We start from the raw sequence: 57,671 nt of genomic DNA, 5'->3' as shown, positions 1-57,671 counted from the left end.
GCACCAGCTCCAGCCGCGCCTACCGAGGCTGACCCATTTGGTGCTCCCGCCGCCCCTGCTCCTGCGGATGGAGGCATGCAGCCTGCACCGGCACCAGCACCGGCTGATGCCGATCCATTTGGTGCTCCTGCAACACCAGCCCCGGCCCCTGCAACTCCACCAGCGGCGGCCGATCCGTTTGCAGCGCCGACTGCTCCTGCAGCTCCAGCCGAAGGCGGCAACATGATGATGGGGCAGTAATCAGCTTCGATTGGTTTAATTTTTCTCCAGTTTCCTACTTCAAGTTTTCCTCACTGTTTTATGACCAAAGTTCTTTTTCTTCTCAGCGCCGTCGTGATGGTGGTTGCCGGTTTTTTCATTTTTCAAAACCGGGAAGCTTTTGTGGCTGCGCGCGTGGATCGTCAAAAAAATGACGGCGTCATTGCCGCTGAAATGACCAAGCTGTCCAACCTGGGCGATGAGGTGGTGCAAGCCAAGTCTCAAGTGGCGACGATGACAGCGGAGTTGAATACGGAGCAATCGCGGCTTGAGCAGATCAACATCAAACTTCGCAATGCCGAGACCCAGGCAGCCAACGCAGCGAAAGAACTCGAAGTGGAACAGGCAAAAATTGCCAAATACAAGAAGGAAATGGACGGCCTTCCACAGGGTGTCACCATCGAAACCATCAACGAGGACATCAACCAGCGGAAAGCGACAATTGCCGAGAACGAGACCAAGATGGCCGAGGTTCAGAAGGTCGCCGACCAGAAGGAAGCTGAAGTGAAGCGTGTGCAAAACGACTTGAACAGCCTGGTCAGCCGGATCGAAGAACGTCGCAAATCGTTTGACCGTAATTCCATGATGGCCACCATCGTGGCGGTGAATAACGACTGGGGTTTTGTGGTGATTTCCAGCGGCGAAGATCAAGGCATCACGGAAGACACCAAGCTGATCGTGACACGTGGCACCCAAAGCCTCGGCAAGTTGAACATTGTGTCGGTGGACGGCAATCGCACCATCGCCAACATCATTCCTGAATCCCTTCAGGCTGGCTTGTCCATTGCCCCAGGAGACAAGGTAATTCTGGAAACGCTGGCCCAATAGAACTTGCAATTTCCTGCAAGTCTCCATCTTGGTAGTTGCCCATGAAATTTTTGATCCGTCCGCTGCAAGTCGTCATTCTCTGCGTGCTTAGTCTCTCTGTGGTCAGCTGTGAGAGCAGCAAGCCAAAAAAGCGCAAGCCGGTGTCGGTGAGTGAGTTTGATCAGTCGAGCAGCCTTCCTTGGAATCGTCCACGTTCTTTCGAGAGCGGCGGTGGTTTGGGGCGGATGATGCCGCAGAGCCGATAGTTGCGAAGTCTCCAGCTGGGATTAGCTGAATTGCGCGGTCCTCTATGGAACCCGGCCCGCAAATTTTTTTGGATTTTGTCGGATCTCGATTAAGCCGCAATAGGCGGTGCTCGCCCAACTAATGGGAGATGATTCTTTGCCGACGACACGTCGCAGCGCCATGGAAGGCCGACGTGCCGTCGGCAGAGAGTTGAGATGGTAAGGGTTAAGGGCGATGCGGGGGCAGAACGGTATCCCCTTAAAAGATCCATCGACTCTGGTTATGGCACCGTGACGGTTGCGCTTGAACCTGTGGATTCAGGCTGACGCTTCGGTTCAGTCTCCTCAAGATCTTCCAAAGCATCTTCTGCGTCGAGGTCGGTGGATTCTGCATCAAGCAGCAGACCTTTCGGCTGGCGACCAGCACGGCGGCACCATTCCTCATAGTTAATGACTTCGAAGCTACGATCAAGGTGCTCCACCACGGCGGTCATGGACTCCACCCAGTCCCCCGAGTTGAGATAGTGGACGTCGCCCACTTGTTTGTCTGCGGGGGTGTGGATGTGGCCACAGATGATGCCATCGCATTTTTTGGAGTGCGCGAGATTTTGCAACTGTTCCTCGTATTTGCCGACGAAGCTGACCGCGCCTTTGACTTTGGCCTTCACCCATTTGGCAAATGAGAAGGGGGCCTTGCCGCGCCAGGAACGGTAGGCGTTGTAAATGCGGTTGAGCTTGAGAAGCGAGTTGTAGCCGATGGCCCCAAGTTCAGCCATCCATTTGTGGTTGGTGGTGACGTGGTCGAATCCATCGCCGTGAACCACGAGGTAGTTGCCGTGTGGAGATTGGTGAATGTGTTCGTCGGTGATTTTGAGATTGTCGAGGCTGAGGGGGAGGAAGCGTTCGAGCACATCGTCGTGGTTGCCGCGTAGATAAATGACTTCGGTGCCTTCTTTTTCCATTTTGCGCAGCACGGTGCGGACGAAATGGGTGTGATCTTTGGTCCATTTGCCATCTCGTTTCAGCGCCCATGCGTCAATGATGTCGCCGTTGAGAACGAGTTTTTCGCAACTGGAATTGCGGATGAAGTGGCTGGCCTGGGAGGCTTTGCATTCAGGCACGCCGAGGTGGACGTCAGAAATGAAAATGGTTTTGAATCGGAGTTTGCGTTTCATGACGTGGTGGGGCGGGTGTGGTTGTCGGACGTGGTTGAGTCGGAAGGGCGGGCGTTGGAAAGTTCTTGCTCAAATTGCGCAATGATGGCGTCCCAAGAGAGACGTTTGCTGGTGTCGGCAGCCGCAATCCGCACGGCGGAATCGTTCCAGTGCGTCAGGGCGGTGGTGACACGCTCAAGGTAGACAGTTTCGTCTTCGTAGGGGGCGGTGAAGCCGTTTTCACCGTTGCGGATGAACTGCCGTGCAGCGGCGTAGTCGTAGGTGACGGTGACGAGGCCGCTGGTGAGCGCTTCGGTGATGACATTTCCAAAGGTTTCGGTGATGCTGGGGAAGATGAAGAGATCCGCGCTGGCGTAGTGCCTGGCGAGGTCTTCACCCGTGCGGGCTCCGGCGTGGATGAAGTCCGGATGCTCTTCCTGAAGGGCGGCTGAGAGAGGACCATCACCGACAAAAACGCAGCGAGCGCCAGGTTGTTGGGAGACAATCTGACGAAAGGCTTTCACAACGAGGGGGAGGTTTTTCTCGGCCGCGATTCGACCGACGAACAGCGCCACAGGGGTGGAGTCATCGGCACCCCAGGACTGACGCAGAGTCGTGTCGCGACGCTGGGGATTGAAGAGCAGGGTGTCCACGCCGCGACCGAGCACACCGACGTTTTCGATGCCCAAGGCACGCAATTGTTCGGCGGTGCTTTCGGAGGGTGTCAGCGTCCGGGCGGTGCGATTGTGCAGGTAACGCAAATACCATTCGGCTCCGTTTTTCAACACAGGCAGCCGGTAATCCTGGGAGTAGGTGTGGAAATTGGTGTGGAATCCAGAGACGACGGGAACACCCGCTCGACCGGCAGCGCGAACAGCGTTGAGTCCCATGAGGCTTTCAACGGCGACATACATCGCATCGGGCCTTTTGATCTCGATGAGCTCTTCGAACTGGCGGCGGGACGCCACGCCCATGCGAATTCCCTGGTAACCGGGGATGGGCAGGGCCGGCATGGCGAGCACTTCGACTCCTTTGCGGGAATTCGCCTCGCGTGCCTCCTCCGTCGTCGTGACGACCGTGACGCGATGGCCCCGGGCGGAAAGGCCGTGCGCCCACATTTGCAGGGTTCTTGCCACGCCGTTGATATCCGGCGGGAAGGTGTCTGTTACGATCATGACGTTCATCAAACGTGGGGCGAAACTATAGAACGGTTAAGTATGGCTAAACGAAAGCGCTCAGCCGTGACAATCTCGTCACAGGGTAACATAATTTGAACGCGAAGGAAGACTATCTCTCCACGCGGGTTTCTGTTGCTGGGAATGGGGAGTGTTTCGCTCAGGAAGCGAAGGTCGCTGCAGCTGCCGGAAGCTGGCGCTGGATGTCTTCGATGCGGTAGCCGAATCCGTTGCCTCCCAGAGTGGAGATGTCGACCATCCCGTGGCGACGTTGGTAGATGTGTGGATGCACGGCTTGCTCGGGAAGGGAGGCATCCGGGTAGAATTGCATGGCGTTGCACTCGACCCCCTGGATGGTGCCTGCGTGCGAGGCCAAGCGCACATGGGGGAGCATGGCGAGCATCGGATTGGTGAGGTCTTGCACCATGAGAGGCATGCCGTGCGCTTTCGCCCAGCAGAGGCTGAGGAGCGCACCGGTTTGCGTTTTGCAGGTCTTCAGGGCAACGCCCGACCAGCCGAGACTGCGACCGAGTTTGACGAACTCCCAATCGTGCGCGCTTTCGTCGAGGAATAACGGCTTGCGGGCGGAGACGCTGCGCACATCCAGCATGTCGTGCTCAAGTTCGTAGGCGAAGGGCTGCTCGACGTAGAGGGTGCGGGCGTAAATCTCGGGCTCGTCGCGCAGCAGTTTGTCGAGGATGTCATTCACATAAGCGGGATCGCGCACGGTGCAGTTGAAATCGGCGCTCAACCATCGCACTCCCATTGGGAAACCGAGTGCGGCGATGCGGCGCATTCTTTCGTAGTCCCATTGCGCATCCGTGCCGCGCAATTTGACCTTGAGACAGCGCAATCCGTCCTTTTGGATCCAGTCTCCGAGGAGCACGGGATGGCCGTCGTTGGGTTCGGTCCCGTTGAGGTCTTCAGCCGTTAAGGCGTCGAGTCCGCCGACGAGATGCCACACGGGCATGGATCTTACCCCGGGCCGGATGAGGAAATCGGCAACGTGTCGATCCTTGAAACTGATGGAAGAACCGCTCTCTGGTTCGAGAAAATGGGATAGGTCGCGTGAAAAAAATTCTTTGTCGTAAAGATCGTAAATGTCGCGTTGGTGAAGCTGCCCGTAGGCATCATGCAAAGCGATATCAAAGGCGCTTAAGCAAACGAGCGCGGCGAGGTAAGGCATTGGTTCGCTGTCTTCGAGTTGATTCGCAATGGCGACCTCGTTCATTAGCACGTGTTTTTGAAAATCGTGACTGATCTCCAGCGGGTGACCACTTGCTCCAAAAGCCACCAACTTTTCTGCCAGTTGCACCGCGAACGCCTCCATGCGGCGGGCGCGATCGGCCACCGAGAGGGATGCAGGCCAGACCCATGAAACACTCAGGGGTGTTTCGCCCCATCCGATGGCGCGTCGACCGGCCTTGTCAGCGACCTCAACCGAAGTGCGCAGGCAGACCACCCGGGTGGTGGTTTCGGGCCCGAATTTCAGCGGCACTCGTAACTCGACAGGTAAAAGAAAAACTTGCGAAGAAACTATCTGGACATCGGTGGAAAGTGAGCCGGGCATACGGAAGAGGTTGGGGTAAAACGGTTTGGCACTACTCAAGCGCAGCCCAGCACATGCACCAGTAAAAAAATCTACGACCAGTTTTATGCAGCAATTCGTAAACTCATCAGAGAGAGGGTTTTGCCAAATCATTATTTTGGTAATGCAAACCCCTATTTCTGATCGGGGGACGCAATGTGAACATCGGAATTTACAATTGTTCGAACCCTTTGTTATCTGAATTCATCATGTTATCGAACGGAAATCATTTTTGGCTCAACGGGCGGCTCAGACGCTCGGGTGAGGCCGTGATTTCACCGTATGATCGAGGATTGCAAGTGGGGCATGGGGCCTTCGAAACCATGCATGTCCATGAGGGAAAAGTATTTGCCGTCACGCGGCACTGGCAGCGACTTTGTCAGTCCTGCAAGGTGCTTGGCATCAAGGCTCCGGAATTGACGGTTTTTTCAGATGCGGTGGAGGAAACGGTGGCCGCAAACGGAATTGATCCCGCACGGGTGCGGTTCACGATTACTCGTGACAATGGTGAGGGCGAGGGTTCGCCAACCATGGTGGTCACCGTTTCCCAATCACTAACTCATCGTCCGGCGGCGCGGGTTGCCACCGTGCCCTGGCCCCGCAACGAACAAAGCCCGCTTTGCGGCGTGAAGTGCCTTTCATATGCGGACAATGTGCTGGCCTCTGAGCACGCTTCCAAGTTAGACGCAGATGAGGCGGTGTTTGGGAATACTCGTGGAGAATTGTGTGAAGGAGCCACGTCCAATATTTTTCTCGTGCAGCCAGATGTGGATGGAATTGCCACGCCACCGCTGAATGCAGGATGTCTTCCCGGTGTGATCCGGGGGTTGGTGATCGAGCTTGCCGAAGCGGATGGCATTCAAGTCGCCCAACGCGCCTTGGCGCTGTCAACATTGTCTCAGGCTAGGGAGGCGTTCCTTACTTCTTCCACCCGATATGTCCAGGCCGTCTCGCATGTGGATGGCCAAGCTCTTTTCCAATCGCCCGGTGGTTATACCCGCCGGCTGGCCGAACTGCTCAAAAGTCTGATGGCAGAAAATCCCGACCCCTGAAGGATCCCCATTAGCGCAGTGCCATCCCTAGAGTGATTGGCCCATCCCCACGCCGTTAGAAATCCCCAATTTCCAAACAACCAAAAACAAACCAAATAAACAACCTAACAGAAAATACCCATATGGCTAAAGACCCACAAAATCGCAACATCACCCGCATCGACAATGCTGGCGGTCCGGACAAGCGCCCGGTGAAAGGTTTTGAAGTGCGCATTTATCGTCGTGGACAGCGTTTCAACCAATTTTTCTCAGACAATGCCCATGGCGGAAAGAAAAGCGCCCTTGAACAGGCGCGTGCCGTGCGTGACAAGATGGAAAAAAAACTCAAGCCCTACACCCGCCGTGAGTTGGCAGAAAAAATTTCCGCCCGAAACACGTCCGGCCAGCGCGGCGTTCGTTTGCGCAAAACCATTGTCAGCAAGGCCGACAAAAAATATGTCTATGAACACGTTGAAGCTTCCTGGAGCCCTGAGCCCGGTAGAGTGGTGAAAAAATCCTTTTCGGTCGAGAAACTCGGCTTGGACAAAGCCTGGGAGATGGCCATCGACTGCCGCAGAAAGGCAGTGACCAAGATCAAAGGTTGATCCGTTGCTGGACTGGACGGCTGAGTAAAGGAAGCGCACTACAGAATCTGAAATGGGCCGGCAATGTTGGACCATTTCAGTATTCTCAGCCCATTTGGGTGGCCGAGAAAACCTCCGTCGGACCCCTGGTTGAGTAGCGCACTGCAGAAGACTTGTTGCCGCAGAATTTCCCACTCGACAAGCGGCGGGCTGACATTCACAATTCCCGTCCATGAAAATCGCATTTGTCACCCTCATTTCCCTGTTCGCAGCGGCTTCGGTATCGGCCGAGGACGGCTGGATTCCCCTCTTCAATGGCAAAGACCTCAGCGGTTGGAAAGACAACATCGCGACCGAGGAAAAGCCTGAGGAAAAAGCCAATTCCTTCGTTGTGGAAGATGGCGCGATCAAGGTTCAGGGCGGACGTGCGCATTTGTTTTATGTCGGTGAAGACGGCAAGGCCAGCTTCAAGAATTTTGAGTTCAAGGCCAAGGTGAAATTGGGGTCGACAGAAGCGGGTTCCAACTCCGGGATCTACATCCACACGCAGATGGAAGACAAGGGCTGGCCGAGCAAAGGTTATGAATGCCAGGTTAACTCCACTAAACACAAGGACGTGAAAAAAACGGGCGGTCTTTATGGAGTCAAAGATGTGCTCAACACCTCTCCTGCAGCTGACGATGAGTGGTTCGACTATGAAATCAAAGTCGAAGGCAAACGCATCGTCATCAAGATCAATGGCGAAGTGACCACCGATTTCACCGAGCCTGATGACTGGGATCCCAGCAAAGCTTTGAAGAACATGGACGGTCGCAAACTGACCGCCGGGACCATTGCACTTCAGGGGCATGATCCGATCAGCCGTGTCTATTACAAGGACCTGTATCTCAAACCACTTCCATAATCCGTCGATCACACGTATCGATTTGAAGGGCAGGCATTGAATGGCCTGCCCTTCTTTTTTCAATTCCTTGTGGCTCGTTCGCTGCAAACAACTTTTCCCATCATGGCCGACGCTGAACCTGAATCTGAACCTGAACCGGGCATCCTGGATGTGCGCACTTATTTTGTGCGTGGTCGCAACGCCCTGCTGGCCCGTGCGGATTTCGAGCCGTTGTATATCGACTATTACCTGCATCTGGCTGATCACGGACTGCGCTACGCTCCACAAGCGGATCTGATGCTGAAGGAGGCGCTGGCTGCCCTTACCTTGCATCTGGCATCGCGACCCCAGGATGAAGGGGCAGGCTGGACGATGAATTTTAATGAACCGCACATGAACTTGTTCGTCACCGGGTGCACGCGTCCGCCGCATGTGACGGGAAGGGTTTTTACGGAAGATGTGCGGGCGTTTGAAAAGAGCCTGATCATCGCGCAGAGGATTCGCAACGGGCAGAACACCGGGCAAAGCATGGTGGAGTTCACCGGATCGGACATTTTCGCGGCCGTGGAGCAGTTTTATGAACAGAGCGAACAGCGGCTGGCCCGGTTGTTCCGATATGATCATGAGGACTTGGTAATGGTCACCGCGCAGCCGGATTGTGATGAAGACTGGCTGCGGTCATTGACCGAGGAGGACATCCGCACGATTGATCAGAAGGAGACGCTCAGCTTGTTGGAGGAGCGTCAGTATGTGTGGAAATGTGGGTGTTCGATCGAGCGGCTGTATCCCTTGCTGGCACGGCTGGGTGACAACGATTTGAATGATGCTTTTGGAGGGGATGAGATCATCACGCTGACCTGCCCACGATGCGGGGCCAGGTATCGGGCCTCCAAGGAACAATTTGAAGCGTGGCAGGCGACGCATTGAACTGATCGCCATCCAACGTGGTCGAATGTCGCTCAGCAAGAACCTGCTGTGCACGCATGGAACACACGTTGGAAACCAATTTTGAACTGTCTTTGCCGCCCGAAGCGGTCTTTGATTTCTTCTCTGATGCATCCAATCTCCAGCGCATCACGCCGCCGGAACTGGAGATCAAGATTTTGACTCCCGAGCCCATCCTGATGCAGCGGGACACAGTGATTGAATATCGGCTAAAGCTGCTGGGGGTGCCATACGGCTGGACTACGCATATTTCGGGATGGCAGCCGCCAATTTGTTTTGTGGACGAGCAGACACGGGGACCATTCAAAAAATGGGTGCATCTTCATGCGTTTGAACCTACGGAAAAAGGAACCCGGGTGCGTGATGTGGTGACGTATCGGCTGCGCTTTCCGCCATTTGGCCAAATGGTGCAGCCGCTGGTGCACGCTCATTTGAAGCGGATCTTCGCCTATCGGCAAAAGGCGATAGTGGCGGAGCTGGCGAAGGCGGACTAATTTTTTTGGCGATCCGTCGGGGCAGGAAGTTTACGGGCTTACCGTTCGGACCTGGCCATCTCGCAGCAGCAAGGAATCGCCGTAGTCCATCGCACGAACCACCGGTCCGTCATCACCCGCCTTGTCCTTCAGCACGTCGGCGGCCGCCCGCGTGCTGAACGCCACGCGCGGTGCGGGCTGCAATCCTTTCGAGAGTTTGATGCTAAAATTGTCCCAGTGAACCGGAACGACCATCTCGGGCTTCGTTACGCCAACCGTTTCATGCCAGTATCGATTCTGCCTGAGGGGGGATTCTTTATCGAGAAAACCCACCCCAAGAAAAACCACGTCCGCACTGAATCCCTTCAGCTGTCCTTCCTTTGCTCCAGCCGTGGTGGTGACCACCAAATTGCCGTGTGGATGGGCAATGTGAATCACGTAGACTTTGCCGCATTTGAATCGCCAAAAGCGTGCGGGTGTCTTGAACGGCTTCTTGATGTGACCCTCGATCAAATGCTGCACCAGACCGTGCGCACCCACATGGTCAGACGGTCGGAACGTCACCACAAACTTGCCAAAACTCTTTTGCTCCCCGTCGGTCGGAACGGTGAAGAGATGTTCACCGTCCGTCTTGGACCCGGCACCAAGATGGATCTGCCGGTAAGACTCGGTCCCCATCACCAGCGCATTTGTCATTTCCGCAACCACTGGGGCATCCAAGGCGTGATCATGATGCGCATGACCTACAAGCACCGCATCGATATTCGAGATCCCCGCACGCTTCAACTCACGCGCCAGCTCCACCCTGTCTGGAGCAATCTTCCCCAACAACGTTCGCACCGGCCCGGGCCGCGAGAAAAACCCATCGACCAATAAATGGGTATCTCCATCTGAAATGAGAATCGTGGTGTTGCCAAAGAAGCTAACCTTTACTCCTTCACCCGGACTTGCCGTGAGCGGTCGCGGATAAATCTCCTTGTCCGCCAACGGATGATAAGAACTGCACGCTGACAAACCCAGCGACATCGTTACGCAGAAGAGACGGGAGAATCGTGATTTGATATGCCTCATTTCATGAATGCATAGCGCAAACACAAATTTATGACAATGCAAAAGCATGAAGCAAACCCGTCCTTTCGAACACGATCGGAGGAATTAACCCAGATATTTTCCGCCATTCAATCCCGTGATAAACAAGGATATCATGCCGAGATCGGATTCCACACTCTTTCAAACCCAAAGCCCTCAAAATCCTTCACATTCGCAGTCGCAAAGTGAGTAACGCCGTGGTGGCGAAGGGTGAGGGCTAGGCGGGCGTCGATGATGTGGCGGAATCCGGTGTTTGTCTCGGAAGTCCATTTCCAGAGCGGTTTGGCGACTTCCGATTCGTAATCGCCGAACTCCCAAATCGGATTGGCGCGTAGGGCATCACAAAAAGCTGTGGCTTCCCTGGCCGTCTTGGGCTGTTTGAAAACGGCAGGATTGCGGAGTTGCATGTAAATTTCCACTAATACGAGACCGCAGAGCAGAAATCGCTGTTTGCCCGAAGCCTCCTCCTCAAAAAACCGCAGGGCAGCTTTGTGATGCCTCGAATCGGGATTCGCCGCGTAAAGGAAGACGTTCGTGTCGGCGGAAAGAATCATGAACCAGAGCGCTGGAAGATGGCTTCGGCCTCCGATCGCAGGCTGGCGGGATCTGTCACAAAGTCACCCCCACAATCAAGAGTGGGAAAGCGCCATACGGCCTTGGGCTGCGGGTCTTCGGGGAAGCGAGTAACAAAATGCTCAGCCGCCTTGCGCATCACCTCCGAGAGCGACCAATCCTGTTGCTCAGCGATTTCTTTGAGCCGCTGGTAGAGCGGATCCGGAAACTGTATTTGAGTCCGAGTCATGATGACTTTTATACATCATGCGTCAAATGATGTCAATTCGACGCCGAATGATTGGGCCGCAGGAAGAAGCCTTCGACCGCGCTCTAAAACAACTCCGCCCTCACCCGTCCTCGCTCGCGATCAATCTGTTCGTCCGTTGCCCCGAGCTCATGCATCAAATGCGCGGTCATCGACAGCGCAATCTCGCCTTCCCCGGAGAACACGCGGATGCCCTCGTCATCTAAGGCCTTCGCTTCCTTGAGATACGTCGTGCGCAGCAAGATGCGGATGTCCGGCTTCATCTCCCGCGCCACCTGCACCACCTCATGCACCGGCAGGTTCGACGCCGCAATGATCAACCCCTGGGCGGTCTCAATCCCGGCATGATGCAAAATCTCGCGACTCGTCGCATCCCCATACACCGCATGCAACCCTTCGGCACGCAGCTTGCGCACCGTTTCGATGTTCATCTCAAGAATCACCGGCTGAATGTTGTTGTCATCAAGAATCCGGCACAGCGTCTGCCCCACCGGACCATAACCCACCACAATGGCGTGATGCTTTTCCTCATCCAACACCGGCCCACCCTCCACATCGGCCGGTGTCGCCACTTTCGCATAACCCTTCGACTGCAACCAGCGCGTCAATGGCGCGATCCCCTTGTAAAGGAGGGGATTGAGCGTGATCGAAACCACCGCAGCAAACACCATCGCGTGGATCGCTTCAGGCGGCATGATCTTCAAGGTATTCACCGCCAATGCGCCAAGGATAAATGAGAACTCACCAATCTGCGCCAAGGCCACCGAAATCGCCAATGCCGACGCGATCGGCTTCTTAAACGCCAGCACGACCAACAGGGCCGCAAGGGGCTTGCCAATGATCACAATGCCTGTCGTTGCCAGCATCAACGGCCATCCCTCCCGCAGCGCACCGGGGTCAAACTGCATGCCCACCGATACAAAAAACAGCACCGCAAACGCGTCACGCATCGGCAACGCGTCCGACGCCGCACGTGCACTGAACTCCGACTGCCCCACCACCATCCCCGCCAGGAATGCTCCCAAAGGCATCGAAGCCCCAAAAAACTTTACCGACCCCACCGCAATGCCCAGTGCCAGCGACAGCACCGCCAGCGTGAACAAATCCCGCGATCCGGTCCTCGCCACATACCCCAAAAACCACGGAATGATTTTTTGCCCGGCGACCAGGGTAAACACCACCAGCAACGTCAGCTTGATCAACGAAATCCCCAAGGTCATCCACACTCCCGCCCCGCCACCGCTCGCATTAGCCCCGGTCACAAAAATCGCAGGCAGCAACACCAGCGCCAAAATCGTAAATAGATCCTCCACGATCAACCACCCGATCGCAATGTGTCCCGTTGGCGTGTGCAACGCCCGATTGTCCGACAGCACCCGCGTCAGCACCACCGTGCTTGCCACCGAGATCGCCATTCCAAACACCATCCCTGCCGTCCACGACCATCCAAAAAAATGAGTTACTCCCGCTCCCAGCGCGGTCGCCACAGCAATCTGCACCACCGCTCCCGGGACCGCCACCCTGCGCACCGCCATCAGATCCTTCAGGTGGAAATGCAACCCCACCCCAAACATCAACAAAATCACCCCGATCTCCGCGAACTGCTCCGACAACCCCTTGTCACCCACAAACCCAGGCGTATAGGGCCCGACCACCACCCCCGCCAGCAGATAACCCACAATCGGCGAAAGCTTCAATTTCTGTGTGATGAATCCCAGAACCAACGCAGCCGTCAGCCCTCCCGTTAGTGTCAAAATCAGGTCAATGTTATGCGGCATAGGCGTGTTGATACGACGTTCGGCAAAAAGCCAGTTAACGGACACGGGCCACCAATCAACACCGACCGGTCATCCCCGCTGAACCGCACCACATGGTGCGAATAGCAATGTCCACCTCCCTACTCCCCCATCCCCCACTCAAACGCAAACAAAAATGCCTGACGCATTCGTTCATCCGTGTCACGCTAACGCAAACCATGCTTCTTCGTTTCCTGCTGTTCTCCGCCTTTACGACTTCGCTGATCGCGCAAGACCCCACGCCGTTCCCCACCACCGACAGCATCAAAGGCCTCCAGGTTCAGATGGTCGACGACGCCCTCAGCCTCGGCATCCGCCACGCTGCTCTCAACGTCAGCCTGGGCCAGATGATGGCCACTGCCGCCGATCCAAATCCGACGATCTTTCTTCACCACGGTCAGCAACACCGCATCAATACCGCCTACCTCCAGCAGCTCGACGCCCAAATTAAACCGCTCTCTGATCACCACGTCCTCGTCTACCTCATCCTCCTTGCCTACCCCACCAAGGACCCCGTTCGAGATCAACTCCTCCTTCATCCCAACGCCCGTCCCGACGGCAAATACACCATTGCCGCCTTCAACACCGTTACTCCCGAAGGTCGGGACAACTACAGCGCCCTCGCCGCCTTCCTCGCTTCCCGTTACAGTGGAGCCAATCCAACCTCCGGCCGCGTCTGGGGCTACATCATCGGCAACGAAGTCAATTCTCAGTGGATCTGGTATAACCTCGGCAAAATGCCGGTCGACCAGGCCGCCGGAAACTATCACGAAGCTGTCCGCCTCGCCCACGACGCCATCCGACCCCACTCCGCCCACGCCCGCGTCTACCTCTCCTTTGATCACCACTGGAACGCCTCCATGCCTAACATCAGCGATCAAGAATCCTACCCCGCCAAAACCTTCATCGACCATTTCGCCCGCATCGCCCGTGAATCCCCATCCGGCGACTTCGAATGGCACATCGCCCACCACCCCTATCCCGACGACCTCGGCAATCCGCGAACCTGGCTCGACAAAAATGCCTGGCCCACTGACAACTCGCCCCACATCACCTTCAAAAACCTCGGCGTCGCCACCCAATACATGACCCGCCCCGAACTGCTCTGGAACGGCAAACCCCGCCGCATCATCCTCAGCGAACAAGGCATCCACTGCCTCGCCACCCCCGATGGCGAAGACCTGCAGGCCGCCGGTTTCGCCTACGCCTGGGAACAAACCACCCGCCAGCCCGGCATCGACGCCATGATCTGGCACCGCCATGTCGACCATGCCCACGAAGGCGGCCTGCGCCTCGGCCTCTGGGAAAACAAGCCCAACTCCATCGCCGATCCCCACCGACCCCGCCGCATCCACGACCTCTTCAAAAAAGCCGGCACCGATCAATGGCCCGCCACCACCCAATTTGCCCTTCCCCTCATCGGCATCCCAGGTTGGCAAGACCTCCAATAACCCACCATTTCTTCATTTCCAAAGTGGACATCCCTGCTCAATTCCGCTAGCCGTTTAGGCCTACCGTTTCCAAACTCAATTCCACCAAACCACACCACCAACATGGCAAACATTCAATTCGGATCACAAGTCTACACCTGGTTCATGCAGGGCACCGGCAAAGGCTACGACAACAAGCTCGATCACATGATCAAAATCGCCGCCCAGGCAGGTTTCACCGGCATCGAACCGATGGTGCTCGAGATTTCCGAAAGCGCCCTCGGCTGCGGCAAATACTGGCTCGGCGATTTCTGCGACCCCAAACGCCTCAAAGACGCGCTCGACGAACACAACATCAAACTCGCCGGACTTGCCCTCGTCTGCGCGTTTGACGACGATCAGCTCCGCCCCGGCGAAATCGAAGCGCTCGACTTCACCATCGACCTCCTCAAACATTTCCCTGGCTCCATGCTCGGCACCGTCACCCTCCCCAGCGGTCGCACCAATGACCTGCAACGCCGTCGCCTCAACGTCGCCAAAAACATCAACGAAGTCTCCAAACGCGGCACCGATGCCGGCCTCAAGTGTTCCTACCACCCCAACAGCCCTCCGGCCTCCATCGTTCGCACCCAGGAAGACTACGACGTCGTCCTCAGCAGTCTTGATCCCAAAGTCACCGGCTGGACCCCTGACGTCGGCCACATCATTCGCGGCGGCATGGACGTCATCGCCACCCTCAACAAATGGTCGCACCTGGTGAACCACATTCACTACAAAGACTACTCCGGCAACGGTCCTGAGCCCTGGTCACAAATGGGCACCGGCAAGCTCGACTTCCACAAGATCACCGAATGGCTCGTCCAGCACAAATACGAAGGCTGGATCATCTGTGAAGACGAAGCCCACATCGCCGTCGAAGACCCCGATGGTGTCACCATCCAGAACGGTCAGTGGTGCAAGGAAAACTTGGTGCCTCTGGTCGGCTAAACTGATTTGATCACTCCATAAAAAAACGCGGCAGGGATTTACCTTGCCGCGTTTTTCTGTTTTTGGAATTCAATCAACCCACCGGAATCGCCTCGGCTTTGATGTTCTTGTGGAAATCGTTGCCTTGGACGGTCGCCGTCACATAACCCGCACGGATCACGAAATCGCCAAAATGCTCACCCTCTTCCCGTTCCTTTGCGTAACGTTGAAGAATCGGTGCCAGCAAAGCCTGGACATCATCCGCCTCCACATCCTGACGATACAGCTTGCTGAGCCTCTGCCCCGCATGACCACCGCCAAGATAGACGTTATACCGATCCGGACCGCGACCCACAAAACCAATCTCCGAGATGAACGGCCTGCCGCAACCATTTGGGCAGCCTGTCATCCGCACGGTGATCGCATCGTGACGCAATCCCACATCTTCCAGCGTCTCTTCCAATCGCGTCACTACCTCAGGCAAATACCGCTCCGCTTCAGCCAAAGCCAAAGCACAAGTTGGCAGCGCCACACAGGCAATCGATGACAAACGCAACGCACTGCGCTCATGACTGCGGTGCATCCCATACTTCTCCAAAAGTGCCTCCACTTCCGCGCGTTTCTTCGCCGAAACGTTCGCGATCACGACATTCTGGTTCGCCGTCAGACGGAAATCCCCATCATGCATCTTCGCGATCTCCCGCAATCCCGTGCGCATCGGATAACCCGGCACATCAAGCACCCGGCCGCCTTCAACAAACAGCGTGTAATGGAAATTGCCGACTTCATCCTCGACCCATCCAAACCGGTCGCCATTGTCCTTAAATTCATAAGGCCGCACCGGCTCCAGGTCATAACCCAGATACTCGTTCAACTTCGCAAGGATCCACTCCTCCCCGCGATCATTCACCGTGTATTTAAACCGCGAATGTTTACGATCCGTGCGATCCCCAAAGTCACGCTGCACCAGCACCACTTTCTCCGCGACATCGACCGCTTGTTCCACGGTGCAAAACCCAATCACATCCGCCAATCTTGGGAACGTGTCTTCGTTGCCATGCGTCGAGCCCATGCCGCCACCCACCGCCACGTTGTAACCCACCAGCTTGCCGTTTTCGACAATCGCGATGAACGACAAGCAGTTCGCAAAGATATCCACATCATTGCTCGGCGGCACTGCGATGGTGATCTTGAACTTACGAGGAAGATAAGTCTTCCCATAAATCGGCTCCTGTTCCTCTTCGCTGCTCTGGATTTTCTCCCCGTCGAGCCAGATCTCATGATAAGCCCGCGTGGCCGGAGTAAGGTGCGCTGAAATATCCTGCGCGGTCTTCAACACGTCCGCATGAACGCTAGATAGAAACGGATTCGGGTTGCACATCACGTTGCGGTTCACATCGCCGCAAGCCGCGATCGTATCCATCGCCGTATCATTGATCTCCTTGATCGTGCGCTTCAAATTGGTCTTGATGATACCGTGCAATTGAAACGCCTGACGCGTAGTCAGTTTGATCGTTCCATTCGCATACTGCTCCGCCATGCGATCCGTCTCCAGCCACTGATGAGACGTCGCCACTCCACCCGGCACCCGAATGCGCAGCATGAACGAATACGCCTTGTCCAGACGATGTTTGCGACGGTCCGCACGCAGATCGCGGTCATCTTGTTGATAACTCCCATGAAACTTGATCAACTGCTGATCATCTTCACTCAATGCACCCGTCGACAGGTCCGCCAAACCTTCTTCGATGGTTCCACGCAGATAATTCGACCGGGTTTTGATCCCTTCATTGGCCGACAATTTTTTTTCAGTCTCAGACATAACAAACAAAAAGTTGCGAGGCCACCGCCTCAGTTAAAACTCAATCACTTTTCTCTCTCCCCAAATTCAATACACATCGCGCTGATAACGCTTTGTCTTCTTCAATTCCTCAAGATACGCCTCAGCCGCTTCACGGGACTTGCCGCCTTGTTTTTCGACAACCGTCAACAGAGCCTCGTTCACATCATGAGCCATGCGCGAGGCGTCACCACAAACATAAAAATGCGCCCCTTCCTGAAGCCACGCCCAAAGATCTTTGGACCGCTCCAACATGCGATGCTGCACATACACCTTCTCAGGTTGATCCCGTGAAAATGCCACATCCAGCTTGTTGAGCGCGCCACTCTTCAAATGGTCCTGCCACTCCATCTGGTAAAGGAAATCATACGTGTAACGCTGATCCCCAAAAAACAGCCAGGACTTGCCTTGGTGACCCAGTTCCCCGCGATGTTCTGTAAACGCCCTGAACGGTGCCACGCCGGTCCCGGGTCCAACCATGATGATCGGGGTATCTCCCGAAGCGGGCAGCCTGAAGTTCTTGTTTTCGTGCGTGTAAACGCCCACCCGATCTCCCTGTTTCACCAAGTCGGCCAGATAAGTCGAAGCCACCCCTTTGCGCGGCAACCCGTGAGCCTGATAGCGCACCGACGCCACCGTCAGATGCACTTCATCCGGATGAGCCAGCAAGCTTGAAGCAATCGAATACAAACGTGGCGGCAGCTTGCGCAACAACGTCACCAAGTCTTGTGCAGTGATGCCTTTCTTGGGAGCAAAATCAATCAGCGCATCGACAATCCAGCGACCCCACAAATAATCTCGCAGCTTGTCCTTCGCGTCATCCGCCAACAGCGCCGCCAGCTTTTTCGACTTGGTCAACTCCTGCAACTTCGTCAGCACCGGACGCGACAACGCCGTCACATCCAGATCTTCGCGAAGGGCATCCGTCAGCGTCTTGCTGCCGACGTCCTTGATCTCCACCGTCTCAGCCCCATTCAGCTTCGCCGCTTTCAACAAGGCTTCCACCACATCAGGCGCGTTCTGCGGAACTACTCCCAGCGCATCTCCGGGCTCATAACTCAAGCCCGAACCTTGCAAAGACAACTCATAATGCCAGGTTTCCTTTGTCGTGCCCGTGCCGTTCAACAAGACCCGCTCCGTCAGTTCGGCATTAAAAGGATTCTTTTTGCCATATGCCGCCGCCGATGCCAGCGGTGCAAATCCAAAGACACCCGAACCCTCAGACGCTGGCACAGCCGACTTCGCAGGTCCAAATGCCGACAACGCGCCATCCAACCAGGTGCGATGCGCTTCTTCGTAATCCACGTCGCAATCCTGACGCGCAAAAACCCGTTCCGCGCCCAGCGCCTCAAGCCGCAAATCAAAATCCTTGCCCGTCTGGCAAAATTTCTCATACGAAGTGTCGCCCAACGCGCACACCGAATATTTTACCTTCGACAAGTCTTGCGACGCGTTCAAAAACTCCTTGTGAAACGATGTCGCACTCTCCGGTGGATCGCCATCACCCCACGTGCTCACAATCACCAACAGATGATCAAATTTCGCCAAATCCGTTGGCGTCAGATCCGACACGTTTTTCACCGCCGCCTGAAACCCACGCTTTTTTGCCTCTTTGGCCGAAAGATCCGCGAGCTTTTCTGAATTGCCCGACTCCGTCCCATAAATGATGGTCAGCTTGGTCGCCGCACCTGCCGCAGCGGGAGTTGCCACCTGCATTCCCGAAGCTTCACCTGCCGACAAATAACCCGCCAGCCAAAACCGCTGAGCCGGTGAAAAACTGGCCAACAGTTGTTCCAGCGTGAGACGCTGTTCCGGTGAGAAAGGGGAGTGATCGGGAAGCATTGAAAAGAAAAAACAGGTGAGCCCAGTAAATCCCCCAATCCGCGAGCAGGCACAAACAGGGGAGTGTCAGCATAACCGCAAAATCGAAGGGCGCAAGAAAATACTGATAATTCCCGATAGGAAAAGTAGACTTTAATTTTGTGAGTGTTATCGGAGCTACCGAAAGATTGTTTCACCGCCTCAACGTTCCTCTCCCATGCTCAATTCATCGCTGCGTCTCCTCCTGCTTTTTTCTGCCTTGACCATCACTGTCACCGCTCAGGAAAATCAGAATCCATCTCCCGTTCTCAGCCTGCCCGAGATGCCGGAACCCGTGCTCGGACCCGACTCCATGGTGAAGCCCGACGTGCCCAAAGGCGTTCTCACCACGTTCACCTGGGACCAATCCAAAATCTTTCCTGACACCAAACGTCAGGTCAGCGTCTACACACCCGCCAACCACGATCCCAAAAAGGAAACTGCCGTCATGGTCTTTCAAGACGGCCACAGCTACCTCAACCTCACCGGCGAATTCCGCGTCACCACGGTTCTCGACAACCTCATCCACGCCAAGGAGATCCCGCCGCTCATCGCCATCTTCATTGATCCCGGACACAAAGGCGACACCAAACCCGAATCCCCTTGGCGCAACAACAACCGCAGTTTTGAATACGACACCCTCTCCCCCGACTACGCCCAATTCCTTCTTGAAGAAATTCTCCCCGAAGTCAGCAAAACCCTCCGCCTCAAACTCACCACCGACCCTGAACAACGCGCCATCTGCGGTGCCAGTTCCGGCGGCATCTGCGCATGGACCGTCGCCTGGCAACGACCCGATGCCTTCCGCAAAGTGGTCAGCTCCATCGGTTCCTTCACCAACATTCGCGGTGGCGACGCCTACCCCGGCATGATCCGCAAAACCGAAAACAAACCCATCCGCGCCTTCTTCCAAGAAGGCATCAACGACCTCGACAACCAACACGGCTCCTGGCCGCTCGGCAACATGCAGATGCAGGCCGCCCTTAAATTCAAAAACTACGACCACCAATTTGTCTGGGGTCACGGCACCCACAACGGCAAACACGCCGGTGCCATCTTCCCCGACGCCCTCCGCTGGCTCTGGCGCGAATAAAAAAAGGGACCGCGAAGTTTCACTTCGCATCAGGATCATTTTCGTCCCACACTGCACGCATGCGGAAAAACTCCCTCCTCGCCCTCGTTCTCACTCTCCCCCTTTTCCTGCTCGCCAGCTGCGCCACGGCACCGCGCGACACGGCTTATCAAACCTCCACCATCGACGCCCTTCTCGCCGGGGTCTACGAAGGCGACCTCACCTGTCGCTCGCTGATGAAACACGGCGATCTCGGCATCGGCACCTTCGATTCCCTCGACGGCGAAATGCTCATCGTGGATGGCCGTCTTTATCAAGTCAAAGCGAATGGCAAAGTCTACACCCCATCTCCTTCATCCCTCAAAACCCCCTTTGCCACGGTCTGTCGCTTCACCCCCGAAGACCGCTTCATCATCCCCGCCGGAGCCACCTTCACCGACATCGAAAAACTCATCAACACCAAAGCCCCCAACCAAAATCTTTTCCAGGCCATCAAAATTACCGGCACCTTCAAGACCATGCACACCCGCAGCGTCCCCCGCCAAACCAAACCTTATCCTCCCCTCAATCAAGTCACCGCCAACCAGCCCGAATTCCACCTCAGCAACATCACCGGCACCATCGTCGGTTTCCGCTGCCCCGCCTTCGTCAAAGGCGTCAACGTCCCCGGCTATCACCTCCACTTCATCGACGACGCCCAAACCACCGGCGGCCACATCCTCGGTTTCGAAATGCTCGAAGGCCAAGCCCAAATCGACACCCTCCATCAGTTCACCATGCGCCTCCCCAAAAACACCAGCGCTTTCGCCAACACCGACCTTTCCAAAGATCGCAGCACCGAACTCCGCGCCGTCGAAAAAGGCACCAACTAATCCCAATTGACCCATCCCCGCCTCCGATTGACGAAATGCCACGTTCATGCTACAACAGGGTCATGAGGCAGGTGATCGCGGCACTCCTACTCCTATTTTTTGCTGTCTCCCATTCGTGCGGGGCGGGGTCCGTGAGACTGTGTTTGCTCGAAAACAGGATTCTCTTCAGCTTCGCCAGTGAGTGTGTTGCCGCAGAGAATTGCTGCGATGATTGTGATGCCGATGACCAACAGCACCCAACCACTCCATGCTGTCTGGAAGTCAAGAAACTGCCTGGCTCGAACGTCCCTGCCAGTTCTGACCGCGTTCCTGCCTTTCTTGCGGTAGAACTTGCTTGGCAAGATGTCTTGCCGCTGGTTCCCGACATTAAAAATCCTTCTGTCAGTTTGGAAATTCCAACTGAGCAACTCGCTCTGCCGCCGCCGTCTACCCGACGGGCGATTCTAGGCATTTGGACGATTTGAGCACCGGGAAGCTTACCGCTCCGGTGTGCATGGTTTTGTGACCCTGCGCACGCAATCACGCGCTTTCGACAGCGCGGTTGTTTTCAAATTTTGTCCGTCATTCATGTCATCCTCCATCGCTTTTTTGTCGCGCAATAACGCGCCTGACAAGCCTGCCCGCCGCCTGCCCGCATGGCTTCTACCCATGGCCATTCTTCTTGGTTTCGCGGTGATTTTTCTCACCTTGTTCCGAGATCGACTTCTGCCTGCTGTGGAAGCCAAAGTGGCAACCGTGCTGGCAACGTCAGATGTCGCAACCTCCGACCTTGCATCCACGCCATCCCCCCGTGAGCAGACAACGCTCCTGTTTCAGGCGAGTGGTTGGATCGAGCCTGACCCCTATGCGGTCAAGGCCTCCGCATTGATTGATGGTGTGGTCGCGACCATTCATGTTCTTGAAGGGCAATTGGTGCAGAAAGGAGATCCGATTGCCAATCTGATCGATGACGACGCGAAGCTCAAACTGGCGGCAGCAGAAGCGAAGCTTCGCATGCTAACCGCAGAAAGAACCTCCACGGTCTCTGCCGTCACGGCAGCGATCAGCAAACGGGATTCCATCAAGGCTGAAATTCTCGCCGCAGAGACGCTTGAATCTGAAGCCAAAGATCAACTCAAAAGGTTCGAGGAGCTCAAAGGAGGGGCCATCTCGGATTCGGATGTCATCACCGCCCGACTAAGGCTGCAACGAGAGCAGGCAAACCTCGCAGCCGCCAGGGCTAAACTCGAAGAGCAGCTTGCTGAAATTGCGCGGTCAGAGGCTGCCGTTGTCACCAAGGACGAGGAAATCAACTTGTCCCGTGTGTTGCTGGCTCAGGAAATATTGGCGCTGGATCGGACCCAAATTCTTGCCCCCATCACCGGCCGCATTCTTCGTCTGATGGCCGCACCTGGAGAAAAGAAAATGCTGGCCATGGATCACCCCGACAGCTCGACGCTTGCGGTGCTTTATGATCCAGCCAAGCTGCAGGTTCGGGTGGATGTTCCCCTCGCTGATGCTGCCCAACTCCAAGTCGGTCAAAGAACCAAGGTGCATTGCAGTGTGCTGCCAGATCAAGTTTTTGAAGGGGAAGTCACCCGCATCACCGGCGAAGCTGACCTGCAACGCAATACCCTGCAGGCAAAGGTGAGCATCCTGACTCCATCCGATGTGCTCCGCCCGGAGATGCTCTGCCGCGTTGAGTTTCTGGGGTCTGTGACCGATTCAACCGAGTCTCCCTCCAGCGAATCTGATTACTTGGCCCTGTGGATTCCCATCGACGCATTGAGCGACAACTCCGTTTGGATCTTCGATGCTGACAACAATCGCATCAGCAAACGAATGGTAAAACCTTCCGCCGATAAACGCGACCAATACATTCGCATTCAAGAGGGCTTGCGCCTAGGCGAACAAGTCATTCTTTCTCCTGCCAATCTTCGCGAAGGTCAGCGCATCAAACCCCAATTTATTCAGCCATGAACGATCTCATGATTTACTGCCAAGGCGTTTCCAAAAATTACCGCAAAGGCAAAACCGTCATCACCCCATTGGAAAAGCTCGATCTTGAAGTGCCGCGCGGTGAGTTTCTCGCGCTCATGGGACCCTCCGGTTCCGGGAAAACGACCCTCCTCAATCTTCTCTCGGGCATCGACTCGCCAAGTGAGGGTTCTCTTGTCATTGCAGGCGTGGAACTTGCCGGTCTCGCCCGTCGCGATCTAACCAAATGGCGGGCCAAGCATGTTGGCTACATTTTTCAGCTCTATCATCTCGTCCCGGTGCTGAGCGCTTTCGAAAACGTTGAACTGCCCCTGCTGCTTTCACCCATGTCGCGATCCGAACGACGCGAACGAGTCACCTCGGTGCTTGACTTGGTTGGCCTTGGAGACCGCATGCATCACACGCCTTCGGAGTTGTCAGGTGGACAGGAACAACGGGTTGCCATCGCCCGCGCTTTGGTGGCTGATCCTCCTCTTCTGGTCGCCGATGAACCGACGGGCGATCTTGATCGCGAATCGGCCAGCCACATCCTCAACCTGCTGCAACAGCTCTCCAAAGAGCACGGAAAAACCATCGTCATGGTCACCCATGATCCTCGCGCGGCGGAGTCGGCGTCGCGCACCTTGCACTTGGAAAAAGGGAGGCTGTTGGAAACCGTATGAATGCTTTACTCAATCTTCTCCACCTTGCCTGGAAACAGCTGACGCGGCATCGCGTCCGTTCTTTGCTCACGGTGATCGGCGTTGCTTCCGGGATGTTCTTGTTCACTGCGGTTGAAACCATGCAACGCTCGCTGTCAGTCGCCACCGAGGCCACCGCAGCCGACACCACCCTTGTTGTCTATCGTCAAAACCGCTTTTGTCCCTCCACCAGCCGTTTGCCTGAGCATTATGCCGAAGAAATCCGCCGCATTGAAGGCGTGAGAGAAGTCATCCCTGTGCAGATTGTGGTCAACAATTGCGGAGCGTCTCTCGATGTCATCACCTTTCGAGGCGTCCCGGAAGGTCTGCTCACCAAGTTTGCACCAGAAATCTCGGTCATCTCTGGAGGCTTCGACGATTGGGCCAAACGCGACGATGGCGCTTTGCTGGGCGAAGTTTTTGCCATGCGACGCGGCCTAAAACCCGGAGACCGATTCGACGCAGCAGGCGTCAAAGTTCAGGTGTCAGGAGTCATTCGATCTCCCTTCGCGCAAGACAACAATGTCGGTTACGTGAAGCTGCCATTCCTGCAACAAGCCTCCCGCGCCGGGCTGGGAATCGTCACCCAATTTAACGTTCGCGTTCACAACGCCGCCGACCTCGACCGGGTGGCCAGAGCCATTGACGAGCGCTTTCGGACGGATCAACAGCCCACCGACACCAAGCCAGAAAAAGCCTTCTTTGCCGAAACCGCGTCTGAGTTGATTGAGCTGATCGAATTCACCCGCTGGCTCGGCGTCGGTGCCGTGCTTGCCGTGGCCGCACTGGTGGCCAATGCCCTGCTCCTCATTGTTCGCGGCAGAGTCAAGGAGAACGCGGTGTTGCGCACGCTCGGCTATCCCGGAAGAGCCATTGCGGCTCTCGTCATTGGCGAAGGCGGATTCCTCGGCTTGATGGGTGGTCTTGCAGGAGTCGGATTGTCCGCTGCCTTCCTGCGCTGGCAGAGCTTTACCTTTGGCAATGAAGGCCAAACCCTGGCCATTCAACCCGATGCCACGGTCATCGCCACCGGCATCACTTTCGCCCTCATGCTTGGCATCGCGGCTTCACTTTGGCCCGCATGGCAGGCGATGTCTCAATCCATTGTCAAAAACCTCCGCAGTTAGCCATGCTTCCGTTTACCTATGCCGTGCGGAATCTGTTCCGCTCACCAAGCCGGCTCGCTCAAACCGTGGGTGGCAGTGCCCTTGTGGTTTTGCTCGTCATGGCCGCCGTCGCCATCAACGACGGCATGAAGCGCGTGCTCGCCGCCTCCGGTTCCGACAATAATGTCATTTTGGTGGGTGCTGGATCCGAGGAAAGCATTCAACGCAGTGAGGTGCCGGAAAGCAGCGCTGGCATCGCAGAAGCCGCCGTTTACGGCATTGTCGAGAAGCTTGGTGTTCGCGCCGTCTCCAGTGAGATCCACTACATGAACTATCTCGTTTTCGAAGACGGCCACAAAGCACAGGCATTGCTGAGAGGCGTTACTCCCCAGGCACTTCGAGTTCATCCCGAAGTGAGACTGGTGTCAGGTCGATTTCCTAGTCCTGGAGAGGTCATGGTGGGACGACTCGCATGGAGAAAACTGGGTGTCGCGGAGGCATCGCTCGTCCCAGGCACCAGCGTTACGCTTGATGGAGTGAAGCTGCGTGTGTCTGGTGTCTTTGCGGCTCCCGGAACCGTTTTGGAATCGGAAGTGTGGACCACTCTCGGTGATCTTCGGGTGCTCGCCAAGCGGGAGACCCTTTCTTGCGTCGCTTTGAAACTGGAGAGTGCCGAAGACTTTCCCGATGTGGAAATCTTCACCAAACAACGTCTCGATCTGGAGCTCAGCGCCCTGCGTGAAAGCGACTACTACGCCCAGTTGAACGCCTTCTTCCGGCCACTCCGGGCGATGACATGGATTACCGCAGGCTTGATTGTCATCGGCGCGATCTTCGGCGGCATCAACACCTTGTATGCGGCCTTTGCCTCGCGGGTCCGCGAACTGGCCACATTGCAATGCATTGGTTATGGTCGATTCGCGTTGCTGGTGAGTCTGATTCAAGAAAGCACCCTGGCCTGTCTGACCGGCACACTGGTGGCCTCGCTTGTGGCAATGTTCATTTTGGACGGCCAAACCATCCCATTCTCCATCGGAGCATTTACTTTGGAAATCAGTCCAAAAGTCGCCACCACCGGAATTGTCACTGGATTGCTGCTCGGAATCCTCGGCACCCTGCCGCCAGCCATTCGCTGCCTGAAACCCGCTCTTCCAGTCGCCTTGCGCGCTTCATCCATCTAGCCCTAACCCAACCAATACCAACCATGAAACCAACCCAGCTCATTACCTGCTGCCTCGTCCTCGCCACCTCTGTGCTCAGCGCCGAAGAACCCAAAAGCGAAGTCCTCAAAAAAGTGTTCGCCACCGCCCCATCAGGCAAACCCGCAGCCATTCACAAAGCCCGCACCACAGCCAAACCTGGCGAAACCATCACCCTCAAAGGCCGGGTGATGGGCAACCTCAAACCGTTCGTCGACGGTCGCAGCATTTTCATTCTCGGCGACCCCGAAACTCTCAAAGCATGCAGCGACATTCCCGGCGACGCCTGCGAAACCCCCTGGGACAATTGCTGCGACGACCCTGAAGCACTCAAACAAGGAACCGCGACAATTCAAGTGATCGACGCCAAAGGCAGAGTGCTGAAAGAAGGCATCGAGAACGTCAATGGACTGCAAAAACTGAGTTATGTCACCGTCTCTGGCACCGTGGCCCCTGGCAGTTCAGACAAACTCCTATTGCTCAATGCCGATGCCATCCAAGTGGAAGAACCGAAAAAGAAATAGGCCATTCCATCACCCCTCCAACCCCCGCTCATACACCTCATTCACCAGGTAATCCCCTCCCAGCACCTCCGCCAGCGGATCGATTTCCTTGCCGCTGAATCCGAGATGCAAATGCCTCCGCCAGCCTTCTGCATGCTCAAACTTCCCTGATCTTCTGCCAAGCTCCAGCGACGTTTCATCCATCGACAACAAATACGAATCCATCCCCTGGCTCACATCCAGCCAGTGCTTCTGACTTTCATGCGCCGCCAGCGCCTGCCGCTTCACCGCATGCACTGTTGTCGTATTCACATAAGCGCCCGCCTCCACCCGGCGACGCAATCCATCACGAAGTCCATGCGGCATCGCATGATACAAAGTCACGTCTTCAAAAAATGCTTCTCGTGGTGGATCGGTTTGAATGTTCGGACCGCCATGACCAAATGCCGCCGTCACCGCGAGCCGGCACGCCGCCATGTGGTCTTCCATGTAATCCGCAGGCGCATGCGTCAACACCACCGTCGGCTTCGCTTCGCGCACGACTGCCGCAACCTTGCGCAAAAACGGGACTGAATAAGTTAGCTCCAGATCATCACAGATCGGCGGATAAAAGGCCGCCCCCAATATCGACGCCGCCTCCATCGCCTCCGCCAGACGTTTCTTTGCCGTCGTCGGACCATCCATCTGCACCGAACCTCCATGCCCGCTGCAAAGGTTCATGTAATGCAGATCCCATCCCAGTTCTCGCAACTTCAGCATGGTGCCCGCCGCACAAAACTCAATGTCATCAGGATGGGCAAAAATGGCAAGAACAGAAGGCATAAGCGTCGATGGAGAAAGGTTGCAGAACGTCTCTATTAAACACTTCGAAGCCCTGCAATCGCCACCGCAATTCCACCGTAATAAAACGCTTTCCCGTTTCCGCGTGATTCACTCCACACTGGAAAAGCATCCGGCATTGCTGTAAAAACAGGGGCATCACCAATGTGCATCGCGTAAGCTTACTGCTCTCCAGCCTGTCCACCCAACATGAAACCCGTCTACGAACAACTCGTCCCGAAAATGGTCGCCTGTCAGCGGGTGAAAGGCAAAAATTTCGGCTGCCAGTGGCACTTCCATCCTGAGATGGAACTGACCCTCGTCCTCTCCGGCGGCACCCAACGCTGGATCGGCGACAACATGTCCCCGTTGCGCGAAGGCGACCTCACCTTTCTCGGTTCCAACCTTCCGCACGATTTTCGTAACGACCCCGCACCCGGCGCTCCCTTTCACGAAGTCAACGCCGTCAATGTTCACTTTCATCCTGAATTTCTCGGCACCAACTGGCTGCAATGGGCCGAGATGAACAACATCCAGCGCCTCTTCCAACAAGCCGCCCACGGTTTGCATATCACGGGTCGATCCCGCGAGTTGGTCTCTCAAATCATGATCAAGATGCTGCGCACCCAAGGCATCAAACGCCTCATCCTGCTGCTCGAAATTCTCCAGGAACTCAGCACCTCACGCAGCCTCGTGCGCATCGCCTCACCCGGCTTCTTCCCCGAGCTGCAAGTGTCCGACCAGGAACGCATGGGCTTGATCACTTCCTACATTCACGAGCACATCGAAGACCCCCTCTATCTTACGGATGTCGCCCGTCACGCTGGCATGAGCGAAGGCACCTTCAGCCGCTTTTTTCGCTCCCTCACTCGCAAGACTTTCCCTGCCTATCTCAACGAACTGCGCGTTGCCCGCGTATGCCGACTGCTCACCGAAACCGACGCCACCGTGACTGAAATCGCCATGAACTGCGGTTTTGATTCCATGGCCAACTTCCAATCCCAATTCCGCCGCCTGCACGGCTGCTCCCCCAAAATTTACCGTCAACGCGCCATGAGCATCACCCCCATGGCACCAGGAACTACCTGATTCCTCACCACCAATAAACACAAATCCTCACGAATCAGTCAGCTCAGATTCCTGGAACTGTTTTTAGAAAATATTCGTGTGAATTCGTGTCCATTTGTGGTTCAAAAAATCTCAAATCCTAAGAAGCAATCACCTTCGCGACCTGTGAGTGGATCTGCTTCAAGCGTTCCAATCCACCACCACCCACCTCAGCGGAAATCCAGCCTCCTTCATAGCCAACTTCATCCAGCGCTTTCATCGTCGCCGCCCAATCGATCTCATCACCGTCCTCGCCGATCTGAACCTTAAATCCGGCCCATGGACCTTCCTTCATGTGTTTGGTCGTTGAATAACCTTTGATGTCCAGTTTGAAAGTGCGCTTGCCCAGCGCCTTCACCCAATGGTCCGGCCATCCGTATCGGGCCAGATTGCCGAGATCGAGAAACCATCCCACATGCGGATCGCCAATCTCATCCACAAACCTCACCGCATCCAGCGGACTGATAAAGATGTTATTCCACACGTTCTCCAACGCGATCTTGATGCCCGTCTCCTTCGCCACCGGCAACACCTCACGCGTCGACTTGATCAACGCATCATAAACCGCTTGATAGGGCAGATCCTTGTTCACCACCCCTGGATACATCAACACCGTCGTGCCGCCCAGTTCCTTGCACTGACGCAAAGCTTTCGCCATCGTTTCGACCCCTTCTACACGCGCTGCCTCATCCAATGCGCCCATGGCTCGACCACCCTTGGCACACACGATCCCCGGCACCACCAGTCCCGTTTCCTTGGTTGCGGCGATCATTTCCTGAACCATGGATTCTTCGAATGGCCCATCAGGCTCAATGCCATCAAAGCCCGCCTCCTTGGCCAGCTTGAATTTCTCCAACACCGTTTTGCCTTCGCTCACCATGCCGTATTTCACCGCGATTTTGATGGAGCGTTTTGAAGCCGGCGCTTGGGCGATCAAGGATGGCAAAGGCAACGAAGCCGCTGCCAAAGCAGAACTTCCGGATACGATAAAAGAACGACGATTCATAATGTGCGATTCGATGACTAACTATTTCTCCCTATCTGAGTTCATCTGAAGAAATCGGTGTCCATCGGTGTTTAAATCCGCAGTTTCTGACTCGGATTATCTCAGATGACCACCGATTGACTCAGATCCAATCAACCAAAAATCAAGCTTTCTTGCCGGGCATCGGCATCGGGGTTGGGGTAAAAGAATCGCCCCAGCCCAATGAGTCGGGCGCAAGATCTTCCTCGCTGGCCACCGCCTCATCCCAGGTAATCCGCTTGCCAGAATAAGCCGCCATCCGCCCCATGATCCCAAGCATCGTGGACTGCATCATCCATTCGCCATCATTGACCGTTTTGCCTTGGCGAATCGCGGCAAAAAGCTCGTCGTGCTCCACCTGATACATGTTCTTGTCCTCGCCACGAAAACGCCAGCGGTCCGCGCCTTCTATCACCGGTGACGATCCACGACCAATCACCAGACTGCCTTTCGAACCACGAATCACATCCATGTTTTCATTCTGACACCCCGCCATCTGACGCGAGCCCAAATGCGCCATCACCTGATTCGGATATTCATAAGCCACATGAAAATGATCAAAGATGTTGCCGCCCTCGGCCGGAATCTGACGTCCGCCCGTGGCCATGCAGGACAGTGGCTTGATGTCCTTCATCGCCCACGCGATTTTGTCCACGCTGTGGATGGCCTGCTCCACCAGACTGTCTCCTGACAACCACGAAAAGTTATACCAGTTGCGCACCTGCCACTCCACATCCGACCACTCCGGCTTGCGTTGCGCCGCAGGTGGCATGGGTTTCACCGGACCCGTGTAGTAAGTCGCAAAGTGACTGGTCACCTCACCAATCTGCCCATCATGCAAGCGTTTGAAAGCCTCGCGACGCGATGGACTGTATCTCCAGCAATAACCGGCCACCACATTCAAATTCTTCTCCTTCGCTTTGCGCACCGCTTCAAGCGCCATGCGACAGCCTGCCGCATCCACCGCCATCGGTTTTTCAGAGAAAATGTGTTTCCCCGCCTCCACCGCCTGCTTCAAATGCAGCGGTCGAAACCCCGGAGGACTCGCCAGCAACACCACATCGCAAAGGTCGATCACTTTTTGGTAAGCATCCAATCCAATGAACTGTCGATCCTTCGGCACATCCACACGCCTGGCAAATTCATCACCCAGCATTTTGATCGTGTTCTCTGCCATGTTCGGCATCACACCCGCCACGGCGTAGAGCGTGGTGTTATAGTCCGCCGTCAATGCCTGCTTCGCAGCACCACTGCCCCGACCGCCACATCCCACCAAACCGATTTTCAAGGTCTCGGAATTGCTGGCATCCGTCGCCGTAGCGCGACTGGAAACAAAAGGAAAAGCCATGGCAGAAAAGGCTGCGCTGCTCGTGCCGAGAAATTGCCGACGGGTTGAATGAGAAGGCATAGAGAAAGGATTCGAGGTTGAATGAGTGGCAAACGGTGAGTCCATCATTCCGAAATAACCGGTTGGTGGCCCCCATCACGTAGAGAGGTTACCATTCAGGTCGCGAAAGTTGCTTCCGTTTTTCTGGCGAAACAATTCGTTAATCCGCAGGCATGGGCAACCCGCCAAAAATGGAAAATTCTCGCACGCATTTATCGAAAGGAGTGGGGACATTCCTGTCCGCTGCGGTGTCCGTCAGGCGTTCGCCGCAAAAAATAAAGGACAGGAATGTCCTTGCTCCAACAAAAAGACCCCGTGGATTGCTCCACGGGGTCTGATTCGATCAATTAATCAATGAATGAAGTGATTACTTCTTCTTGGCAGCTTTCTTGGCTGGAGCCTTCTTGGCGGACTTCTTCGCAGGAGCAGCAGCGGCGTTGGCGCGCTTCTCTTCGATCGCAGCCTGGGCGGCGGCAAGGCGGGCGACAGGCACGCGGTAAGGCGAGCAGCTGACGTAGGCCAGGCCGACGTTGTGGAAGAATTTCACGGAGTCAGGATCACCACCATGCTCACCGCAGATGCCGAGTTTGATGTCGGGACGGGTGGCGCGGCCTTTTTCGATCGCGATCTTCACCAACTGACCAACGCCGGTCGCGTCAAGCGTGGCGAAGGGGTTCTTCTTGAAGATTTCGTTCTCGGTGTAAGGCATGAGGAAGTTGCCCATGTCGTCGCGGCTGATGCCGAGAGCGGTCTGGGTAAGGTCGTTGGTGCCGAAGCTGAAGAACTCAGCGGTCTCAGCGATCTCATCAGCGGTCAAAGCGCCGCGAGGCACTTCGATCATGGTGCCGACTTGATAGCTCAGCTTGATTTTCTTCTCCTTCTGCACTTCAGCGGCAACGCGATGGACAACAGCGACCTGGAGGTCGAGTTCCTTCTTGAAGCCAACGAGCGGGATCATCACTTCAGGCTTCACTTTGATGCCTTTTTTCTGCACTTCAGCAGCGGCTTCAAAGATGGCGCGAGCCTGGGTCTCGGTGATCTCAGGATAAGCAATCCCAAGACGGCAACCGCGGTGGCCGAGCATTGGGTTGAACTCATGAAGAGCGTTCACGCGTGAGGCAACCTTCTCCTTGGTCAAACCAAGCTTGGTGGCAAGCTCGGCCTGTGCCTTGTCGTCATGAGGAACGAACTCGTGCAACGGAGGATCGAGCAAGCGGATGGTGGCTGGAAGGCCTTTGAGGGCCTTGAAGATACCGATGAAATCTTCACGTTGATACGGAAGAATTTTGGCAAGCGCGGCGCGGCGGCCCTGCTCGTCTTCAGCGAGAATCATCTCACGGACGGCGTCAATACGATCACCTTCAAAGAACATGTGTTCCGTGCGGGTAAGACCGATCCCTTGAGCACCGAAAGCAATCGCTTGCTCGGTTTGCTCGGGGTTGTCAGCGTTGGTGCGGACGGCAAGACGGGTGGCTTTCGAGCACCAATCCATCAAGGTTTTGAACTGCTGAACTTTTTCGGTTTTGGCAGCCACTTTGTCGCCTTTAAGCATGCCAAGGACGATCTGCGAAGGACCGGTTTTGACCTGACCACCATAGATCGTGCCGGCGGTGCCGTCGATGCTGAGGTAGTCTTTGCCTTCCTTGAAGACCTGACCGGAGATGGTCACGGTTTTCTTGTCATAGTCGATCAACACGGCGCTGGCACCGCAGATACAAACTTTGCCCATCTGACGTGCGACAAGCGCGGCGTGGGAGGAAACACCACCCTTGGCGGTAAGAATACCGGCGGCGGCGATCATGCCACGCAAGTCTTCTGGCGAAGTTTCGTTGCGAACCAGGAGAACGGTTTCCCCTTTTTCAGCAGCGGCGGCGGCGCGGTCGGCGTTGAGGTAGATGATGCCGGAAGCAGCACCAGGACCTGCAGGCAGACCAACGGCAAGCGCCTTGGCTTTTTTGATTTCAGCAAGGTCGAAGTCAGGAGCAAGAAGCTGCTCAAGCTGATCAGCCGGGTTGCGCAAGATGGCGGTTTCCTGGTCGATGAGTTTTTCTTTGACCATGTCCATCGAGAACTTCAACGCAGCGGCAGCGGTGCGCTTGCCGTTACGGGTCTGAAGCATGAACAACTGACCTTTCTGGATGGTGAACTCGACGTCCTGCACATCTTTGAAGTGTTTCTCAAGGGTCGAACGAACTTTGAGGAGTTCCTTGTAAGCCTTGGGCATCACGTTGTTCAATTTGACCACTGGATCAGGCGTGCGAACGCCGGCAACCACGTCTTCGCCCTGGGCGTTGATGAGGAATTCACCATAGAATTCGTTGACGCCGTTGGCAGGGTTACGGGTGAATGCCACGCCGGAACCGGAGTCGTCGCCGGTGTTGCCATAAACCATGGCCTGCACGTTGACGGCGGTGCCCCACTCGGAAGGAATGTTGTATTTACGGCGGTAAACGATCGCGCGATCGTTCATCCAGGAACCGAACACCGCACCTGCTGCGCCGCGAAGCTGATCCCAAACGTCGTTCGGGAAACCTTTGCCGGTGCGCTCTTTGACAAGGGCCTTGAAGCGCTTGACGAGTTCTTTCTGGTCGTCGGCGGTCAGGTCGGAATCGACGATGTCCTTGTGATAGACTTCGTGTTTGAAGGTTTCGATCACCACTTCAAACGGCTCGTGGTCTTCGCCTTCGCGCTTCTGCACGCCGAGGACGACGTCGCCATACATCTGGATGAAACGGCGGTAGCAGTCCCAAGCAAAACGTTCGTTGTTGGTGGCTTTGGTGAGGGCTTCAACGGTCTGGTCATTGAGACCAAGGTTGAGAACCGTGTCCATCATGCCGGGCATGGAATCACGCGCGCCGGAGCGAACGGCGACGAGCAAAGGCATGCCGGTGGTGCCGCCAAATTTGGCGCCCATGATTTTTTCCATGTTTTTGACGCCCGCGTCCATCTGGGCCTGAAGGCACTCCGGATAGGTGCGCTTGTTGGCGTAAAAATAAGTGCAGACTTCGGTGCTGATGGTGAATCCAGGAGGCACTGGCAGCTGGATAAGAGTCATTTCGGCAAGGTTTGCGCCTTTGCCGCCTAGAAGTGCTTTTTGCGATCCGTTCCCGTCAGCCTTGCCGGCTCCCCAGGTGTAAACATATTTGATCGACTTGCCGGCGGCCTTGGTTGCTTTTTTAGCCATATCTGAGTGGGCCACGCAGGGTGGCCGAGTGTGTGTGTTGTTGTTGGTTGGGTGGTTCAGCCCACAGAGCAGGCTGGAATTTGAACCGCCAAGAGTATGGGGCTGCGTGAAACTGTCAAACACCTTTGCTCGATAGTTGCAGTTCAGCACTTGACAGATTGAAAGTTCTTTGCGTTTCCCCACGCGGCGATGGCAGGCCTATTCTTCGCTATTGACGCCGCCGCCCGTTTTCCATTATTCTATCAATATTCGAGTTATCGATACAGCATACATAGTATTCCATCATACCCAGCCAGGCTCTGCAATTTCCATCCCATGAACATTATGAAACTCGCCTCCCTCAGTCGTCGGCAATCGTCCGCATTCACGCTGATCGAACTGCTGGTGGTCATCACCATCATTGCCATTCTCGCCAGCATTTCCGTTCCTGTGGGCGGCAAGATCATGGAACGCGCCAAAATTCTCCAGGCGAAAACTGCCATGAAGGGCATTGAAATCGCCATCAACGGTTACCGCACCGAATACAACCGTATGCCACTGGCATCAACGGCTGGTGAAAGTGATACCGCAGAATACCTCACCGACTCAACCGGGATGCCGCTTTTGGCCGCTTTGATGGCCCAGGACCCCACCAACAACCCCCGCCAGATCAAATTTTACGAACCCCCTTCTGCCAAAGGTGGAGCCAATGGTTATGTGCAGGATGGTGAAGGCGGCGGCGGCGGGCTCTTTGATCCGTGGTCCAGACCCTACACCATCGAAATTGATTACAGCGGTAATGGCCAGATCCCCAACCCTTTCGCGGGAACCGAGGGCCACACCGGCGAGCCGGAAAATGTCAGCGCAAGCGTCATCATCTATTCTGACGGTCCCGATGAGACCCCACAGACCAAAGATGACGTCAAGTCTTGGAACTAAGCTCCAAGCCCTCGCAATCAGTTAATTTTTGAAGAAAACCGCAGGGCAGTCCTGCGGTTTTTATGTGCCCGGCCTTCACGATCGCTTTTCCCTTCAAATGCAATCCAAATCACGCAACAATGTGTTTACTTTGCAAACTGGCCCTTTTCCTGCAAACATCTGCTCATACAAACACCTTCCCCCGAAGTTTCGCCCTCAACCAGAAGTCAGGCTACTGAACGTTCAATACCATTTTGCCGACGGTGCGTTCCCTTATCCCAGCATTTCGCTCCTGCCGAACCCTGCCTAAGCCGAGGGGATACACCCTTGTCGAGATATTGGTCGTCATCGGCATCATCAGCGTTTTGATGGGAACCGTAGTCAACATTCCCGGAATATTGACCACCAATCGACGCGTCTCCGCACTTCAAGAAATTGCCGCCGTGCTTGAGCAGGCGCGATCCCAGGCCCTGCGCGGAAATGGCACCATCTACGTCGCCTTCAGCCCGCTCACCAGCAGCGGCACCCTCGAACCCTGCCGTCAATATGCCATGTTTGAAGAACCCGAAACCCCGGGCAGCGACATCCGCCAGATCGGTGAATGGCGCAGCCTCCCCGATGGTTTGATTTTTCACCCCGACGCCACCGCTGCGGGCACGCCGGGAACATGGAGCAATCTTTACAAGGCCGGAACCGAAGCCGAAAAAGCCTTCAAACTTTTCAACCAAGAAGAGATCACCATGCCCACCCTCGGCTTTGGTTCCCTGGGTGAGGTCGTCTTTCCCGGAGAGGGTGTTCCCGGTCCCTTTGCCATTGTGCTGGCCGAGGGGGCCATCGACGGCACCCGCGCCTCCGTTCCCAACGCCCATTCCAATCTTTCCCTCGAGGTGCGACGCAGCAGCGGCAAAACCCTCCTCAATCCCGGGGCCGTTCCAGCCCCCTGATTCCCCTCACTTCATTCCATCATGAAACCTCACCATCATCAACCGGGCAGCCACCGCGCAAGACGATCAGGTTTCACCCTCACCGAAACGCTCATCACCGCGACCATCGTCTCCAGCGCGTTGCTCACGGTCATCGGACTTTTCTCGACTGGACTCAACATTGGTCGCGACAGCACCCAAACCACCGCCGCCTCGCTCCTTGCCCGCCGCATCGCCGAAGAAGCCGCGCTCGCCATCACCACCGCCCCCATTGACGTCCCCTTAACCGGCACCGGCACCTACACCAGCTCCCTTACCCCCATCGAGTCTGACCCAGGGGCAACTTCAAACCCGACACAGGCCGCCTACATTGCCAACTGGCAGACCAACGACGACAGCGGCAATCCTGACAGCCCTCTCGCCCCGGGCGTTCAGTTGCTCGTCGTCACCGTCGAATCCCCCGCCTCCGTCCCCGCCGCGAACCGCAAAATCTACCGCTACGCCACATTGGTTCAAAAATCCCAGGCACCGCCACCGCCATGAGCCTCCATCGTCCAGCGTCCAAGCATCGACCCTGTCACGCGCCCGCGTTCACGCTGGTCGAGTTGCTCATCGCCATGGGCGTCACCTCCATCATCCTCGTCACCCTCCTGCAACTTTTCAGTCAGGCGATGACCGCCTGGACCAGCGAATCCAAACGCGAATCCAGCCTCCGCGAAGCCCGTAGCGGCCTGCGAATCCTCGCCGACGACCTCGCCCACCTGCACCCCCTCCCGCCCGGCCCCACCACCCCCGACAACCGCCAACGCTTCATCCTCATCCCGCCAAAAGGCGACAACGTCGATTACAAATCCACCTCCTTCGCCTTCCTCCGCACTTTCCGATCCCATCGCCGCTCCTCCACCCAGCCCGAAGGCGGCGACCTCAAACTCGTTCTTTATACCGTTGCCCTCAGCACCGACAGCAACGGAGCCACCAGTCAGAAACTCTGGCGCCTGGAATACAATCCTGAAGAAACCTTAAAGCGCATCGAAGCCCATCTCACCGACCCGGCCATCCCGCTCGTTGATGATGCCGACTGGGAAAATTTTGTCAGCCCCGACGGCATCATTCAACCCGGATCCGACGCCCTCGGCCATCCCGAACCCATCATCTACGATCTCATCCGCTGCGCCATCACCCCCCTTGAAATTGACGGCACCACCGGCACACCCACCCTCAAGCCTGCCGACCTCCCATGGGACGAAACCATCGTCCCCAGCCACCTCGAACTCACCCTGCGTGTCACCAACCGCGCCACCGCCTCCCTGCTTTCCACTGTGGATGACTGGAGCGGCCAAGGCAAACACGCCCATCTCCTCATCGGCTCCGGCGACACACCCCTTGATCCCGAAGACGATCCCGAGGTGCGCACCCACACCCTGAGATTGCGCCTGCCGCAAAGCAACTTCCTCCTGCCATGAACGTCGACCTCACGCGCCAATCCCGGTCCAGGCGGGCAAAAGCACCCGGCGGCTTCAGCCTCGTGCTCACCCTGATGATCCTTGCCGCCGTCACCATCGTCGTCGTCAGCCTCTTCACCACCACCGTCAGCGAACGTGCCAGTGCCACCAGTCACGAAGCCGTCGAACGCGCCGAACTCGCCTTGCAGGCCGGACTTACCCAAATCAGCGGACTCCTCACCGACATCACCAGAGACGACCAGTTCCTCATCCTTCAAAAAGACACCGGCACCGATGCCAACGGCCGCACCAAGACCCTCCTCATGGGTGCAAGACCGAATGCCGACTACAGCGCGTGGACCTACACCCCGCTCAGCAGCGGCTATCGCCATCTTGAAGTCTTGGGCACACCTGTGGTGAAAACACTCGATTTCTCCCCCAAATCCAACGCCACTTCAGCCAGCGACACGCTTCGCGTGCTCCCCTGGCAGGCCCAGCCCGATGTCTATTGGGAAACCTACGACGACTCCGCCACCAACGCTCTTGGTGAAACCCGTTCTGCCCCCCACACCAGCTCCCGTTTCGCCTTCTGGATCGAAGATCTCCAGGGTCTCCTCAATCTCGAAGCCGCCGGCAACAACAACGACATCACCAGCGGCGCCGAACCTCGCCACCAGCGCACCCCCATCTCCGCCGCCACTGACAACCTACCCGTCGTCCCCGGCCTCAATCTCACCAACCTCAACCAACCCCTCCTCAATCAGTCCGCTCTTTACACGCTCATCGATCCCGCCGCCTCGGAAGACAGTGGCGGCATCGACTTCGACAACTGGCTCATCTCCCGTCGCAACGCCCTCATCAGCCCCGGCATGTGGAAACAAATCGTCCTCGACGAAGGATTCAACAGCGACTCCCTCAAGCGGCTCCCCACTGGCCTGTTTCCGGAAGATGAAACCTACAAAAACGCCGCCAACCTCATCGAAGCCAACACCATCACCGGCGTGCGTCCCTACGAAGAGCAACCCCTCATCCCCGGCTATCCCGTCGACCATGGTTTCGCCGGCCAGGGCAGCCTCAAACTCAACCTCAACCAAGTGCTTGCCGACCTCAAATCCGGCACCCTCACGTCTGAAGTCGCGGTCATCACGATTGCCCAGCACATCCGCACCCATCTTCCCAAATTCGAAGAACGAGCCGGAGGTTTCCCCTTTCCCGAAGGTGGCAACACCGAAGAAAAACGCTTCGGTTACCTCAAGGCCCTCGCCGCCAGCATTATTGACTACGCCGACGAAGACAGCCAGTCCACCATCAAAGAAGGCGAATATCGCGGGGTTGATTCATTTCCCTTGGTCAATGAACAATGGCAACAATTTCGAGTCGAGCGCGACGAAATGTTTGAAGGCAACTTGATCATCTATTTTACCTATTACACTCACCTCGAACTTTGGAATCAAACCAATAAAACCGTGAGAGGAAAAGTTAAGGCCGCACTCAAAGCAGGTATCGTAGTAGGTGGCCGCGGTTCGATTGATCTGCACGACAGCCTGGACGAGGTTACAGATATTGAAAAACCAGAACGCGACCCCGATGACAACCTTGTCTGGCTGCCCGAAACTGATATTGAGCTTCAACCCAATCAATTCAAACTGATATCCATCCCTGTAAACTACAAATTCAATGTCGGCTTGGGAGCGCGTGGCGACAATATCGAGTGTCTCGAAGATCGAAATAGTCGATACTATTTGAAGTTTCAAGAAGAAGGAACAACTGGGTTCACCCTCATAGACCGCCCGGGTGGCTTTCTTGAGCGCAACGAACGTAACATTCACTATTCGGGTGCCAGCGGCACCGCAGTCAGGCAGGCGTTCAATACCACAAGTCCTGGAATGAGCTATGGGCTCTCCACCAATAGCAACGACTATCGAAATAATGTAAGCGATCCCAGGTCCGCCTTCTACATCACCTCTATTCAATCGTTGGTGAACTATGAAAGAGGCAGTTCACCTGGCGGTCGCAATCTCCGCCGCAGCAGTGGGAGTGGCACGCCGCTGATGAAGGGCGTGATTCACGGCGAACAACTGATATCAAAATGGCCCGATGGAGGTCACGATGTCGAACCCGCCCACAGCACCAATCCATACACCACCAGCAAGGCTCCTCATGAGGAAGCCAAATGGGAGCCCTTTAAATCTACCAACAACCATCCTCCGACCGAATCGGCGAAGGCATCACAACTGATCTCCAATTCAGGCAAATATTTCAGCGTCACAGAACTGGGTAACATTTTCGATCCTCACATGTGGGATCCCGATGGGGGGTCCGAAACCAGCACCGTTACCTGGCAAAACTTCGTCGACATTGGCAGCATTGCTACGCCCTCGTCTTCCTACTGCGGTGGCAACACTCTGCGGATCGGGCGGCCCGAACACACTCGCTGGCGCCCGGATTTTCGAGCCACTCCAGACCCGGCTCGCCAAAAAGATCGTCGGCACTCTGCGTCGGCGCTGTTGGATGTTTTTCATGTGGGAGTGCCGACCTCCACTGATCAAAACGTCCTCACCGGTGACCTGGTCACGACACTGCCCGGACAGGTCAACATCAACACTGCCACCAAAGATACCCTCCGTGCGATTTTTGCAGGTCCGGTCAAAATGGACTCTGTTGCCTTGCCTCCCAATTTGAAACCCCCGACTCAAACCAACCAAGCTGACCTCCTTGCTCAAGCTGTGATCGACTGCCGTCCTTACCTCTCGAATGCTGAATCGGCAGAAAAAGTTCAATTGTTGACCAATGGACAATTCACCGACAGGCCCTGGTTTGGTAGCAAGGATGACACTTTGACGGGTAACTCCATTGTTGAAGTCAACGATCCAGCCCTTGAGGAATTTTTTGCAAGGCTCTATAACAACGGCACTGTTCGCAGTCGGAATTTCCGCATCCTTCTCACCGGTCAAGCTTTGCGTCACACCCCCAGCGGGGATGTCATGGTTGAGGCGACCCGCTCCCGCTTATACCATGTCTTCATCAAGCCCGAACGGGCCGCCGACGGGAGCATCGTCCGACAACAAATTCAGATCACCTATGCGCGCAATCTGTAACCTTTTCATCTTGCTATCGGTCTGGCTTCCCACCATCGACCTCTTGTCGCAGGAAGAACTCAATCTACCTTTAGTCCGAACCGGATTCAGAGTTGTCAATGCTACCGGGTTGCCAGAGAACATTTTCTTTAAGGTTGACGGGAAAATGCTGAATCCCAAAGGCTTTGCGACCGGAAAACGCACAGGATTGATGGGCCTCGGTGCAGGAAATTTTAGAATCACAGCCGACCACACCATCAAGGGTGATGCCTCTCTCGACCTTTCACTCAGCGAAGGCAATCAAACATCTGTCATTCTTTTCCTCGAAGAGAAAGAGTCGAAGGAAGAAACTGAAGCTCCTCCAGAGAAGATACTGACATTTTATTCTTTGCCATCCCGAAAACCCGGGTCGGATAATCCTTCTTTAACGATTGTTCAGCTGACACAAAGGGATGTCTTAGGAATCAAAGTCGGGGACATCAATTTCAATGTTGAAAGGTTAAAGCCGCAAACCTATGAACGACCCAAGAGTTCTGTTCAGGAGCCGTCCATCCAAATTAGGGGCAAACAGCTTTGCACTTACAACCTCGAAGAGAATCAAGATTACATCCTGGTCATTTACACCGCCATAAATGGTGAACTGGACTTTGTTAAATTTAACAACCCTCCCTGACCCCCGTAACCGCCTTTTACTCAATGCCTCATGACGTTAACATTCTTCCGGATGCTTCGATGCAAATTCTTCCTGTTTCTGGCCGTTCTTACATCGATAGGCCTCTCATCGCAGCTTCATGGCGAATCCGATCCACAAGCTAAGACCACTGTTCGTTTTATTAACTGCGTCGGCTCTGATGAACCCGTAGAATTTCATCTGAACAAACGCTCAACCAACGTAGTCGGCTATGCAGCCGGGAAATCTAGCGGATGGATCGGCGTCCCCCCTGGGAAGAAAAGCATCAGAGCCACTCATCCAACACTTGGAAGCATCAACTTCTCAATCTCTCCATCTGAAGGTGAAAGCGTGGCCATCATCGCGCTGCAAAAGCTAATTCCCTCCGTTAAACCGGGTGGTCCGTCGACCACCAAGTTGCGCTATTTAACTTTGGTTTTCCCCGCTTCGGCTGAGAAGGCCCGAAACCGACAAATCAAATTTCTCTCAGTGCTGCCGGTTCCCAGTGTCGAGTTGGTCAGTGAGGGCTTTCCGCCTATTGTTCTGGAACAGTTCAAGCCCAAAGATCAACCTGTGCCAGCCAAGATAGGCATGACCGCCCAATTTGCGTGCCAAGAACAAATTTTGGCCACTCTCAATTTCGAGGCTGCGCCATCTCACGCCGTCATCATCTACGAAACTCTTGAAGGATCTCCTTCTGCAATCAACTTTCACCAGCCTGAAGCCAAAGGGAGACCATGAAGCGTATCGGACATTGACCATGCGCTTTCCCCGTTGCATGAGATGTAGGACACCTCATGACCTCTTCGTCGCATCAGACCGACTGGCACGCCATCCGCGCCGACTTTCCCATTCTCAATCAGGAGGTTCGCGGCCATCCGCTCATTTATTTCGACAGTGCTGCCAGCTCGCAAAAGCCACGTGCCGTTCTCGACGCTCTCCTCCACTACTACGAACGCGACAACGCCAATGTCCACCGTGGACTCCATGAACTCAGTTCCCGTGCCACCGAGGCTTACGAAAACGCCCGCAGCAAGGTCGCCCGCTACCTGAATGCCGCTACACCCGAAGAAATCGTCTTCACCCGTGGCACTACTGAGGGCATCAACCTCGTCGCCCAAGCCTGGGGATCGCGCTTCGTTCGGGAGGGTGATGTCATTCTGCTCACGGAGATGGAGCACCACAGCAACCTCGTCCCCTGGCAACTTCTTGCGCAGCGGACCGGTGCCACCCTCCGCTTTATCCCCGTGAACGAGGACGGAACGCTCGACCTCACCGAACTGCCTTCGCTGCTCACGCCCGAAGTGAAAATCTTCGCCTTCACCCACATCTCCAACTCCCTCGGGACCATCAACCCCGCCGCTGAGTTGATTGCCGCCTCCCACGCCGTTGGTGCCATCACCCTTCTCGATGCCGCCCAAAGCGGCGGGCACCTTCCGCTGGATGTCCAGGCCCTGAACGCTGACTTCGTTGTCATTTCCGGTCACAAAATGTGCGCTCCCACCGGAATCGGCGCCCTCTACGGAAGCGCCGAACTGCTCGAAGCCACCCCTCCCTGGCATGGTGGCGGCGAGATGATTGTCAGCGTCGGTTTTCAGTCCAGCACCTACAAACCCGCCCCCTACAAATTTGAAGCCGGCACTCCCAACATTGCGGGCGCGGTTGGTCTTGGCGCGGCCATCGACTACCTTGAAGCCATCGGGCGAGACGCCATCTTTGCCCACGACGCTGATCTCGCCGCTTATGCCATGCGACGCCTGCGCGAACTGCCCGACCTCCGCATCCATGGTCCGGAAAGACGCGGCGGACTGGTCGGGTTCACCATGCCGGCGATTCATCCTCACGATCTGACCACCTATGCCGACCGCTACGGGCTCGCCCTGCGCGGCGGTCATCATTGCAACCAGCCATTGATGAAAAAATTCCGGCTACCCGGCACCACGCGCGCCAGCTTCTACTTCTACAACACGAAAGAAGAAATCGACCGCATGACCGAAATTCTTTTCCAGGCCCACCACTTTTTCGCGTAACAATCTCCGACTGCGTCTGCTTTTTTAAATCTCAAATCTCAGCCTCCCTTGAATCCCGACCTCGAAGATCTTTATCAGCAAGTCATTCTCGACCATTCGCGTCGACCAAGGAACTTCGGGGAAATTCCGCCACCTGTCATTCAGGTGCATGGCGACAATCCTTCCTGCGGCGATGAAATCCAGCTCTTCGTCAAATTTGCCGACGACGGCAGCATTGAAGACATCAAATTCACCGGTCAGGGCTGCGCCATCAGTCAGGCCTCTGCCTCCATGATGACCCTCAAAACCAAAGGCAAATCCCGCGAAGAGGTCACCACGCTCCTTGCCGCTTTTCATCATCTGCTCACCCATCACGAAGACGAACCCGCCGAAATCCTTGGCGACGTGCAGCTCCTTCAAAGCGTCTGGAAATTCCCCCAGCGCGTCAAATGCGCCACCCTCGCCTGGCGGTCTCTCGAACAAGCCCTTGCCACCGACAGCGCCAGCGACGCTTCGGTAACCACGGAAGCTGGCCCAGGTTAGCCCGGCCGTCAGGGACGGGTCATGCGTTCGGCGACGACCCATTGGTCGAACTGTTCGGCGGTGAGGTGACCGCTTTCGATGGCGGCGTCGCGCAGGGTGAGGCCTTTTTTGTGGCCGAGCTTGGCGATGGCGGCGGCTTTGTCGTAACCGATGTGCGGATTGAGGGCGGTGACGAGCATGAGGCTGTTGTTGATGTAGCCGTCGACGGTGGCGCGGTTGACGGTGAGGCCGTCGAGGCAGTAGTCGGCAAAGCTGCGCATGGTGTCGGTGAGCAGTTCCACGCTATGCAGGAAGTTGTGGATCATCACGGGGTTGAAGACGTTGAGCTCGAAGTTGCCCTGGCTGGCGGCGAAGCCGATGGCGGCGTCGTTGCCCATGACTTGCACGGCAACCATGGTCATGGCTTCGCTTTGGGTGGGGTTGACTTTGCCGGGCATGATGGAGGAGCCGGGTTCGTTTTCGGGAAGCGAGAGTTCGCCGAGGCCGCAGCGGGGACCGGATCCGAGCCAGCGAACATCGTTGGCGATTTTCATCAGCGAGGCGGCCAAGGTTTTGAGGGCACCGCTGGCGAAGACAAATTCGTCGTGGGCGCTGAGGGCGGCGAATTTGTTCGGATGGCCTTTGAAGGGGAGGTTGGTGAGTTCGGCGACTTTGGCGGCGGCGCGGTCGGCGAATTCGGGATGGGAATTGAGGCCGGTGCCTACGGCGGTGCCGCCGATGGCGAGGTCGCGGAGGCCTTCGAGGCTCTGTTCGATGCGGACCATGTCGCGGTCGATCAGGCTGACGTAGCCCCCGAATTCCTGGCCGAAGGTGACGGGGGTGGCGTCTTGCAGGTGGGTGCGGCCGACCTTCACGATGTCGTTGAATTCGAGGCGTTTCTTTTCGAGGGCGTCGCGGAAGTATTGGGCGGCGGGGAGGAGTCGGTGGGTGACTTCTTCGACAGCAGCGATGTGCATGGCGGTGGGGAAGGTGTCGTTGCTCGACTGCGACATGTTCACGTGGTCGTTCGGATGAACGGGCGTTTTGCTGCCCATTTCGCCGCCGGCGATTTCGATGGCGCGATTGGAGATGACCTCGTTGGAGTTCATGTTGCTCTGGGTGCCGGAGCCGGTTTGCCAGATGCGCAGGGGGAAGTGGGCGTCGAGTTTGCCGGCGATGACTTCGTCGGCGGCGGCGATGATGAGCTCGCATTTGTCGGCGGGGAGTTTGCCGAGGTCGGTGTTGACGATGGCGCAGGCTTTTTTGAGCGTGCCCATGCCGCGAATGACCGCGCGGGGCATGGTGTCTTTGCCGATGGCGAAATACTTGAGCGAGCGTTGGGTTTGGGCACCCCAGTATTTGTCCTGGGCGACTTCGATGGGGCCCATGGTGTCGGTTTCGGTGCGGGTCGGAACGGTGGCGGTGCTCATGATAGTTGTGTGTGTTTTAGGATGGCGTGGGAGGGGGTAGAGTCAAACGGGGATGGGGGATGTTTCGAGAGGTTGAGATGGGGTAGTCGTGCGACTAGGCCAGTTCAGTGCCAGAGGGTTTGCAAATAATCCCAATGTCGGGCGTTATCAAATCGCCCCAAGTTGTCATCGACTGTAACAATCTTGCAATGCTCCGTGCCTCCATTTCTGGGACCGCGCAATCCGCGACCCACCATTTGCATATAGCGGACTCGGCTGAAGACCTGCCGCGCGATCAGGATCATGTCTGTCTTTGGTGCATCGAAGCCAGTTGTGAGGACGCTGTGATTGCATAGCACTTTGATTCGACCGTCTTTGAAATGCTCCAGGAAAGATCGTCGTGCAGATGACGGTGTGTCGCCGCTGATTGCAGCTGCGGTGATTCTCCAGAGGTGCAACCGCGCCGCCATTTCGCTGGCATGAAGCACTGAATTACAGAAGAACAAAATGGATGTGTTTGCATCCTCCGCCACGCGTCGTGCAACAGCATCCAATAGCTGGTCATTACGCTTTTCATCAACGGCAAGGCGCTGATTGATTTCTTCCAGGAGTGTAATTTCTTCGGGATCTTCGTCGGACGCGATGCGGTTTGCTAGTTCTTCAAGTTTTGCCCTTAACGCGCTAGGAAGCTGAGTTTGAAGGGGGAGAGGTTCATGCTGCTCCTCGGCCAGCACACGGTCGCTGCGAAGCTTTTTGTATAGATCTCCCGGATCATTCGGCAAGAGCTTGTTATCGAAGCGGTTGGCTAGCCATCTTGTTTCCGACTCATCGGCCCCTCGAAATGGCGTCGCGCTGAGACCGATGATGGCAGGTTCTTCATGCTCGGGTTCATGCTGGGATTTGCCTTCGGCACTGAGCCATCTCAGCACGTTGGTGTAGCTCTTGGTAATAGCATGATGGCATTCGTCGATAATCATCATTCCTGTCTTGTTGAGCCATTCCAGATCGGGGCTGCCAACACGAACGCTCAGGGTTTGAATCGAGGCAATGACCACCGTGGGTCTGTCGGGTTCTGGCGTGCGAGGATTGGGGTTTCCACCCCACATGCGGCAAATCCGTAGGTCGGTGCTCTGTGGCCCGAGATTGACCCAGACTTGCCGGAATGCCTGAACGGCCTGTTCGCATAATTCGTCAGTCTGCGCCACCCACAGCACTGTTCTATTGGTGCCTTCCAGATTTAGGATGAGTTCAACCGATGCCTGGACGACAACTCGAGTTTTGCCACCGCCTGTCGGGAGACTGACGACCCCGCGTCGTCTGCCAGTGCCGTTTGAGATGATCTCGCGGAGTCCTTTATAAACTTCCTCTTGGTAATCATGCAGGGGCGGGAGTTTGATCGGGCCGCTGATGAATTCTTCTGCATCGCGCTTGGCTGTAGAAGATGCGGCAAACTCGGAGCCAAAGCCGATGCTTTCAACAAATGCCCGCCCTTCATTAGAACTCCAACGTCCTGGTGGTTTGAGGCCATTTGCCTCAAGTGCGCAGTGGAGCTTTGATAGTGTAGCGGTGCCGAACAAGGCCAGAACCACGTCAGCCAGCTGCTCTCCAGTGAGTTCATCCAGAAATGTCTTTCCCCGCAGATCACCAAGAATATCGAGTAATCGTTCTCGGTTGCGGCCAACGGCCTCAAACAAGCGTTCCGGTAACTTGGCACATTCCCGAACTTTTCTCCGCTGGTCTTCAACTTGGCCATCCCAGAGTTCCTTGAATGCCGCTTGCGACTCCAGCTTCAACCAACCCGCACCAGCCAGCTCAGCGAGCAGGATTTTTAACATTTCTGATCGAGGTTTGCTGCTCAGTTGGTTTCTATCCACCAGCAAAATGTCGTTCCAGAACAGGCATGGAATAGATTCTCCATAGCCGTCTAAACAAAGTTCGAGGTTCGAGACGGACTGACAGGTTGCGTCGCCATGGCAATTCTCGTGCAGGACGATGCCAAGCTCTGGAAAAACTGTGGTCAAGGGTGCCGGAGGCGTGGTCGATTCAAATCGAGGTTTCAACAGATGATCAAGATTTTGTGCGCCACGCTCGATCCATTTGGTGAGCGTTTTGGCATCCAAGGTTACCGCGAGCCTTCCGCTCGTTCGGGCACGCAGCGCCAGTTCCGGTGACTCTGATACAAAAATTTCTTGTAAAGAAACCGCTCCGTTCTTCCATCGCAATGTCGAGGGAACTACTTCACTATTTGCAGCGGCACTCCATAAGTCATGGAGTGTATCATCTGCGAGAGCTTCAGGAGTAGCGCTGATTTCAATGAGTGCTTTCCATAATTCCTGGCTATCTTCAAGTGTGGCCGAAATGAGAGGTTTGGCGCGCGCGAGAACTTCGGTCGCAGGCGAAAGGCGATCCCAGTCGGGAATTAGGGAAATGCTTGGCGTATTGCGATGTTGAACCAAAGCGGAGACTTTGACGGTGCTCTTACCAATCAATATGTGACCATGCTTGCAGATGAGCCAGGGCAAAGGAGGAGGAACCAGGATTTTCGGGTAACGATCTGGAGTTGTTGAATGACCAAATTCGATTGGCTTCGCGAACTCGCTATCGGGCAATCGTTTCAACAATGCCTCAGTCAGTTTGGCATTTGCTTCTCCGCGAAGACTGGTGACTAAGGTCCATCCTCTAGGCATATTGAGCCCTAAAGCCTTCAGATAATAACTTCTCGGGCGCTGGTCACCCCGCGCACGGTATTCTGACTGACATTCAGATAGCCATTCTGATAACACCGCTTCATTCTCGCTTAGAACTATATCTTGATGTCCGATCAAACTTCGTTCTTGTGGAAAACTCGTGACACCGATTTTAGCGAGCATCGCACCGTCGTCTTTGTGTATGTCCAAGTCCACCAGCATGAGTTTGTTGGACTCGTAACGGTCATCTTCACTGCCGAGCATGCCCGTGAGCAGGACTTCATCTGGAGGCACCCAATGGCCGTCACGACGTTTCACTCGCACTTTATCCCTGTTTACAGCCAAAAATCGGTCGCAGACGTTCGTTGGTGCCGTTCTGAGTTTATTCCAAAGCTCGCACCATGGCCTATCTGCTGTGCGTGGTGTGCCAATCGCGTTTAGGGCCTGCCACAGTAACTGTATCCATCGCTGTTCATCCAGGGCACGAACTTTCATCACTTCAGTCACGAGTCGCCTGCCTTCGGAATCTCGAGACAGGTGAAATGCAACCAGCGGCAATCCTGGGGCATTTTCAGTAGTAGGTGACAGGCACAACTGGTTTGGGAGCATCAACTCACCGGTCTCGGATGGGATGATAGCAAGCCTCACGCGGTCAGTATCCCACGCTTGCTTTTGGCAGGCGTTGGAATAGGCCTCCGCCAGTTTCAGCACCTTTACCGAAGTTGTAGGATCTGAAGAGCGAATATCTGCAAACCAATCTGCAACGTTGCGGCTGCGGAGGTAGGGGCTCTGATTGGGAACTGGCGCTTGCGCGTTAAAACGATCAGCCAGTGCCTTCAACCGGCTAACTCTGTCGCCGCTCAGGTAGCATGTCGGATGAACCATCTTTGCCCGTTGTTCAGATGATGCGAGGGCTGCCCATTCATATGCAAGTTCTGGTTTCTCAATCGGATGCCGCCAAAGGTCAGAACCACTTCGGAGCTCGGCTTGTGCTGTAGCATCCGGAATGATGGGTGTTTGCACAACTGATTCCCAGACAGCGGTCACGAGTGGTGCGGCAATTTCATCGCTTCGTTCGAGCTGCCGAGGAAAGTTGTCCAGCGGCTTTCCGGGATCATCGTCCGTTCTGAGGGTTGGCAGAGTATCGACAATAAGTTGTGCCGCTGCAACCATCAACGCTTTATTCCATTCTCCTCCGATGATGGCATTTCGGTCGCTGTTGAGCTTCCACGGCGCGTTCAAGATGCCAGGAAGTCGTGTCTGGGTGTTGGTTGGAAAACAGAACCAAAATCGCCCCGTCTGCTCACGTTTGCTGTCGAGTGGCAAGGCCCATGCGACCGGGACTGCGTCACGCTGATGAATATGGGTGGCGTCATTCTTGGCTGATTCGTCTGTGACGCGCACATCTCGCTGCTCGACCCGCCAACGTGTTGACTGTTGTCCATCATGTAGCAGCACTGTTCCGTCGATTTCCTTGGTGGTGTGGAGTTCGCGCACCAATCCCAAACCATTGTCCAGACGGAGGGACACCGGCATTGGCAGAAATAGGAGAAACTCGGCTGGGAAGGATGCCATTTCCTCTTCCAGATGCTTCAACACTTCAGGAGCATTGATCTCTGCACGGATTACCGTTGTGGCCCAGTTCCAAAGTGCAGCGAGGCGCTGATCGTTTGAAATTTGCGATGAAACCTCCAGAACCCAAGACAAGCGCAAGCCGGGTGCGTCTCCGGGGCGAATGCTTTGCAGTTCTTGCCTGCACCTATTTGGATCAAAACGAAACGCTATGCTGTTGCTGAAAAGATCAATCTTGCCGTTCAATCTGAGGAGAGATTTGAAGCCAAGGCCGAAGCGACCAATCTGATCGCCGCGCTTCGTCGATGAATGAGAGCTGTGGAGGGTGTTGATGCCACCTTCTGACAGTGGGAGGCCTGTGTTGGCGACGTAGAGCGTGGATTGATCTATGATTACATCGATCCTACCTGTTGTCCGGGCAGCATGCTCTGGTGTAATTTCCTCTATCATTGCATCAACGCCATTCTGAACCAGTTCCAAGAGCTGCCGGTAGCCATACCCACCCGCGAGAACATTTTCCTCGATGCCGTGATGCTCCAAAATATCGGCAGGCTCAACTGCATAAGCTGCGAGCCTCCTTTCGTTTAGGCCATTGATAAAACCCACCAGATCGGTAGTAGCAGCATCGGCGTTGGGATCAAGATCAGACATCTTCGTTCTCCTCCTGATACTGCTCACGAATTTTCTTCAACGGGGTGCGTGAACCATCATCATTGATTCGTCTCCAGTGTTCCCAGCCATTTTGTGGGCGTCCGCTGATGTATTGTGCCGCCGATGACAGGGACGAAAACGCCATCCAGCCGTCTTGAGTGTTTGCCCTTATTCGGCCATCACCTTCAAGTTTGCCTTCGTAGACGTCGTGTTGTTTGGACCATTGCAATTCAAGACGATCATCAGTAGACAAGTAACCAGCATTCAGCAGATCCAGCGGTTCAACATCGTGGTAAGCGCGAGGGACTTGCTTTGCGGTATGCGTGCGAATTTTATTTCGTGTTATTCGGGATCGCTTGGAAAGTTCGGCAAGATATCTACACAGTTCTTCCACAGCGGGTAGAAGTAGGGTGGCCTCGGACATTTCGGCAAAGGATGCATCTCGTGCTGTCAATTCGCATTTTTTGTCCACCAACTCTGCTGGGATTGAGCCAACCCCCATCGCTTTCAACTGTTCGATCAATGCATCAACTCGTCGGAGTTCCTGTTTTTCCTGGGAGCTTAGGCCAGACGGGTGTTGCTCGGGCATAGCAATTGCATCGACTTGATCTAGCCAATGTCGAATGCCTTCGAGATGTTCTTGTATGGATTCCAAGGAGGTGCTCATGAGGTATTTTTTACGATGGCGTGCGAGAATGCTTGCGTCAAATGATTGAGATTGGTGAGCTTGGAGGTCATAGGATTCAATTGAGTTCGAGGCATCAACGCCAGCCGATGAGCCACGATTGAAATTCGCTGGGGCGGAGGCGGTAGCGGGCGATGTTGCCGGGGTGGAGGTTGCCGAGTTCGGTCTCAACGGTCTCGATGAAACGGGGGCGGTCAGGAGAGGGAATGAGGGATTGCGCTTTTACGGCGATCAGGCGGCTGGCGGTGGCTTTGTCGAGACCGCCGCGCACGACCTCGCGCACGAAATCGCCGAGTTCGGTGCGGTAGCGGAGGCGCAGAAGGTCGGGATCGCCGAGAGTCTGGCGAATGGTCGAGTAGCGGGCGCAGGAACGTTCATAGGCCCACAGGTAGACATCGCGAAGATAGTCGACGCGGTTGAGTTCGTAGACGCCGAGGATGGCGCTGACGTAGTCGCTCTGCGAGACATCGACGAACGACATCGGGCACAAGTTGTGGCGCACCATGGGAATGTTGCAGGCCAAGCGCGAGACGCGTTTGTTGACGTCCTCGAACGGTTGCAAATACGGCAGGTGCACCATCGCGAAGAAGGATTGTTCAAAAGGGTTCTCAATGGCTTCGGCCTTGATGAGGATCTGACGGAACTGTTCGTCGATGAGTTGCGGCACCGAGGTGGGGTGATAGACGGTGCCGGTGATGCCGACGGGGCGCATGCGCAAGCGACCACCTGCGCGGGGATCGGGCAGGAGGTTTTCGGACAACAGGGCGTGAAGGTTGCAGACGGTGTAGTGGTTGAAACCGATTTCTTCGGGCTGTTCGGAGAGCAGTTCGATGGCCGCTTTGTGATTAAGGATCATCTGGGCATCGCGCAGGTCTTTACCAGCAGCGTTTTCACCGAGCTCGAGAAGGCGTTCGGTTTCCAGCAACGAATACGTGTTGCCTTCGAGACGGCTGGAGTTCCATGACAAGTCGATCAGCAGCCGGCCAAGCACCTGACGGAAATAAGTGCCCGCGGGTTGGAGGCCGCTCACGGACTGACCGAGACTGGTGAGCTTGGCGCGGTCGGATTTCGAGAGGTAAGCGCTTACATTGGGCTGGTAGGCGTCGAGGAAAGCGGGTTGGTAGCCAACCGGTTTTCGTTTGGCAAGAGGCTGGTGGACGATGTGGCGGATTTCGCTGCCTTCTTTAGAGAAAGGGATGCCCTCGTCTTTACGTAAGCGGCTGATCTCTTCGTGTTCGCGGCGTTTGGGATAGCGATAAGTGAGCTGCTCATGGGGAAGGGGCCAGTCGGTGACAGCGGGTAGCATATAACGTCGGCCACCGCGTTCGCCTCTGGCGAGCAGTTTCCCCTCTTTGACAAGAGCAGCCATGCGTCGCTGCAGAGTGCGACGGCTCTTTTTTGGAAGCGCTTGATGAATTTGTTCGAGCGACAGTGGAACCGAGTGCTTTTGGAACACATCGAGCACGGAAACAAAATCAGCATCTTGATCGGGGTGGCGCATGATCTGTAAATATGGCGCAAAATGGTGTTTGCGCCACAAAATGTGCCGAATGATGTCACTAAAAAGGGGGATTGTGGCGCATATTGCGCCAATTCCTAGGCATGTAAGGAAACCTGAATTTTCAGGGCTCCGGCAACACGACTTCGTAGGCGTGGAGTTGAGGATCGAGGCTGATGATTTTGATGCGTTCGATCTGGCATTGGGCGACCAGAAGGCGGTCGAAGGGGTCGCCGTGATGCGGGGGCAGTTCACCTTGCCGGAGCACATGAGGCAGGGTGATTGGCAAAAATTCGAAGCCGTTTGCCTCTACCTGAGCGGGGAATATTTCTGAGGGTCTGCGGTCGAGTTTTAGTTTCCCCAAGCCGTGTTTGATGCTGATTTCCCAAGGCACGACGTGGCTGATGAGGAAACGGTGGCCTGACGTTTCGATGAAATCATACCATCGACCTGGCAGTTTTGGGCTATTTTGCACAAACCAAAGGAAGATATGGGTATCCAACAGGAGCTTCATCACATGTAGTCCTTAAAAATATCCAGTGGTGCATCGAAATCGGGTGCCATGTAGAGGATCAAGCCCTCGGCGCTGCCCCGTTTCGGACGGGGTTTTTCCAGCGACTGGGAAGGGGGGCGCAGTTCAGCCACCAATTTGCCGCGACGGGTAATTTGCACCGATTCGCCTTTGGCGACTTGGTCGAGCAGTTCCGCGAAATGGGTCTTGGCCTCATAGGCACCAACGGTGCGGGTTTTCATGCGACCAGTTTAACCGACTGGTTGATTGCCTGTCAAGTTGGACTGGTATTGCGGATCGGAGTCGGATTGGTGTGATGGGTCAGGATGGTTTTGACTTGGTTAATTCGGCTTTCCAGGGTGCCAGTTAGGAGGGTGTGTTCAATGCCTCGAGCGTTTAGCTGATCCAGATACCAGGCATGTTGGTGAACTCGGAACTCGGCATCGCGACGGGTGCCGTCCTGATCAAATTGGAAGTCGGGTGCGCAAAGAAAGGTATGGTCATAGGGTCTTTGTGCAAAGGATTCGATTAAGGGATCCGCTCGGCCAAAGAGTGATCGGCTGTAGAACAGGGTGGTGAGAGGAGAGGTGTCGCAAAACAGAAATTCGCTGGCTTTTCTCGTGGCAAGGTCTTCACGTGCTGTTTGTGTGCGGGCAATTTTTAGCAGGTCATCGTAGTGAAGCGTTCCTGATTGTTGCTCCCATAATTCGCGGCCGTATTCGGCGACGTGAAGGGTGTTGTAGACTTTGGCAAGCTGCGCGGCCAGGGTGCTCTTGCCAGTGGATTCACCACCCAGGAAACAGACTTTTTTCACGAAAGTGGCGTATATCTCGGGAGACAACCAGTCACGCATGTCGTGAATGCTCTGGCGCACCCGGGTCCCTGATATGGGCCACGTCGCGCGTTCGAGATCCACCATGATGTGTTTCACGTTTAACGAGGAGATTCCGCGCTCGCGAAAGTAGGTGGTTAACTCATGCGCGAATCCTTCGCCGTAAGTTTCGCTGGTAAACACTGCGTCGACTTGAACCTGGAGAACTTCGAGGCAAAGAAATCCACAGAATCGGCGATGAACGATTTCCGCTGCATCGTTGTCGGGAATCTTGGCGAGAGGAACGTTGGTCCATGATTGAAGGCGTTCGTCGGTGACTGCAAGGTGTTTTACGGTTGGGTATCGGGCGGCGAACCATTGGTCGCGGCGATGGGATTCGCAGCCGGCAAACTCCGGTTTGGAATAGCTGATCACCACGACCTGCTGGCACGAGTCGAGCGCTCGTTTGATGAGCGATTCATGGCCGAGATGGAGGGGTGAAAATTTGCCCACGACCAAGCCGCATTGAAAGCTTTGGTTCATGGGGGTTGCATCCATTTTTTCCATCGGATTAGGGCGGTGATTGCATTGATCCAGAACAAGAGATAGAGAAGAGCGGTGAGGTGCAATCCGCGCGAATAGAAGAGCGGGACTGCGATCGAGTTGACTAAGAGCCAGCCCCACCAAGATTCGTAGTAGCGCCGCACCAACAACAATTGGGCGATCACGCTGAATGCCAGCACGAATGAGTCGAGAAACGGGGCGTAGGCATTAGTAAACTGATGGAGCAGCCAGCCATAAGCCAAGGCGGCAGTGGCGCCCACCGCAGTTGGCGCTAGCAGAGTTTTTGGCTGAACATGGCGGATGGCGCGGGCGGGATGATGGTTGCCGCTTTTCCAGTGATGCCAGCCGATCAAACAAGTGATGATGAAGAATCCTTGAAGGGTGACGTCGGCATACAGCCTGGCTTGATAGAAGAGGGCGGCAAACAAGACGCATCCAATGATGCCCGTCCACCATGTGTGGACTTGGTTTCTTGCCGCGAGCAGGATGGAAATGGCGTTGACGGCATTGGCGGCGATCTCGAGTTTGGAAGTCATTCAATTGGTGGAGGGAGCTGGGCAGGCACGCGGCGGATGATCAATCGCCCGATGATCTGATAGGACAAACGAAAAAGCGGCTGGGTTTCCCGCAGCCGCTTTTTGATCGAATGAATTAAGCGAAGTGCAACTTCGCGGTCCCTTTCCTTAACCGATGACTTCGGGCCAGTCGGTGTGGAAAAATTCACCTTCGGGTTTGTCGGTGCGCTCGTAGGTGTGGGCACCGAAGAAGTCGCGCTGGGCTTGAAGGAGGTTGGCGGGGAGGCGGGCGGCGCGGTAGCTGTCGTAATAACCGAGGCTGGCGCTGAACGCGGGAACGGGGATGCCGTTCAGGGTGGCGAGGCTGACCACTTCGCGCCAGTTTTGCTGGGTCTCGCTAAGCACGTCCTTGAAGAACGGGTCGAGCATGAGGTTGGCCAGGCTGGCGTTGGTGCGGTAGGCATCGGTGATGCGGTTTAAGAAGCGGGCGCGGATGATGCAACCGCCGCGCCAGATGCTGGCGATGCGCCCGAGGTCGAGTCCCCAGTTCTTTTTCTCGCCCATGGTTTTGATGAGGTCGAGGCCCTGGGCATAGGAGATGATTTTCGAAGCGTAGAGAGCGTCCTGAACTTTCTTGACGAGTTCGGCTTTGTCGAGGGTGATGTTGGTCTCGGGTCCGGTGAGCTGGCTGCTGGCGGCGACGCGTTGTTTCTTCTGGGAAGAAAGGATGCGGGCTTCGACGGCAGCGTTGATGGTGCTGATCACGACGGCGTTTTCGGCGGCGTTGAGGAGCGTCCATTGACCGGTGCCTTTTTGGCCGGCCTTGTCGACGATGAGTTCGACGATCGGGGTGCCGGTTTCAGGATCTTTCTGTTCAAGGGCTTTGCCGGAGATCTGGATGAGGTAGCTTTGAAGGTCGCCTTCGTTCCATTCGTTGAAGATGGCGGCCATTTCGTCTGTGGTGAAGCCGGCGTGTTTGAAGATGTTGTAGGCCTCGCAGATGAGCTGCATGTCGCCGTATTCGATGCCGTTGTGGATCATCTTTACGTAGTGACCGGCACCGCCGGGGCCGATGTGAATGACGCAAGGTTCGCCGTCGACTTTGGCGGAGATGCTTTCAAAAATGGGTTTCATCACTTCCCAGGTGGAAGGAGGGCCGCCGGGCATGATGGAGGGGCCTTTGCGGGCACCTTCTTCACCGCCGGACACGCCTGCACCGATGAAGCGGAGTCCTTTTTCGGCAAGGTAAGCGTCGCGACGCTCGGTGGTCTGGTAGTAGCTGTTGCCACCGTCAATGACGATGTCGTCTTTTTCGAGAAGAGGGATCAATTGCTCGATGACGGCGTCCACGGCGTCGCGATCGGTGTCTTTCACAGCGGTGGATTTCACCATGATTTGGATCTTGCGTGGCGTGGCGAGCGATTGAACAAATTCTTCAAGAGTCTTCGCTCCGACAAGTTTTTTACCAGGATGTTTGGCAACGAACTCATCCGTGGTGGCGGTGGTGCGGTTGAAGACGGAAACTTGAAAGCCGCGGCTTTCGACGTTGAGAACAAGGTTTTGGCCCATGACGGCGAGGCCGATCAAGCCGAAGTCACTTTTAGACATAAGGGATATAGGTGTTGCGGTGCTGTTGCTACTCGCCGTTTGAATGGCGGGAGGGGAGTTAACCCCGCTGAGAGCAATCGCCAAGAAGAATTTGGCGATGGCGCGGCAATTTGGTGAACCATTGCAGGCGACCCCGGGAGTGGGAGGGGCTGGACTCCCCCAATAAACCAGGTATTTATACGGGGCGAAAGAAATAAAAGGGTGCGTTTATCTGCGTTAAATAAATAATATGAATATATCATGTATTCATAAGTCAAATCTCTATAACTTTGTGAAAAAAATTAAAAGATAAATCGCAACTCACTCAGATTGAGAAAGTTATTTAGATGAATCCACATTTTGCCATTGACTCGTTTCAATCATTAGCCGCATAATTATAGGTAATCACAAAGCAACTACAGGAGCCACATAATGAAGCAAGTAAATCCATCCATCGTTCGTCGGTCTTTGAGAGGCTCGGCATTTACTTTGGTGGAGTTGCTGGTGGTGATTGTAATCATCACCCTCCTGCTGGCATTGATTGTTCCGGTGACCAGCGGCATTTCGAAAGCCAATCAAATTTCGATGGGGATTCAGACGGTGGTGGATTCATTGAGCATCGCCAGGCAGACGGCGCTCTCGCAAAACCGGGTGGTCGAGGTGCGGTTTTACAAGTATGCGTCTGAAGAGAGGTTGTCGACTGATCAGGAGGTGGCCGCCTTGCAGGTCTTCGTATTTGACGAGACCAATACGATCGCCAAGCCGGTTGCCGAAGTGCAGTATCTTCCCAACGGCGCGGTAATCAATGATGATGCGACCTATTCTACCTTGATGCAGGCGAGTCGGTTGAAAGACTGGCCCAATACTGCCGATCCCAAATTGCCTCTGCCAAGGGGAATTGGAACTGACTACACCGCCTACCGGCTTCGATTCCGTCCCGACGGGGCGACTGACTTGGGGGCCGGAACTTGGTTTCTCACCGTTCATGGAGCAAACGAAGAGGGCTCTCCGCCTCCCAACCACGCCGCCATCCAAATTGATCCCTACAATGGTTCATTGAGACTTTACCGCCCCGGTTGATCGGTCATTCGCCTGAACGCCAACCCCTTACTTTAGTTGACTGTTATGAAATCTTTTTCGAAAAACACACCAAAATACTCGATTGCTGCACGACTCCGCCAAGCCGGCTTTTCCTTGGTTGAGGTGACCGTGGCGACGGGAATTGCCGCATTCGGCATCATCACGCTTCTTGGATTGTTGCCATCCGGCATGAACATGTTTCGTGATGCGATGAATGTCACTGTCTCGTCCCAGATCGCCCAACGCCTCATCAAGGAGGCCGTGCAAACCGACTACGATTTGTTGGTGGGCGTTGCGCCAGGCGGCACGCCAGTAGCCGGAGTGCCTGTGGTCAAAGAAATTCGCTATTTTACCGATGAAGGAGTGGAGTTGCCTGCTGCGGATGCAGCGGAGGCCATTTTCCATGCGCACATGCGCGTGATGCCAGGAACTGATTTGCCCACGCTGTCGGGAGTTTTGGAAAACAGCTCGCTCGCAACCGTGACGGTTCAGGTGGCCCTCAATCCGCAGAACCAGGATCTCCCGATCATCGGCGGGTCGACCGATCCATTGGCGGGGACCATTGATCCTGCCACTCGCATTCCCTTCACCACTTTTACCAGTCACATCGCAAAAATTAAATGAACCAAGGACCCACATCTTCAAGATCGTCCCAGTCTGGCAAGAAGGGCTTCACGCTGGTGGAGT

52 protein-coding genes (2 of these 52 cut by a window edge) are annotated in these 57,671 nt (G+C 55.5%); 30 read left to right on the top strand and 22 right to left on the bottom strand.

Translation table 11 applies throughout. The features are described 5' to 3' along the window. The 3 genes in view from FEM03_RS08820 to FEM03_RS08810 are tightly spaced (at most 60 nt apart) and all read left to right on the top strand, a layout consistent with a single transcriptional unit that may run on beyond the window. Window positions 1–240, top strand: partial view of a hypothetical protein gene (locus tag FEM03_RS08820; protein WP_138085843.1) — the 3' portion only. 912 nt of this gene lie to the left of the window's left edge; only the last 240 of its 1,152 coding nucleotides appear in the window; its start codon lies beyond the left edge, outside the window; it ends in the stop codon at window positions 238–240. A gap of 60 nt (window positions 241–300) precedes the next feature. Next, complete coding sequence (locus tag FEM03_RS08815) at window positions 301–1,086, top strand: coiled-coil domain-containing protein (RefSeq protein ID WP_138085842.1); 786 nt, start codon at window positions 301–303, stop codon at window positions 1,084–1,086. Between the two features lie 41 nt (window positions 1,087–1,127). Beyond that, window positions 1,128–1,331: a hypothetical protein gene (locus tag FEM03_RS08810; protein WP_138085841.1), complete on the top strand. Its 204-nt coding sequence runs from the start codon at window positions 1,128–1,130 to the stop codon at window positions 1,329–1,331. A 260-nt stretch (window positions 1,332–1,591) separates the two neighbouring features. Here the strand turns inward: FEM03_RS08810 and FEM03_RS08805 are convergent, their stop codons facing one another. The 3 genes from FEM03_RS08805 to FEM03_RS08795 all read right to left on the bottom strand — a co-directional run bounded on the left by FEM03_RS08805 (window position 1,592) and on the right by FEM03_RS08795 (window position 5,137). Next, the gene (locus FEM03_RS08805; RefSeq protein WP_138085840.1) at window positions 1,592–2,485 is read right to left on the bottom strand and encodes a UDP-2,3-diacylglucosamine diphosphatase; all 894 of its coding nucleotides are present in this window, start codon (window positions 2,483–2,485) and stop codon (window positions 1,592–1,594) included. Beyond that, complete coding sequence (locus FEM03_RS08800) at window positions 2,482–3,639, bottom strand: glycosyltransferase family 4 protein (protein ID WP_206170933.1); 1,158 nt, start codon at window positions 3,637–3,639, stop codon at window positions 2,482–2,484. Before FEM03_RS08800 ends, FEM03_RS08805 begins: the two co-directional genes overlap by 4 nt. Window positions 3,640–3,799: 160 nt before the next feature. Continuing rightward, window positions 3,800–5,137: an enolase C-terminal domain-like protein gene (locus FEM03_RS08795; protein ID WP_240772719.1), complete on the bottom strand. Its 1,338-nt coding sequence runs from the start codon at window positions 5,135–5,137 to the stop codon at window positions 3,800–3,802. 299 nt (window positions 5,138–5,436) lie between these two features. On the opposite strand from FEM03_RS08795, the gene FEM03_RS08790 reads away from it, so the two are divergent. The 5 genes from FEM03_RS08790 (at window position 5,437) to FEM03_RS08770 (ending at window position 9,164) form a co-directional block, all read left to right on the top strand. After that, window positions 5,437–6,279 carry an aminotransferase class IV gene (locus FEM03_RS08790; RefSeq protein ID WP_138085837.1) on the top strand — a complete coding sequence of 281 codons (843 nt, stop codon included), beginning with the start codon at window positions 5,437–5,439 and terminating at the stop codon, window positions 6,277–6,279. 122 nt (window positions 6,280–6,401) lie between these two features. Beyond that, window positions 6,402–6,863: a hypothetical protein gene (locus tag FEM03_RS08785; RefSeq protein WP_138085836.1), complete on the top strand. Its 462-nt coding sequence runs from the start codon at window positions 6,402–6,404 to the stop codon at window positions 6,861–6,863. Between the two features lie 211 nt (window positions 6,864–7,074). Continuing rightward, complete coding sequence (locus FEM03_RS08780) at window positions 7,075–7,746, top strand: 3-keto-disaccharide hydrolase (RefSeq protein WP_138085835.1); 672 nt, start codon at window positions 7,075–7,077, stop codon at window positions 7,744–7,746. A 102-nt stretch (window positions 7,747–7,848) separates the two neighbouring features. Next, window positions 7,849–8,652, top strand: coding sequence for an Hsp33 family molecular chaperone HslO (locus FEM03_RS08775; RefSeq protein WP_138085834.1), 804 nt, complete (start codon window positions 7,849–7,851; stop codon window positions 8,650–8,652). A 56-nt stretch (window positions 8,653–8,708) separates the two neighbouring features. Next, window positions 8,709–9,164 (top strand): SRPBCC family protein, encoded by a 456-nt coding sequence (locus FEM03_RS08770; protein ID WP_138085833.1) that lies wholly within the window; start codon window positions 8,709–8,711, stop codon window positions 9,162–9,164. A 30-nt stretch (window positions 9,165–9,194) separates the two neighbouring features. Here FEM03_RS08770 and FEM03_RS08765 read toward each other — a convergent pair whose 3' ends face one another. From FEM03_RS08765 to FEM03_RS08750, 4 genes are all read right to left on the bottom strand, one after another. After that, a complete protein-coding gene (locus tag FEM03_RS08765; protein ID WP_240772732.1) occupies window positions 9,195–10,169 on the bottom strand; it encodes an MBL fold metallo-hydrolase in 975 nt (324 codons plus the stop codon). A 176-nt stretch (window positions 10,170–10,345) separates the two neighbouring features. After that, window positions 10,346–10,786, bottom strand: a complete 441-nt coding sequence (locus tag FEM03_RS08760; RefSeq protein ID WP_138085831.1) for a TA system VapC family ribonuclease toxin — start codon at window positions 10,784–10,786, stop codon at window positions 10,346–10,348. Further along, window positions 10,783–11,034: a ribbon-helix-helix domain-containing protein gene (locus FEM03_RS08755; protein ID WP_138085830.1), complete on the bottom strand. Its 252-nt coding sequence runs from the start codon at window positions 11,032–11,034 to the stop codon at window positions 10,783–10,785. Before FEM03_RS08755 ends, FEM03_RS08760 begins: the two co-directional genes overlap by 4 nt. Before the next feature lie 83 nt (window positions 11,035–11,117). After that, on the bottom strand, window positions 11,118–12,830 hold the full coding sequence (locus FEM03_RS08750) for a cation:proton antiporter (protein WP_138085829.1): 1,713 nt from the start codon (window positions 12,828–12,830) through the stop codon (window positions 11,118–11,120). A gap of 197 nt (window positions 12,831–13,027) precedes the next feature. Between FEM03_RS08750 and FEM03_RS08745 the strand changes: the two genes are divergently transcribed. Together FEM03_RS08745 and FEM03_RS08740 are read left to right on the top strand one after the other, a co-directional pair. After that, window positions 13,028–14,299 (top strand): DUF5722 domain-containing protein, encoded by a 1,272-nt coding sequence (locus tag FEM03_RS08745; protein ID WP_138085828.1) that lies wholly within the window; start codon window positions 13,028–13,030, stop codon window positions 14,297–14,299. Window positions 14,300–14,401: 102 nt separating this feature from the next. Then, entirely contained in the window at window positions 14,402–15,265 is an 864-nt protein-coding gene (locus FEM03_RS08740; protein ID WP_138085827.1) for a sugar phosphate isomerase/epimerase family protein, read from the top strand. 73 nt (window positions 15,266–15,338) lie between these two features. On the opposite strand, the gene FEM03_RS08735 is transcribed toward FEM03_RS08740, so the two are convergent. After that, entirely contained in the window at window positions 15,339–17,066 is a 1,728-nt protein-coding gene (locus FEM03_RS08735) for an NADPH-dependent assimilatory sulfite reductase hemoprotein subunit (protein ID WP_138085826.1), read from the bottom strand. A gap of 66 nt (window positions 17,067–17,132) precedes the next feature. Next, the gene (locus FEM03_RS08730; protein WP_138085825.1) at window positions 17,133–18,926 is read right to left on the bottom strand and encodes an assimilatory sulfite reductase (NADPH) flavoprotein subunit; all 1,794 of its coding nucleotides are present in this window, start codon (window positions 18,924–18,926) and stop codon (window positions 17,133–17,135) included. A 196-nt stretch (window positions 18,927–19,122) separates the two neighbouring features. Between FEM03_RS08730 and FEM03_RS08725 the strand changes: the two genes are divergently transcribed. From FEM03_RS08725 to FEM03_RS08695, 7 genes are all read left to right on the top strand, one after another. Next, window positions 19,123–20,037, top strand: coding sequence for an alpha/beta hydrolase (locus FEM03_RS08725; RefSeq protein WP_240772718.1), 915 nt, complete (start codon window positions 19,123–19,125; stop codon window positions 20,035–20,037). Between the two features lie 59 nt (window positions 20,038–20,096). After that, on the top strand, window positions 20,097–20,888 hold the full coding sequence (gene budA, locus FEM03_RS08720) for an acetolactate decarboxylase (RefSeq protein WP_138085824.1): 792 nt from the start codon (window positions 20,097–20,099) through the stop codon (window positions 20,886–20,888). 567 nt (window positions 20,889–21,455) lie between these two features. Further along, the gene (locus tag FEM03_RS08715; protein ID WP_138085823.1) at window positions 21,456–22,847 is read left to right on the top strand and encodes an efflux RND transporter periplasmic adaptor subunit; all 1,392 of its coding nucleotides are present in this window, start codon (window positions 21,456–21,458) and stop codon (window positions 22,845–22,847) included. Then, a complete protein-coding gene (locus FEM03_RS08710; RefSeq protein ID WP_138085822.1) occupies window positions 22,844–23,527 on the top strand; it encodes an ABC transporter ATP-binding protein in 684 nt (227 codons plus the stop codon). The genes FEM03_RS08715 and FEM03_RS08710 overlap by 4 nt, the downstream gene beginning before the upstream one ends. After that, window positions 23,524–24,672: an ABC transporter permease gene (locus FEM03_RS08705; RefSeq protein WP_138085821.1), complete on the top strand. Its 1,149-nt coding sequence runs from the start codon at window positions 23,524–23,526 to the stop codon at window positions 24,670–24,672. Before FEM03_RS08710 ends, FEM03_RS08705 begins: the two co-directional genes overlap by 4 nt. A 2-nt stretch (window positions 24,673–24,674) precedes the next feature. Then, window positions 24,675–25,832, top strand: coding sequence for an ABC transporter permease (locus FEM03_RS08700; RefSeq protein WP_138085820.1), 1,158 nt, complete (start codon window positions 24,675–24,677; stop codon window positions 25,830–25,832). A gap of 23 nt (window positions 25,833–25,855) precedes the next feature. Further along, a complete protein-coding gene (locus FEM03_RS08695; protein ID WP_138085819.1) occupies window positions 25,856–26,374 on the top strand; it encodes a hypothetical protein in 519 nt (172 codons plus the stop codon). Between the two features lie 9 nt (window positions 26,375–26,383). Here the strand turns inward: FEM03_RS08695 and FEM03_RS08690 are convergent, their stop codons facing one another. Continuing rightward, window positions 26,384–27,175, bottom strand: coding sequence for a PIG-L deacetylase family protein (locus tag FEM03_RS08690; protein WP_138085818.1), 792 nt, complete (start codon window positions 27,173–27,175; stop codon window positions 26,384–26,386). 207 nt (window positions 27,176–27,382) lie between these two features. On the opposite strand from FEM03_RS08690, the gene FEM03_RS08685 reads away from it, so the two are divergent. Continuing rightward, window positions 27,383–28,261: a helix-turn-helix domain-containing protein gene (locus FEM03_RS08685; RefSeq protein WP_138085817.1), complete on the top strand. Its 879-nt coding sequence runs from the start codon at window positions 27,383–27,385 to the stop codon at window positions 28,259–28,261. Window positions 28,262–28,379: 118 nt separating this feature from the next. Here the strand turns inward: FEM03_RS08685 and FEM03_RS08680 are convergent, their stop codons facing one another. The 3 genes from FEM03_RS08680 to ppdK form a co-directional block, all read right to left on the bottom strand. Beyond that, window positions 28,380–29,285: a sugar phosphate isomerase/epimerase family protein gene (locus tag FEM03_RS08680; RefSeq protein ID WP_138085816.1), complete on the bottom strand. Its 906-nt coding sequence runs from the start codon at window positions 29,283–29,285 to the stop codon at window positions 28,380–28,382. Window positions 29,286–29,427: 142 nt separating this feature from the next. Continuing rightward, window positions 29,428–30,711 carry a Gfo/Idh/MocA family protein gene (locus FEM03_RS08675; protein WP_240772717.1) on the bottom strand — a complete coding sequence of 428 codons (1,284 nt, stop codon included), beginning with the start codon at window positions 30,709–30,711 and terminating at the stop codon, window positions 29,428–29,430. 346 nt (window positions 30,712–31,057) lie between these two features. Beyond that, complete coding sequence (gene ppdK / locus FEM03_RS08670; RefSeq protein WP_138085815.1) at window positions 31,058–33,874, bottom strand: pyruvate, phosphate dikinase; 2,817 nt, start codon at window positions 33,872–33,874, stop codon at window positions 31,058–31,060. A gap of 189 nt (window positions 33,875–34,063) precedes the next feature. Here ppdK and FEM03_RS08665 point away from each other — a divergent pair, with 189 nt between their 5' ends. The 9 genes from FEM03_RS08665 to sufU all read left to right on the top strand — a co-directional run bounded on the left by FEM03_RS08665 (window position 34,064) and on the right by sufU (window position 43,435). Next, entirely contained in the window at window positions 34,064–34,792 is a 729-nt protein-coding gene (locus FEM03_RS08665; protein ID WP_138085814.1) for a prepilin-type N-terminal cleavage/methylation domain-containing protein, read from the top strand. A gap of 242 nt (window positions 34,793–35,034) precedes the next feature. Continuing rightward, a complete protein-coding gene (locus tag FEM03_RS08660; protein WP_166442734.1) occupies window positions 35,035–35,715 on the top strand; it encodes a prepilin-type N-terminal cleavage/methylation domain-containing protein in 681 nt (226 codons plus the stop codon). Window positions 35,716–35,736: 21 nt separating this feature from the next. After that, window positions 35,737–36,237 (top strand): hypothetical protein, encoded by a 501-nt coding sequence (locus tag FEM03_RS08655; RefSeq protein ID WP_138085812.1) that lies wholly within the window; start codon window positions 35,737–35,739, stop codon window positions 36,235–36,237. Beyond that, complete coding sequence (locus tag FEM03_RS08650) at window positions 36,234–37,157, top strand: PulJ/GspJ family protein (protein WP_138085811.1); 924 nt, start codon at window positions 36,234–36,236, stop codon at window positions 37,155–37,157. Before FEM03_RS08655 ends, FEM03_RS08650 begins: the two co-directional genes overlap by 4 nt. Beyond that, entirely contained in the window at window positions 37,154–40,234 is a 3,081-nt protein-coding gene (locus FEM03_RS08645; RefSeq protein ID WP_138085810.1) for a pilus assembly PilX N-terminal domain-containing protein, read from the top strand. The genes FEM03_RS08650 and FEM03_RS08645 overlap by 4 nt, the downstream gene beginning before the upstream one ends. Before the next feature lie 10 nt (window positions 40,235–40,244). Next, window positions 40,245–40,886 (top strand): hypothetical protein, encoded by a 642-nt coding sequence (locus tag FEM03_RS08640; protein WP_138085809.1) that lies wholly within the window; start codon window positions 40,245–40,247, stop codon window positions 40,884–40,886. A gap of 30 nt (window positions 40,887–40,916) precedes the next feature. After that, on the top strand, window positions 40,917–41,624 hold the full coding sequence (locus FEM03_RS08635; RefSeq protein ID WP_138085808.1) for a hypothetical protein: 708 nt from the start codon (window positions 40,917–40,919) through the stop codon (window positions 41,622–41,624). Between the two features lie 56 nt (window positions 41,625–41,680). Continuing rightward, window positions 41,681–42,913: a cysteine desulfurase gene (locus FEM03_RS08630; protein WP_138085807.1), complete on the top strand. Its 1,233-nt coding sequence runs from the start codon at window positions 41,681–41,683 to the stop codon at window positions 42,911–42,913. 48 nt (window positions 42,914–42,961) lie between these two features. After that, window positions 42,962–43,435, top strand: coding sequence for a Fe-S cluster assembly sulfur transfer protein SufU (gene sufU / locus FEM03_RS08625; protein ID WP_138085806.1), 474 nt, complete (start codon window positions 42,962–42,964; stop codon window positions 43,433–43,435). A gap of 8 nt (window positions 43,436–43,443) precedes the next feature. Here the strand turns inward: sufU and fumC are convergent, their stop codons facing one another. From fumC to gnd, 9 genes are all read right to left on the bottom strand, one after another. Further along, window positions 43,444–44,844, bottom strand: coding sequence for a class II fumarate hydratase (gene fumC, locus FEM03_RS08620; RefSeq protein WP_138085805.1), 1,401 nt, complete (start codon window positions 44,842–44,844; stop codon window positions 43,444–43,446). Window positions 44,845–44,948: 104 nt separating this feature from the next. Beyond that, entirely contained in the window at window positions 44,949–49,733 is a 4,785-nt protein-coding gene (locus FEM03_RS08615) for a DEAD/DEAH box helicase (RefSeq protein WP_138085804.1), read from the bottom strand. After that, on the bottom strand, window positions 49,726–50,400 hold the full coding sequence (locus FEM03_RS08610; protein WP_138085803.1) for a DUF4357 domain-containing protein: 675 nt from the start codon (window positions 50,398–50,400) through the stop codon (window positions 49,726–49,728). Before FEM03_RS08610 ends, FEM03_RS08615 begins: the two co-directional genes overlap by 8 nt. Before the next feature lie 94 nt (window positions 50,401–50,494). After that, the gene (locus FEM03_RS08605) at window positions 50,495–51,787 is read right to left on the bottom strand and encodes a Fic family protein (protein WP_206170932.1); all 1,293 of its coding nucleotides are present in this window, start codon (window positions 51,785–51,787) and stop codon (window positions 50,495–50,497) included. Between the two features lie 253 nt (window positions 51,788–52,040). Continuing rightward, entirely contained in the window at window positions 52,041–52,430 is a 390-nt protein-coding gene (locus tag FEM03_RS08600) for a type II toxin-antitoxin system VapC family toxin (protein WP_138085801.1), read from the bottom strand. Next, a complete protein-coding gene (locus FEM03_RS08595) occupies window positions 52,430–52,669 on the bottom strand; it encodes a type II toxin-antitoxin system Phd/YefM family antitoxin (protein ID WP_138085800.1) in 240 nt (79 codons plus the stop codon). The genes FEM03_RS08600 and FEM03_RS08595 overlap by 1 nt, the downstream gene beginning before the upstream one ends. 32 nt (window positions 52,670–52,701) lie before the next feature. After that, complete coding sequence (locus FEM03_RS08590; protein WP_240772716.1) at window positions 52,702–53,805, bottom strand: AAA family ATPase; 1,104 nt, start codon at window positions 53,803–53,805, stop codon at window positions 52,702–52,704. Next, the gene (gene pnuC, locus FEM03_RS08585) at window positions 53,778–54,338 is read right to left on the bottom strand and encodes a nicotinamide riboside transporter PnuC (protein WP_138085799.1); all 561 of its coding nucleotides are present in this window, start codon (window positions 54,336–54,338) and stop codon (window positions 53,778–53,780) included. Before pnuC ends, FEM03_RS08590 begins: the two co-directional genes overlap by 28 nt. Before the next feature lie 147 nt (window positions 54,339–54,485). Beyond that, window positions 54,486–55,925: a decarboxylating NADP(+)-dependent phosphogluconate dehydrogenase gene (gene gnd, locus FEM03_RS08580; RefSeq protein WP_138085798.1), complete on the bottom strand. Its 1,440-nt coding sequence runs from the start codon at window positions 55,923–55,925 to the stop codon at window positions 54,486–54,488. Between the two features lie 411 nt (window positions 55,926–56,336). Here gnd and vccD point away from each other — a divergent pair, with 411 nt between their 5' ends. The 3 genes in view from vccD to vccC are tightly spaced (at most 45 nt apart) and all read left to right on the top strand, a layout consistent with a single transcriptional unit that may run on beyond the window. Beyond that, entirely contained in the window at window positions 56,337–56,984 is a 648-nt protein-coding gene (gene vccD, locus FEM03_RS08575; protein WP_138085797.1) for a Verru_Chthon cassette protein D, read from the top strand. A 45-nt stretch (window positions 56,985–57,029) separates the two neighbouring features. Next, window positions 57,030–57,608, top strand: a complete 579-nt coding sequence (gene vccB / locus FEM03_RS08570) for a Verru_Chthon cassette protein B (RefSeq protein ID WP_138085796.1) — start codon at window positions 57,030–57,032, stop codon at window positions 57,606–57,608. Then, on the top strand, window positions 57,605–57,671 hold the beginning of the coding sequence (gene vccC / locus FEM03_RS08565) for a Verru_Chthon cassette protein C (RefSeq protein WP_138085795.1). It continues 1,013 nt past the right edge of the window; 67 of the gene's 1,080 nt are visible here — the first part of the coding sequence; its start codon is at window positions 57,605–57,607; the stop codon falls past the right edge of the window. The genes vccB and vccC overlap by 4 nt, the downstream gene beginning before the upstream one ends.

The organism is Phragmitibacter flavus (assembly GCF_005780165.1).
Lineage (GTDB): Bacteria > Verrucomicrobiota > Verrucomicrobiia > Verrucomicrobiales > Verrucomicrobiaceae > Phragmitibacter > Phragmitibacter flavus.
Note: the sequence above shows the minus strand (reverse complement) of the source record. Positions and strands in the feature narration are given on the sequence as shown.

Excerpts from the sequence above, each read along its gene's own strand:
- FEM03_RS08750 (WP_138085829.1), bottom strand. The coding sequence starts at position 12,830 with ATGCCGCATAACATTGACCTGATTTTGACACTAACGGGAGGGCTGACG.
- FEM03_RS08680 (WP_138085816.1), bottom strand. The coding sequence starts at position 29,285 with ATGAATCGTCGTTCTTTTATCGTATCCGGAAGTTCTGCTTTGGCAGCG.
- FEM03_RS08790 (WP_138085837.1), top strand. The coding sequence starts at position 5,437 with ATGTTATCGAACGGAAATCATTTTTGGCTCAACGGGCGGCTCAGACGC.
- FEM03_RS08690 (WP_138085818.1), bottom strand. The coding sequence starts at position 27,175 with ATGCCTTCTGTTCTTGCCATTTTTGCCCATCCTGATGACATTGAGTTT.
- FEM03_RS08605 (WP_206170932.1), bottom strand. The coding sequence starts at position 51,787 with ATGGCTGCTCTTGTCAAAGAGGGGAAACTGCTCGCCAGAGGCGAACGC.
- FEM03_RS08810 (WP_138085841.1), top strand. The coding sequence starts at position 1,128 with ATGAAATTTTTGATCCGTCCGCTGCAAGTCGTCATTCTCTGCGTGCTT.
- FEM03_RS08705 (WP_138085821.1), top strand. The coding sequence starts at position 23,524 with ATGAATGCTTTACTCAATCTTCTCCACCTTGCCTGGAAACAGCTGACG.
- fumC (WP_138085805.1), bottom strand. The coding sequence starts at position 44,844 with ATGAGCACCGCCACCGTTCCGACCCGCACCGAAACCGACACCATGGGC.
- FEM03_RS08730 (WP_138085825.1), bottom strand. The coding sequence starts at position 18,926 with ATGCTTCCCGATCACTCCCCTTTCTCACCGGAACAGCGTCTCACGCTG.
- FEM03_RS08610 (WP_138085803.1), bottom strand. The coding sequence starts at position 50,400 with ATGAGCACCTCCTTGGAATCCATACAAGAACATCTCGAAGGCATTCGA.
- FEM03_RS08630 (WP_138085807.1), top strand. The coding sequence starts at position 41,681 with ATGACCTCTTCGTCGCATCAGACCGACTGGCACGCCATCCGCGCCGAC.
- FEM03_RS08760 (WP_138085831.1), bottom strand. The coding sequence starts at position 10,786 with ATGATTCTTTCCGCCGACACGAACGTCTTCCTTTACGCGGCGAATCCC.
- FEM03_RS08650 (WP_138085811.1), top strand. The coding sequence starts at position 36,234 with ATGAGCCTCCATCGTCCAGCGTCCAAGCATCGACCCTGTCACGCGCCC.
- gnd (WP_138085798.1), bottom strand. The coding sequence starts at position 55,925 with ATGTCTAAAAGTGACTTCGGCTTGATCGGCCTCGCCGTCATGGGCCAA.
- FEM03_RS08665 (WP_138085814.1), top strand. The coding sequence starts at position 34,064 with ATGGCAGGCCTATTCTTCGCTATTGACGCCGCCGCCCGTTTTCCATTA.
- FEM03_RS08655 (WP_138085812.1), top strand. The coding sequence starts at position 35,737 with ATGAAACCTCACCATCATCAACCGGGCAGCCACCGCGCAAGACGATCA.
- FEM03_RS08590 (WP_240772716.1), bottom strand. The coding sequence starts at position 53,805 with ATGGAAAAAATGGATGCAACCCCCATGAACCAAAGCTTTCAATGCGGC.
- FEM03_RS08785 (WP_138085836.1), top strand. The coding sequence starts at position 6,402 with ATGGCTAAAGACCCACAAAATCGCAACATCACCCGCATCGACAATGCT.
- FEM03_RS08675 (WP_240772717.1), bottom strand. The coding sequence starts at position 30,711 with ATGCCTTCTCATTCAACCCGTCGGCAATTTCTCGGCACGAGCAGCGCA.
- FEM03_RS08635 (WP_138085808.1), top strand. The coding sequence starts at position 40,917 with ATGACGTTAACATTCTTCCGGATGCTTCGATGCAAATTCTTCCTGTTT.
- FEM03_RS08600 (WP_138085801.1), bottom strand. The coding sequence starts at position 52,430 with ATGAAGCTCCTGTTGGATACCCATATCTTCCTTTGGTTTGTGCAAAAT.
- FEM03_RS08780 (WP_138085835.1), top strand. The coding sequence starts at position 7,075 with ATGAAAATCGCATTTGTCACCCTCATTTCCCTGTTCGCAGCGGCTTCG.
- FEM03_RS08815 (WP_138085842.1), top strand. The coding sequence starts at position 301 with ATGACCAAAGTTCTTTTTCTTCTCAGCGCCGTCGTGATGGTGGTTGCC.
- FEM03_RS08745 (WP_138085828.1), top strand. The coding sequence starts at position 13,028 with ATGCTTCTTCGTTTCCTGCTGTTCTCCGCCTTTACGACTTCGCTGATC.
- FEM03_RS08645 (WP_138085810.1), top strand. The coding sequence starts at position 37,154 with ATGAACGTCGACCTCACGCGCCAATCCCGGTCCAGGCGGGCAAAAGCA.
- FEM03_RS08725 (WP_240772718.1), top strand. The coding sequence starts at position 19,123 with ATGCTCAATTCATCGCTGCGTCTCCTCCTGCTTTTTTCTGCCTTGACC.
- FEM03_RS08710 (WP_138085822.1), top strand. The coding sequence starts at position 22,844 with ATGAACGATCTCATGATTTACTGCCAAGGCGTTTCCAAAAATTACCGC.
- FEM03_RS08695 (WP_138085819.1), top strand. The coding sequence starts at position 25,856 with ATGAAACCAACCCAGCTCATTACCTGCTGCCTCGTCCTCGCCACCTCT.
- FEM03_RS08755 (WP_138085830.1), bottom strand. The coding sequence starts at position 11,034 with ATGACTCGGACTCAAATACAGTTTCCGGATCCGCTCTACCAGCGGCTC.
- FEM03_RS08770 (WP_138085833.1), top strand. The coding sequence starts at position 8,709 with ATGGAACACACGTTGGAAACCAATTTTGAACTGTCTTTGCCGCCCGAA.
- pnuC (WP_138085799.1), bottom strand. The coding sequence starts at position 54,338 with ATGACTTCCAAACTCGAGATCGCCGCCAATGCCGTCAACGCCATTTCC.
- FEM03_RS08800 (WP_206170933.1), bottom strand. The coding sequence starts at position 3,639 with ATGATCGTAACAGACACCTTCCCGCCGGATATCAACGGCGTGGCAAGA.
- FEM03_RS08615 (WP_138085804.1), bottom strand. The coding sequence starts at position 49,733 with ATGTCTGATCTTGATCCCAACGCCGATGCTGCTACTACCGATCTGGTG.
- vccD (WP_138085797.1), top strand. The coding sequence starts at position 56,337 with ATGAAGCAAGTAAATCCATCCATCGTTCGTCGGTCTTTGAGAGGCTCG.
- FEM03_RS08740 (WP_138085827.1), top strand. The coding sequence starts at position 14,402 with ATGGCAAACATTCAATTCGGATCACAAGTCTACACCTGGTTCATGCAG.
- FEM03_RS08805 (WP_138085840.1), bottom strand. The coding sequence starts at position 2,485 with ATGAAACGCAAACTCCGATTCAAAACCATTTTCATTTCTGACGTCCAC.
- FEM03_RS08735 (WP_138085826.1), bottom strand. The coding sequence starts at position 17,066 with ATGTCTGAGACTGAAAAAAAATTGTCGGCCAATGAAGGGATCAAAACC.
- FEM03_RS08765 (WP_240772732.1), bottom strand. The coding sequence starts at position 10,169 with ATGTCGCTGGGTTTGTCAGCGTGCAGTTCTTATCATCCGTTGGCGGAC.
- vccB (WP_138085796.1), top strand. The coding sequence starts at position 57,030 with ATGAAATCTTTTTCGAAAAACACACCAAAATACTCGATTGCTGCACGA.
- FEM03_RS08685 (WP_138085817.1), top strand. The coding sequence starts at position 27,383 with ATGAAACCCGTCTACGAACAACTCGTCCCGAAAATGGTCGCCTGTCAG.
- ppdK (WP_138085815.1), bottom strand. The coding sequence starts at position 33,874 with ATGGCTAAAAAAGCAACCAAGGCCGCCGGCAAGTCGATCAAATATGTT.
- FEM03_RS08715 (WP_138085823.1), top strand. The coding sequence starts at position 21,456 with ATGTCATCCTCCATCGCTTTTTTGTCGCGCAATAACGCGCCTGACAAG.
- FEM03_RS08595 (WP_138085800.1), bottom strand. The coding sequence starts at position 52,669 with ATGAAAACCCGCACCGTTGGTGCCTATGAGGCCAAGACCCATTTCGCG.
- budA (WP_138085824.1), top strand. The coding sequence starts at position 20,097 with ATGCGGAAAAACTCCCTCCTCGCCCTCGTTCTCACTCTCCCCCTTTTC.
- FEM03_RS08700 (WP_138085820.1), top strand. The coding sequence starts at position 24,675 with ATGCTTCCGTTTACCTATGCCGTGCGGAATCTGTTCCGCTCACCAAGC.
- FEM03_RS08775 (WP_138085834.1), top strand. The coding sequence starts at position 7,849 with ATGGCCGACGCTGAACCTGAATCTGAACCTGAACCGGGCATCCTGGAT.